Source organism: Bacteroides togonis (assembly GCF_900130135.1).
Taxonomy (GTDB): Bacteria; Bacteroidota; Bacteroidia; order Bacteroidales; family Bacteroidaceae; genus Bacteroides; species Bacteroides pullorum.
The window spans coordinates 3420656-3478326 of record NZ_LT670820.1; the positions used below are offsets into that span (position 1 = coordinate 3420656).

Sequence of the window (57671 nt, forward strand, 5' to 3'; positions counted from 1 at the left end):
TATAGTTTGTTTCCTGTTGGTATTTTCCTGATTGTACCTGGATCTTTTGGTCCTGTAGCTTTACGGATATGACATCTTGTCCTTGATTACCAAGGCTTAAAGTGTAACAGGAAGCTTCGTTCTGCAAATATGCTTTTAGACGGAAACGCCATTTGATGTCTTCCGTTTCTCTTTTAATGGTACAATCTGACAGGGACAGTTTCCCGTTAGCGATTTTACTGCCGGTCTGTTGTTCCCACAACTTCCATTCTTCTTGTTGTTCCAGTTCTTTTCCCGGACGATATCCGTAGGCTTTCCATTGTTTCAGTGATAAGGTCTTTCTTGTTTGTGAAGTAGGTTGAGGCTTAATGCTCTTTAAGGCTGATGGCACTTCCTGAGAAGAAAGAACTGGACGGTCTAGTTGTGGATTGTTCCAGAATTTGGCTGCATAATTTCCATATTTGGCCAGGAAATCGATACGTTGTTCCAGATTCATCCATTCAGTCTCTCCGTGGAAGTCCGTTTCTCCATTGGCTTTCACGTCAGAGGTAAAATAGCGTGTTTCAAGGGTTGATACTTGCCCGCTTGTGGATAAAGCCCATAAGCTGCTTAAAAGAAAAAGTATTTTTTTCATGGCTTATTAATTTTATGTATATACGAAATTGAAAATGTTTTGGAAACAAAATTATCAGTCTGTAGAAGATATAATGGGAGAAATTATGCTTTCTAATGGGGGATAATTGTCTTGAATAGTAGTTTTAACGAATTCTGAGGGTTATACTCGTGCTTAGTATAACAGTTTATAAATGAGGTGCTATGGGAAAATATACAATTAGGGGATATATAAAACAACTGCAAATTGCTTTCCTATAGTTGTGACTACACTGGAAGGCAATTTGCAGTATGGCTTCGTAGATATGTTTAAATAGCTTGGGCTAATTTATTTCCGGCTTATGCTTATTTCAGCGTTTTGTTTAGTAGTGCTTCACCGTTTTTCCCGATAACCTTGATATGGATGTTGCCGTCGTTAAGGTCAAGTCGAGTGGCACACATGGCTCCTTGTTCCAGTACGGGACATTGGTTTCCTGATTCTCCCGGCTCATGATAGAAGAAGCGGTGGGTGTGTCCTGCTACAATCAGATCGATTCCGGCATGGTTCAGTATGGGTAGGAATTTTTGGCTTGCGTCTTGGCAACCTTTCCAGGTAGTTCCCTTTTCCCATTCCTTGTCGGATACCAGCGGGAAGTGCGAAATGACAATCCGGTATTTTGCTTTCTTGAATTCCTTGCTTTTTACGACTTTTTCTAGCCAGCGGGCTTGTTCGCTGCGATAGTTGTCAAAGTCCGTCAGTCCGGCATAGACCGGATGGGTGTCAGATTTATCTTCACCCGTGTCGAGCATGATGACCATGACGTCTCCCATCAGGTAGCTGCCGTATATTTTGCCGTTTTGTTTGGGGAAGAAGGACGGGAAGATACGGGCCATGTTTCCGCGTGTTTCGTGGTTGCCCCGCACGAACTCAAACGGAATGGAGGTGGCAAACAGATCTACGCTGGTGTCGATGAACGACGTGAACGGATGTTCACCGTTTTCGGTCATGTAGTTCATCATGTCGCCGGCATAGAAGAACGAAGTGCAGGTTTGGTAGTCACATCGTTCCAACAGATTTCTCAGTAACTTCGGGTTGCTGTGCATGTCACTGGTAATGAAGATGGATCCACCTTTCTGTTCCGGGTCAATGGTACGGAATGTGTACCAGGGTGAAGCGATGCTGTCTCCGAATACCACCTTGTACGGTTGGAATGATTTGATTTCTTTGGCATGTATGCGGTATTGGTAAGTCGTGTTGGGTTGTAATTCTTCTGCCCTGATGGCAAAGAAGGTTGCATCTGCCTGTTTCAATCCGTGTTGTGAGCCGGAATAGTTGTTGGACAGTTCCTCTCCTTTTTTCTTGAGTTCGATGAACGAAAAAGAAGGATTGGATGTTTGGTAGGCAAATGTCGCTCCGTTGGTTGTCACTTCCTGCAGGTAGGGGCCATGGGCTATTTCAAGGAAAGGACGACTGCTCATGCGCACTTTGATGGTGGCATCTGGTTGGCCGAAGGTACAGTTGGCTTCTATTATGGTTGTATTTCGTATCGGATATTCCTTTGGCGAGGTGTTCTGTGCCAGTCGTGATGTGAAGGTTACATTTGTCGGTGAAATGATTTGCATATAGAAGTGTTTGCCGTTCAAGGTCAGATGGGCTGTCTTACCATCGGTCTCTACATCAGCCTTTGTGATGACCGACCACGATACGGTTGACTGGGCGTTGGTAAGTTTTATCTCATCTGTCACTTCGACAGTCTGGTCATCGATCAGAGTAAATGTACGGAACACTGATTCGGCTTGATCCTTATATAAGGAGGTCATATCCAGTTTGGCGTATGGCTGAGCAATGTCAGCTTTTTCTTCGCAGACAAAGGCTTCGCCTGCAGCGTATTGTATCTGGTGATCGATACTAATCGTATTGTGCGAAAGGTTGTTGTTGCGGAAGTATTTCCAGCGTTGTCCATTTGGCTTGTAGTCCCAGAAGCCGGGCAGGTTGTAATCGTCAGATCCCAAATCGTCCGTCCAACGTATACCTTCACTTTCCAGTACAAATGTTCCACAGTCCATCTGTTGGTGTGCCTGCATGGGCTCTCCACCTTTAGCTGTGAGGAATATGGAGCCTTGTACATCACGTTTGCTATTGAGCACAATGATGTCATTGATCGTGTTGTGGTATACTTCCAGTTTGGGTAGAGAAGATTGTGGATTGGGCTGTGCATTGTCGTACCAGGGAAGTGAAAGGAAGAATAATTGGTGCAGCGGTTGTTGTCCCTGAATGACCTTCCCGATTTCTTTCCGATACCATTCTGCTACTTCCGCCTGGGAATACAGTCTACTGAATAGGAAAAACGCAGGTGTGTTGAGCGCTTCGTCATGGGCGTTGGCAAAATTGAAGACTCGTCCTGATGGTGAAAGGGTGCGCTTATAATAGAGGGCTGTATTTTCTATGCCAGGCAGCTGCCCGATTTTTCCTTTGTCGCCTCCATTATCGGTAACGGCTTTCAAGTACAATGACAGGTAACTGGCTGTATATCCCCAGTAGGAAGGTCCTTCATAGCATACTCCGTCCGGAGCAAAATGCTTCAGACAATTAGGCATATACCGAGCTGCATTTTCCAAAATGGTACGTGCTTCTTGAGGATAATCTTCGGCTACAGCTAGTGCTCCCAGTACCATACCGGTGTTGCACACTACATTCCAGTTCGTTTCACGTTTGGCCCAACTACCCGGTCCTCCCTTTTCATATTCCTTCAGAACACGGGCTATAGCGTTGCGATAGATGCTGTTTTTAATCAGTTTCCGGGTAGATGCAGGTAGGGATTTGTACAACCAGTCGTAGGCTATCGCTACGGCAGTTGTCATTTCAGCTGTATCCAGATAATGGTTCGGGTCCCAGTCTGGGAAGTTACAAACCCATTGTAATGCCTGGTCGGCTGCATCCAGGTATTTTTTTTCTCCATAGAGGCGGTAGACCAATGCCAATGTCCCTAGGCGGTCTACATAGGCTCTGGAGGTATATAACATATTACCGTACCTGTTCATTTCGTAAGGGATTTGTGCCAATGTAGCAAGTGAGTCTGCCCGGTTCTTTAAATAGTAGGCTAGTTTTCGGACATCTTGATTTTGCTTAATGAGTTCTTTAACTTGAATTTCTTCGTTAGGTGTAAATAGCAGACGTGGGTGTGACTGCCAATCTGTTTGTGCCAGAATGGTACAGGTAGGCATCAATAAAGTAAATAATAGAAGCAATAAAATGCAATTCTTAATATTCGTCTTTAAAAAACGACAGAGGATTGCATTGTTCTCAAGGTGTTTTTGTGTAGAGTTCATAGGACTTATTTGTTTTAATTGATGATTGTTGCAGCGTTTTTTTGTAGGGGCTATATGTCGTAGCCTTTTTTAACTTCATGCAAAAATAGTCTTTTTCTAGATTAGGTTGGGATGATTTTGTCTAAATTGGGGGATGTATGTGTGTTGGACATGTTTTTTAAAGATTTACTTTGTGAGGTTTCGAAGAAGCGGACTATAATTAGCCCTTTGAATTCTGATCTATATATAATATATTACAATACAAATGTTTAACGTTTGTGTGTTGGATGATATTTCCCCTTTTGGACGATTATGCATCTCTTTCTTTAAATGTTAAAAATGTAAGGATGAAATAGAGTGTACTCTAAAAAAAACAGTGTGTCCCATTTATAAGAGAACAGTTTCCCATCTTTGCGATAGAAATCATAAAATATCCGAAATCACTACTGTCCCGTAAAAGTGGATAAATAGTTCTTTGAAATTATTGAAATATAGTCAATTACGTGGTTTCTTGAGATGAAACGGACTTGATTTTGCAACTTTGCAGTCTAATACAAATGGCTGCTATGTTCCAAGACAAATACGTATTCTCTCAATTAACCGCTTTTCTGAACAGGACTCAGTTCAACAACTATGTTCGCAAGTATGATGGCAACCGGTATGTGAAACATTTCACTTGCTGGAATCAGATGCTTGCAATGATGTTTGGGCAACTGAGTAACCGTGAGAGCCTGCGAGACTTAATCGTTGCTTTCGAGGCGCATAGGGGCAAGCAATATCATCTTGGGTTAGGTCGTGAACCGATAGCCAAGACAACTCTTGCCACAGCCAACCAGAACCGCGATTACAGAATCTTCGAAGACTTTGCTTTCTATATGATGAAGGAAGCCTGCGAGAAGCGGACGACCAACATCCTTGACATTTCCGGAAAGAAATATGCGTTTGATTCAACAACGATTCCGTTATGTCTTGCAACATTCCCGTGGGCAAAGTTCCGAAGCAAGAAAGGAGGAGTGAAAGCTCATGTCTTATACGACATTGAAGCACAAGTTCCTGCCTTCTATACTGTAACCACTGCCTCAAAGCATGATTCTACAGCGATGTCTTCAATCCATTATGAACCAAATGCTTATTATATATTCGACAGGGCTTATGATTCTTTTAAAGAGCTCTATAGGATACATCTTACAGACTCTTTCTTTGTTGTCAGGGCCAAGACGAACTTAAAGTATAAGACAGTCAAATGGAAGCGGAGAATGCCAAAGAACATAATGACAGATGCAGAAGTGAAACTGACCGGTTATCTCTCCGGGAAGAAATATCCGGAGTCATTCAGACTCGTCCGATATTACGACGAAGAGGATGACCGTGAGTTCACTTTCTTGACGAATGCAAAACAACTTTCTGCACTGGATGTCGCCAATCTTTATAAGAAAAGATGGTTAATCGAGCTGTTCTTCAAATGGCTCAAGCAGCATCTCAAGATAAAGAAATTCTGGGGCACAACAGAGAACGCTGTTCGCATACAAATCAGTGTGGCTATTATCACGTACTGTCTTGTGGCTATTGTCCAACATGATATGAAGTTGAAACGTTCAACCTATGAAGTTTTGCAAATTCTCAGTATATCATTGACTGACAAAACCCACTTGCGTGACCTGTTCGACAAGACTAATTTCAATGATGTCAAAGATCTAAATGATCCCCTGATTCCGGGGCTTTTTGATTAATTGTTTAACTCGTCCCATTTTAACGGGACACTAATGATCCGAAATAGTGTTTTAAAACTTACTGATAACTTAAAATTTAATGCTTATGTATCAACGAAGAGAAAAACGTATGTTGGAAGGTAATCTTTCCAAGTTCTTGTTGGGCGGTGTATTTTTTCTTTCAATGACTCCGACTTATGCTGTATCGGGAAAAGCTATTGAAGTCGAAAAGGTACACTCTGTTCTTTCTATTAATCAAGATGGCCGTACGGTTTCGGGTAACGTTGTTGATGAAACGGGACTTCCGGTAATTGGCTGTAACGTAAAAGTAAAAGGTACGACAATCGGTGCCATTACGGATTTGGATGGTAATTTTACTCTTAAAGGTGTCCCTGAAAATGCTGTATTGGTTGTAAGCTATGTAGGATATAAGGAACAAGAAATCAAAGTCGGTACTCAGAGCCAATTGTCTATCAAACTTCAGGAAGATGCGGAGTTAATTGATGAAGTAGTAGTTGTAGGTTATGCAGCTCAGAAAAAGGTAAATTTGACGGGATCTGTTTCTTCTGTTAATATGGCTGATATTGCGGAAAAAAGACCGATAACGAACCTATCTTCAGGTTTGGCTGGTATGGCCTCTGGTATTTCTGTTACTTCTAGCAGTAATGTTCCCGGTAATGATAATGCTTCTATTTTAGTACGCGGTCAAGGTACATTGAACAATTCTGCTCCTTTGATTATCATTGATGGAGTGGAGAGTAATATTAATACAGTGGCTCCTCAGGATGTGGAGAGTATGACCGTACTGAAAGATGCTGCTTCAGCATCAATTTATGGATCGCGTGCTGCAAATGGCGTTATCCTGATTACGACAAAGAAAGGTAAGCAGGGAAAGATTGGTGTAGATTATACTGGATATGTTTCTATGGAATCAATTGATAGAAGCCGAGTAACCGATCCTGTCTCTGATTATGCAACTTATATGGACTTGATGAATGAAGCCTATGTAAATTCTAAGCAACCAGCTCGTTTCTCCCAGGAAACTATTGATGCTTGGCGGAATGATGGAGGACGTAATCCATTGATTTATCCTAATACAAACTGGATGGATGAGATGTTTCGTACGGCAGTAGCAACCAATCACAACCTGTCAATTAATGGAGGAACTGATAAAATTTCTTTCTACACTTCTTTCGGTTACAATAGTAATCCGGGTGTAATGGAAAATTCCGGTTATGAACGTTATAGCTTTCGTTCAAATGTAGAGGCCAAGGTAACTTCTTGGTTGACTTTGGGAGCTAAACTGAATGGATATTTGGCTAATATCGACCAAGGACAGGATCGTTTGGATGATGTATTTATATACGGAGTTGCTAGTACGCCAGGAATTGTATTACGCCATCCGGATGGTCGATATGGTGGGCAACAGAATCCGGAAGATGATCCGCAGAGCAATAATCCGCTACAATGGCTAAATAGGGAGGTCGGTGAAAAGAAAGAACGTAATATGCGTGCTGTGTTTAATGGAACTATTACTCCATTGAAAGGATTGTCCATCTCGGGATCATATTCATACGAATTGACGGATAAAGATAACTGGGAGAAGACGAATCTGATTGATATGTGGAATTTTGCAACAGAAACGATTGTTCAAAAGGATTCCCGTCGTGATTATATTTATAATTACAATCGAAAGATAGAACGTATGTTTATGGATGCGGTCGTGCGTTATGAGGATCGTTTCTTCAATGACAGATTGGATTTGAGTGCCATGGTTGGTGCAAGCCAGGAAATGCGTCGTGACCGTAGTTTCAGTGCACAAAAATACGATTGGATTGATCCTTCGGTAGATGTTATCGGTGGTGCAACAGGTGAATCTGTTACTTCTGGTTCTCATTCGGAATGGGCCATGCGTTCTTATTTTGGGCGTATCAATTTAGGTTGGGACGGAAAGTATTTGTTTGAGGCAAATTTACGTGCAGATGCATCTTCCCGTTTCTTGAAAGGCAATAGATGGGGATATTTCCCTTCGTTCTCTGCAGGTTGGCGTATTGATCAGGAAGCTTTTATGGAAGGTACACGTAATTGGTTAGATGCTTTGAAATTCCGTGCATCTTATGGAGAGTTAGGTAATAATTATTTGGATAGTGATTATATGGCTATTGCGACTTATGGCCAGTCTAATTATGTCCTGAATGATGGTATGCAGATTGGTATGGCACAGACGGCATTGGCGAATGGAAACTTGACATGGGAGAGTACAGCTGTTACGAACTTTGCCATTGATTTTGGAGTGCTGAACAATCGTTTGACTGGTACGGCTGAGTATTTTTATAAGAAAACATCGGATATTTTGATTGACTTGCCTGCTCCTTTGGTACATGGTACTTCAACTATTCCAACTCAGAATAGTGCAGAGGTTGTTAATAAAGGTATGGAACTTACTTTGAATTGGGCTGATCATATTAATGACTTTCATTACAACATCGGTGCAAACGTGACATTTGTAGATAATAAGGTAACGAAGTTTAAAGGTGATCAATCGTCTATCAGTGGTAGTACAATGATTAAGGAAGGTCTGCCTATTAATGTGCAATATGTATTGGTCGCAGATCGGATTGTCCAAACGCAGGAGGATTTGGACTATGTACAGTGGCTGGCAGATAATTCAACAGATAAAGATGGTAATAAAGTTGATCCTTTCTCAAAATACAAGAGGCCTGAGTTGGGAGATGTACTTTATAAAGATATGAATGATGATGGTATCCTTTCGGATGAGGATAAGGTGCCTATGGGGCATGGTGATACTCCTCGCTTCTTTTATGATATTAATTGGGGGTGCGAATGGAAAGGATTTGATTTCTCTATGTTGATGTCTGGTACGGGAAAACAGAATGTTCAATATATGACGATGCGTTCATCAACCGTGACTTATGGTAATCAGATTAGTCAGGAAATTGCAGACGGACGTTGGTATGAAGGACGTACGGATGCTAAATATCCGAGATTGTTAACTGGTGATAGCCGTAATACGCGTTATAGCACGATTTGGGAAACGAATAAAGCATTTTTCAAGATTCGCAATATTCAGTTAGGTTATACATTGCCTGAAAAGTGGATGAAATCGGTATCATTGAATCGGGTTCGTGTTTTCTGTAGTTTGGAAAACTTCTTCACGTTTACTAATTATGCAGGAATGGATCCGGAAACGACATCGTTAACTTATCCGACTATGCGTCAAGCTTCATTTGGACTTAATGTATCATTCTAAATTTAAAATGTTATGAAAAAATATATATTGTTTTTGGCAGTTGCTGGTTTGATGAGCAGTTGCTATGATTTGGATCAATATCCTCATGATAAATTAAATTCCGGAACCTTTTGGAAAACGGAAACACATGCCCATCAAGGTATGATGAGTATTTATAATGTGATGAAAAATTCAGATGTATTTGGTACCTATTTTTCGATGGATGGTTTAGGAGAAACAGGCTGGGGAATGTTTGATGATGTTGCTAAAGGAACATACACGGATCGTTCTTCTAGTATACAAAATAAGTGGCAAGGTTTGTATGAAGGTATTGCTAGATGTAATTTGTTGCTACAGAATATTGATAATGTTGAAATGTCGGAAGAGCTGAAAACTCAATATAAGGGTGAAGCGAAATTTATGCGCGCATTGTATTATTTTCAATTATTGGACTTATACGGTGGGGTACCAGTGTACGATGAAACAACTGTAGTTAGCAATGATTTCATGAATATGAAAAAACCTCGTTCTACAGCTGATGAGGTTCGTCAATTTATATTGGATGATTTACAAGAAGCTATTAATGTGTTGCCGGTACATTGGGATCAGACTGAATTTGGTCGTGCAACTCGTGGTGCTGCTGTTGCATTAAGGGGTAAGGTAAAATTGTATAATAAAGATTATTCCGGTGCTATTGTTGATTTTGAAGAAATTGTTTATGATCGTGACGGTCGTGGATATGGCTATAAACTTTATCCTGATTATGCCAAATTGTTCACTCCAGAAGGTGATGCGAGCGAAGAAATGATTTTTGCAATTCAAAATATGAGTGGAACTGGTACAGAATATGGGATGCCTTTTGGTTTGCGTTTAGGTAGCCGTTCGTCATATGGTGGTGGATGGAACAATTGTGTGCCAACAGATATTTTAGTTGATATGTATGAAAATAAAGATGGAACGGCTTTTAACTGGGAAGACTATATACCAGGTTTTACAACTGACAAAAAGGTCCAAAAAGAAACTTTTTTAGCTGAATTGACAAATGGAATTGTTTCTAAATATCCAGAAAAGAAGGATCTAATTAGACAAATTTATGAGAACAGGGACCCTCGTTTGGAGCAAACTATTATAACACCTTACGCAATGTATTATGGCTGTAACGGAACAACACCTAAATGGATGGAATTTGTTCTTGCTCCGGGTACCAACGAAAATTATGGGTATATTCGTAATAACCGTGGTTGGTATGATTATTTATGGCGTAAGTTTGTACCGGAAGGTGATATGAATGGTACTCTTACTAATCGAGAACATGTACCTATTAATTTCCCATTAATTCGTTATGCTGATGTGTTATTGATGTTGGCTGAATGTTATAATGAACAAAATCGTCAGGATGACGCTGTGGCATTGATTAATCAAGTTCGTCAACGGCCGTCAACCAATATGCCGGCTTTGAATAGCGGTCCCTCTTGGCTTGAGGCCCGTACAAAAGAAGAAGTCTTTAAACGTATTGATCATGAGAGAGCTATTGAGTTAGCATGTGAAGGACATCGTTTTGGAGATTTGAAAAGATGGGGCCTGTGTGAAGAACGGTTGAATTTTACATATGATGATATTCTTGGTATGGATCGTTATGTTCGAGTATTTGTTGAGCGTGACTATCTATGGCCTATTCCAGCGGTAGAGTTTGAACGTAATGAGAATTTGGAAGGACAACAAAATCCGGGGTGGTAAATGGAGCACTGCTTTGAGGCTCTTTTGAGAGCCTCAAAGCACTTCGTTGACACTCGATATTTGGGGATGACGGGGAAGAAAGCGATGGTGAATTAGTTATTTTCTTGTAAGCTTATAGCTTGTGAACAACACTATCGATTACTTTGGGTCAGTGATAAAAACTGTTTAAGTTTTTTGTACTTAGAGAAATAGACTATATTACACTATTTTTTGTGGAAATACATATAAGGGGTGTTCTATAAATTGAATTACTTATAATACTTTGATAATCAGATAATTATTTGTATATTTAAGCAATAAAAATTGCTGAAAACGATGAAAAAGCAGAACCGATACAGAAACCGCATTAGCAAGAGTCTTTTCGAGTCCGAAGATACTCATACGATTTTGTCGAACCTCGGTAACCCATTGACTGCGCTTGACAACTTGATTGACTTCGAGATGTTTCGCCCTGAACTTGAGGCCGCTCTCTCGAACAAAGAGCGCAAGAGTAACGCTGGGCGCAAGCCTTTCGAACCGGTTCTGATGTTCAAGGTTCTGTTTTTACAACGCTACTACGGCCTGGGAGACCATCAAATCCAATACCAGATTGTTGATCGGACGAGCTTCCGCCAGTTCCTTGGTATAGAGAGCGTAAAGGACGTTCCCGATGAAAAGACGGTCTGGAAATACAAGGAGGCGTTGCAAGTCTGTGGCGCGTACGACAGACTGTTCGACATGTTCCGCCGGTACATGGAGGATAGAGGTCTTGTTTTCAACAGCGGCAAGATAGTGGATGCGAGTTTTGTCACCGCTCCCCGTCAGCGCAACACTCGCGAGGAAAACCGGCAGATAAAAGCCGGCAGGGGTGATGAACTTTGGAATGACAATCCACACAAGAAGTGCCATAAGGACACTGATGCCCGTTGGACGAAGAAGCGTGGTGAAACTTATTACGGATACAAGAACCACTCCAAGGTGTGTGCCAAAACGAAGATCGTGCTTGCCTACGACACCACATCCGCCAGTGTGCACGACTCGAAGAAGGTCACCGACTTGATTACGGATGAAGACAAGGGGAAAGCCTTGTACCTTGATGCCGGATATGTCGGCAAGGACGATGAGGTCAGGAAACGTGGAATGACCCCTGTCATATGTGAAAAAGGACACAGGAATCGTCCGCTGACAGAAACCCAAAAGGCCAACAACAGGACAAAGTCCAAAGTGCGCAGCCGTGTGGAGCATGTCTTTGGCTTCATGGAACAGAGTATGCACGGGCTGTTCGTCCGCACGGTCGGGATAAGCCGAGCGAAAGCCAATACCGCACTGACGAGCCTAATGTACAATATCTGCCGCTTCTGTCAGATTGTCAAGTATCATGGCGATTGGCTGGCTACTTGTGAGGGATAGTTATGCCTTAAATATTAATTTATGTTAAAATTGGGGGGGGTGATATAGTTATGAGCTAAAACACATACTTTTACATCGTGAATTAATAAAATCCGTGTCGGTCAGGCTTAATCGGGTTCTCCCGATCATCACGAAGTGTTAATTATAGAACCCCTCATAATAAATTCAAAGAATCAATTTTTAATATGAATAAGAATAATAAGGTGAAAATGATTGTAACTCTTTGTCTGTCCTGCATGCTGGGTACAACCCATGCGCAGGACACGATGGAGAAGACATTTATCAGAGAGAATATGAGCTTCGCGGCCGAACAATACCGGCTGATGCTGAAGACGCCTGCGCAGGGTAAGGATGGGAAAGGAGTGATGCCCCATAGTATGAAAAAGGACGGAACTGTGTCTAAGGGTAGCATCTATCTTTGGACATCGGGTTTCTTCCCTGGTTCGTTGTGGTACATTTCTGAGTATCTTGGCGACAAGGCTTTGCAAGATTCCGCTTTGGTTTATACTCAGAAGATGGAGCCGGTCAAGACTTTCACTGACAACCACGACATCGGCTTCATGATGTATTGCAGCTATGGTAATGCCAACCGCTTCGAACCGAAGCCGGAATACAAGGACATTCTGGTAGAATCTGCCCGTTCACTCTGCACTCGTTTCCGTCCGAAGGCCGGTGTAATCCAGTCATGGAACGGTTTTCGTTCCTGGCATGGTGACAAGGTGTACGATTTTCCTGTCATTATTGATAATATGATGAACCTCGAACTGCTCTTTTATGCTTCTCGTGTGACGGGTGACGATTCGTTCCGTAAAGTAGCCGTTAGCCATGCCGAGAATACGATGAAGAACGCTGTTCGTCCTGACTACAGTTGCTATCACATTGTTTACTATGATAAGGAAACGGGCAAGCCTATTAAGGGTGAAACTTCGCAGGGATGGTCGGACAACTCGGCTTGGAGTCGTGGACAGTCTTGGGGCATTTATGGTTTCACGATGTGCTATCGCGAGACGAAAGATCCTCGTTTCCTGGAGACGGCTATAGGTATGGCGGACTTTTATCTGGATCATCCGAATCTGCCGGCTGACAAGATTGCATGGTGGGACTTCAATGCTCATCAGGAAGGCTACGTGCCGGGCATCCGTTCCAATGCGAATAATCTGGTGCTGAACTATCGCGATGCCTCAGCTGCCGCTTGCACGGCTTCCGCTCTGCTGGAGTTGAGTACCTACGTTAAGGGTAGCAAGAGTGCCAAGTATCTGGAAGGAGCTAAAGCCATCCTGCATTCTTTGGGTAGCAAGAAGTACCGCGCCGAGTTGGGCAAGAACGCCGACTTCATCCTAATGCATAGTACGGGAGCTATTCCGCAGAACTCCGAAATCGATGTGCCACTGACTTATGCTGACTATTATTTCCTGGAGGCATTGCATCGATACGACAAGCTGCTGGACGGCAAACCACTTTTCTAAATCTAATCTTTTTGTTATCTAAAATCTTTGTGGAACGTATTTTTTGTAATTTTATTTTTTTCTAGATGAAATATTTGTTTTTTTTATTATTTTATATTACAGGAATTTCCATATACGCACAGCGCATATTGATTAATGAGAATTGGAAATTCTGTAGAGGTTCTTCCGATGTGCATATTCATGATAGGACTGATGCGCAATCTATTAATTTACCTCATTCTTGGAATGCGCTAGATGGTCAAGATGGAGGAGGAGACTACTATCGGGGAATTGGATGGTATACGAAAGATTTATATTTTGACAAATCCGATCGAAAAAAACAGATTTATATACGCTTTGGTGCTTCAAATTATGTTACAGAAGTATATTTAAACGATCAATTAGTGGGTACACATATTGGTGGGTATACAGCTTTTGCTTTTGATATGACTTCTGCTATACATTTTGGGAAACAGAATCGGTTAGCAGTGAAAGTAAGTAATGCTATAGGTTTTCCTTTGGCTCCTATATCTGCAGATTTTACTTTTTTTGGAGGTTTGATAAGGAATGTGGAATTAATAAAAAAAGATAAGTTGCATATAACTTCTGAAGATTATGGCTCTCGGGGAATTTATATTTGTCAGAAGAATGTTAGTAATGATTCTGCAGATATTACTATAACGGCTAAAATCAAAAATGCGAATAGTAACAATCAAAATGCGTTTGTGCGTTTTTCTGTTAAAGACCGTTTAGGTAATGTGGTATTAAGTGAAGATAAAAAAGTATTTTTAAATTCTGCCGAAACTCTTCCTGTAATACAGAATTTTCATTTGAAGAATCCTCATTTGTGGGATGGTGTGAAGGATCCTTATTTATATAGTGTTAATGTGGCTGTTTTTGTTGGTAATCGTGAGGTAGATGCTGAAATTCAGCCATTAGGCATTCGTTATTATTCTATTGATCCTGATAAGGGCTTTTTTTTAAATGGACGTTCATACCCATTACGTGGAGTTTGTATGCATGAGGAGTTGATTGATAAGGGGAATGCATTGTCAGATATAGATAGAAAAGCTGATATTGATAGGATAGCAGAAATGGGTGCTAACTATATACGTCTTTCTCATTATCAGCATGGTGATTTTACTTACAACTATTTGGATACATTAGGTATTGTTTGTTGGGCAGAAACTCCTTTGATCAATGAGATCATTGATACTGATGAATTTACAAAAAAATGTGAAGTTGCCACAAAAAGTTTAATTCGCCAATTATATAATCATCCTAGTATTATAGTGTGGGGGCTAAGTAATGAAATTAATTTTCATAAAGGACCAGATCCATTACCTTTAATAAAACACATGAATGAAGTAGTCCATGCGGAAGATCCGACTCGCCCTACTGTATTGGCTGCGATGTTTCATGAAAAACCGACTAATTTTGTTCCAGATGCATATTCCCTTAATTCCGCAACACTATTATAAATATAACTTTTTAAGTACCTGAGCAACAAAAAGTTGCCCAGGATTTTGCCGTGTCAGATTTTTCACTTATCTTAGTGTTGCAATTAGAAAACAAGCGAAAATCGTAACAAGGCATGGCAAAGGTACAAATAAAATCTGAGAAACTCACACCTTTTGGAGGAATTTTTTCAATCATGGAGAAATTTGACTCCATGCTTTCACCCGTTATCGACTCAACACTGGGTCAGAGATGCCGCAGTATCATCGGATATCAGTTCAGCGAGATAGTCCGTTCGCTGATGAGCGTTTATTTCTGTGGCGGCTCATGCGTGGAAGACGTAACGTCACAACTGATGCGCCATCTCTCGTATCATCCTACCCTTCGTACATGCAGCTCTGATACCATCCTCAGAGCCATCAAGGAACTGACACAGGAAAACATCTCCTATACTTCCGACCAAGGCAAGACCTATGATTTCAATACTGCAGACAAACTCAACACATTGCTTATAAACGCTTTGGTTTCTACAGGCGAGTTGAAGGAAATTGAGGAATACGATGTTGACTTTGACCATCAGTTTCTTGAAACGGAGAAGTATGATGCAAAACCGACCTACAAAAAGTTCCTCGGCTACAGGCCTGGCGTATATGTTATCGGTGACAAGATAGTCTATATCGAGAACAGCGATGGCAACACGAATGTGCGTTTTCATCAGGCAGACACCCATAAGAGATTCTTCGCTCTTCTGGAATCCCAGAACATCCGTGTAAATCGCTTCAGGGCAGACTGCGGTTCCTGCTCGAAGGAAATCGTCAGTGAGATAGAGAAGCATTGCAAACATTTCTACATCCGTGCCAACCGATGCAGTTCGCTCTACAATGACATCTTTGCTCTGAGAGGATGGAAGACGGAGGAGATTAACGGCATCCAGTTCGAACTCAATTCCATTCTCGTTGAGAAATGGGAAGGCAAGTGCTATCGTCTTGTCATCCAGAGACAAAGACGCAACAGTGGCGACCTTGACCTATGGGAAGGCGAATACACTTACCGTTGTATTCTGACCAACGATTACAAGTCATCGACAAGGGACATTGTTGAATTCTACAATCTGCGTGGCGGCAAGGAACGTATCTTTGACGACATGAACAACGGATTCGGTTGGAGCAGGCTCCCCAAGTCATTCATGGCGGAGAATACTGTCTTTCTTCTGCTTACTGCATTGATACACAATTTCTACAAGACCATCATGAGCAGGCTTGACACCAAGGCTTTTGGGCTCAAGAAAACGAGTCGCATAAAGGCTTTTGTCTTCAGATTCATCTCCGTACCTGCCAAGTGGATCATGACTGCAAGGCAATACGTGCTGAATATCTACACAGAGAACCGCGCTTATGCAAAACCCTTCAAAACAGAATTCGGATAAGAATCCTTTCTTTCCGGTTAGAATCTGCGTATTTCCTCAAGTCGCATCGTGGGGTAAGGGGATGTTGGCTACATATTGATGTTGTGCTGTTGCTTTTTACTGAAAGCTACTACTAACGACTCATAAATCTACCCTTAATCGTGTATTGGATGATAGTTGCGGATTTTAGGTATTCTATAAATCCTTATTATGGTTGGTATTATGGAAAGCCGGAAGATATAGGTGATGTGTTGGATAAATTACATGCAAAGTATCCAAAATCTTGTATCGGTATCAGTGAGTATGGAGCAGGTGCGCATCCTTTCCAGTATCAAGATGGATTGCGTAAGCCCGCCACTACTGGCCAATGGCATCCTGAGAATATACAGACGAATTTTCATGAAGTTCATTGGAGGGTAATAAAAGAGCGCCCTTATTTGTGGAGTACCTCAGTATGGGCTGCCTATGATTTTGCTGCCGATAAAAGAAACGAAGGATTACAACCAGGCATCAATGATAAAGGATTAATGACACACGATCGGCGTATAAAGAAGGATGCCTATTATTTTTATAAAGCGAATTGGAATCCGTCTCCGATGGTTTATATTTGTGAGCGTAGAAATGTTTATCAGAGTAGACGAAATGTATGCATTAAAGTCTATTCGAACTGTGAACGATTATTTTTGAATGTGAACAGGAAGAACTATCTGCTAGAAAGTCATGGGGATTGTGTTTTTATATCAGAAGAGATTCAATTGAATGATGGTGAGAATGTAATAGAAGCAATTGCTGAAAAGGATGGAAAAAAGTATCAAGATAAAATAGTATGGTATTATCATAGTGAATTAGCACAGAAAAATGCTGAGGAAATAAAAAAAACACTCAAAATCATAGATAAAGTAAATACTGCATGGCAGAAAAATCATAAGCCACAGAATCGAGCCTTTTGGGACAATGCTGTTTACCATATAGGAAATATGGCAGCTTATCAACTGACAGGAAATGAAGCTTGGTATGATTATTCTTTGACCTGGGCTGAGTATAATCATTGGAAAGGTGCAAAAGGTAATGATAAATCGAAATGGAAATATCGTTATGGAGAATCTGATGAGTATGTGTTGTTTGGTGATTGGCAAGCATGTTTTCAAGTATATGCCGATTTATATTCATTAGATCCTGATAGTGTGAAAATTAAACGTGCTCTAGAGGTTATGGAGTATCAAATGAGTACCTCTCATGATTACTATTGGTGGTGGTCTGACGGGTTGTTTATGGTAATGCCTGTGATGACCAAATATTATAGATTGACTGGAAATTATACATACTTAGATAAATTGTTTGAATATTATAAGTTCTCAAACAATTTGATGTATGATACTGTTGAAGGATTATATTATAGAGATGCTAATTTTGTATATCCTAAGCACACTACCATAACAGGAAAAAAAGACTTTTGGTCGCGAGGAAATGGATGGGTGTTAGCAGCTTTGGCTAAAGTTTTGGAGGATCTTTCTCCTGATTGTACTCATTATGACTATTTCCTAAAGAAATATAAGAAGATGTGTCAAACGGTAGCCAAATTACAACATCATGAAGGATATTGGTTTAGAAGTTTGATGGATGAAAAACAGTCTATGGGCGAGGAAACGAGTGGTACAGCATTTTTTACGTATGGTCTTTTATGGGGAATTAACAATAACATTCTTGATGAATCATATTATGGTCCAGTGGTAAGAAATGCGTGGAAATATCTTACTGAAAAGGCTTTACAACCGGATGGAACTATTGGCTATGTACAACCTATTGGTTCTAAAGCTATTAAAGGGCAAAAATTAACAGGCCGATCTACTGCAAATTTTGGTGTAGGTGCATTCTTGCTGGTAGCATGTGAGTATATAAAATATTTAGGATATTAAACAATAGGCGCATGAATAAATCTTTTATAATGGTGTTAGTCATCACTATTAATGGGGTGTTTACGAGTGCGAATGCGCAAGAAAATATCATCAAGGAAAGACAATTTTGGGTGGATGTATTAGTGAAAATAGTTAATCCGGTTTTGGACAATTTAGCAAATAACACATTGCATGTTAATATGCCACAAGAGTCGTTGGATCATAAAAGGGCGTCTAAATATGCTCATTTGGAGGCTGTTGGACGTACTATATGTGGTGTAGCTCCTTGGCTTGAACTAGGTGAGGACGATACAGCAGAAGGAAAACTTCGAGGTAAATATATTCGTTTGTCATTGAAAGGACTTGCTAATGCTGTGGATCCTTCTTCACCTGATTATCTTGACTTTGGAACACCTTATCAACCTTTGGTAGATGCAGCTTTTTTGGCACAAGGGTTATTGCGTGCTCCCAAACAGTTATGGGGACGCATGGATAAATTAACACGTGAACGTATGATTACGGAGTTTAAACGTTCACGTGGAATTAAACCTTTTGAAAACAATTGGTTGCTTTTTGCTTCTATGATTGAGGCTGCTTTATTGGAGTTTACAGGCGAATGTAATATGCATCGTCTACTCTATGGAGTGGAAAAATTTCGAGACCAATGGTATAAAGGAGATGGTATCTATGGTGACGGACCGTATTTTCATGCTGATTATTACAATAGTTTTGTTATTCATCCTATGTTAACTGATGTGCTTCGTGTCATGGTAAAACATCAGATAGTGGGTGCAGCAGAATTTTTGCCGGTGCAAATGAAACGCTTTACTCGTTATGCAGAACAGTTGGAACGTATGATATCACCTGAAGGAACATATCCAGTTGTAGGACGTTCTGTAGTGTATCGTGTTGGGGCTTTTCATGCTTTGGCTTATGCTTCTTTACTTCATAAGTTACCTGCTACAGTTACTCCGGCTCAAGTAAGGAGTGCATTGACGTCTATAATATCTCGTCAATTTAAATTCCCTGACGCATTTGATGAAGAAGGTTGGCTACGTATAGGTCTTGTAAGTAGTCAGATTCAAATGTCTGAAAGATATATCAATACAGGTAGTACGTATTTGTGTACTTCGGGGTTCCTTGCATTAGGACTTTCGCCTTTAGATCCTTTCTGGAGTGAACCATATGCAGCTTGGACGAATTTGAAGGCTTGGAATGGAGAGAATATTAAAGCAGATCATGCCATAGGTAATTAGTACAATAGGTGTTATTTTGATTTCATAAATTATGTTGAGATTTGGTTTTAGTTTATTTTTATTTACGTTGCTGCTATTTGAGAATATAGGATTTGCTCAAGAGAAGGATATTAGGGTCTCATCTATTCATTGGAACAGTTTAAATACAGAGGTTTTAATTGATGCATCGACGCATTCTGCATTGAACCTTTTTCGTAATGGATTAAAATATGTAGTTAACGATTGGTATCATACCTCAAAAGAATATAGTCATCAAACGGGAGTATACTTGGATTTTAAAGGGAAATCGGAACATCATATTCGTCCGGTTAGCCATGTCGTTTTTTCCTTAGCTGTCGCATTGCGCTTTCATATTTATGATGAAGCAATTGCTGAGGTTTCAGTAACAGAGGCTGAAAGAATGGCGGTAAAACTGATTAGTTCATTAGCCTATCGTCATAAGGTTTCGATTGGTGAGAAAAAAGGCTGGGGAAATGCATGGCAAAGTGCATGGTGGGCCTCTCAAACGGCTTTTGCGGCTTGGCTATTATGGGATGAGTTGGATGAAGAGACTCACTCTCGGATTTTTGAAATGATAGTGTATGAGGCAAATCGTTTTATAGACTATAAAATACCTTATTATAAAGACAAAAATGGAAATGTTATTTATAAAGGAGACAGCAAGTCTGAAGAAAATGCTTGGAATTCAGACTTGCTTGTATTAGCTTCAGTTATGTTTCCTGAGCATCAGAATGCTTTATTATGGCATCGTCGGGCTCTCGAATTACAATTGTCTGCTTATGCTTCTCCAACAGATATAAGTAGTAAAAGAAAGATTAATGGTATTCGGTTGAAGGATTTTTTGCAAGGTAGCAATATGGAAGAAAATGGAACTATAGTAAATCATGGTATAACTCATATTGATTATATGGTTGCTTTCATGCAAAATGCCATTAATATTTTGCCGTATGTTCTTATTGAGAAAAAGGCAATGAAGGTATCTTTGTTCAATGGAAGTCGTATATATAATGCTTTAAATAATCTAAAGTTCAATGGTAATACGATGTATGTATGTGATGAAAGTGGAAATGCGACATGTAAAATTTATTTCCCTGAAGGAAATGATTGGGGAATCAATAAACAGGTTAATTATTGGTTGATGGATGTGATAGCTTATTGTTTTGAGTTGGATAAGGGAATGAAACCGGCAGCAGTTGATTGGATGAATGTGCGTGAAATTGAAATGCTGAGAATGCAAAAACGGAATCCTAATGGTACTTATTATCAAGGGAAAGAAGATTTATTCCCTTCTCGTGAGGAATTTTTCCTTGCTGAAATAGCGTTTGGCTATCTATTTTTATGGGCACATAATAATCAATTGATAAAATTCTCGAATTCAGGCAAAATGTGATGTGTAGTGATGAATTCTAAATTTACATCTCAGAATTTAGTAATTTTTAATTTAAAATCTTAATCAGTATGAAAACAAAGTGGTTGTTAGTGTTGATGTTATTGGTTATTATTCCTAATAACATGCAGGCCAAAGGGAAAAAAGATAAGAATGTGGTGGCTGAACAGACTACCGGTGCTCAAGACCGTGAGCAATGGGTGAAGTGGCTGTGGAAAATTTCTTATCCCGTCATCCATAATCTGGCAGAAGGTACTTTGCATCAGAATATGCCGATAGAGACGGTAGGTGGAGACCCGACTGGGTATGATGAAATTACGCATTTGGAAGCTGTGGGGCGTACATTGGCCGGTGTGGCTCCTTGGTTGGCTTTGCCCGACGACGATACAGAGGAAGGAAAACTGCGTAAGCAAATGCGAGAGGAAGTGCTGAAGGGATTGAAGAATGCGGTGGATCCCAATTCGCCCGACAAACTGAACTTTACGAAGCAGGCTCAGCCTATTGTGGATGCTGCTTATCTGGTACATGCTTTCCTGCGTGCCCCTAAGGCTTTGTGGGAACCATTGGACGAGGTGACCAAACAACGTTATATTGAGTCGTTCAAGGCATTGCGCGACCGTACAGGTGCCTATAACAACTGGTTGCTGTTTACTGGTTTGACCGAGGCTTTCCTGATGCAACAGGGCGAGAAGGCTGACCAGTTCCGCCTGCGTGTGTCGAAGAACAAAATACAGGAATGGTACGTGGGTGACGGCTGGTACAGCGACGGAAGCAAGTTCAGCATGGACAATTACAATTCCTATGTGCTGAATCCCATGATGGTGGCTATGATGGAGACGCTGGTTCCTTTCCGTTGGGCCAGCCAGAAGGAATATGAACAGGCTTTGCGTCGCATGGTCCGTCATGCTGAGTTCTGCGAACGTCTGATCGGACCGGATGGTACTTATCCTGCTTTTGGGCGTTCAGTTACTTATCGTACCGCTGCTTTTCAGTCGTTGGCCGATGTGGCTTTGAGAGAAAAACTACCTGAATTTATCAAGCCTGCTCAGGTGCGTTGTGCACTGACTGCCGTCCACCGCAATATGTACGAAGGTAATCAGAATTTCGATAAGGACGGTTGGCTTGTGCTGGGCTTTAACGGTCATCAGCCCGAAGTGGCCGATGGATATACGTCCACTGGTAGCCTTTATATGGCTACGTTGAGTTTCTTGCCTTTAGGACTTCCTGCTGATAATCCATTTTGGACTGACGAACCAGCCGACTGGACTACCAAGAAGGCTTGGAAAGGAGAGAAAATACGCAAGGACTATAAAGTGGAATATTGATAAATGGTTTGTTCGAAATGAAAAAATTGTTTATCGGAGTATTGATGGCCTATCTGTTACCATTCGTGGTATTGGGACAGAAAACTTATGAACCTCGTTCATCGGAAAAGCCTTCCAAATATCAGAAACAGCAGATCAAACGGAAGTATGGCATGTTCATACATTTCGGTATCAATACTTTCCATGATATGGAGTGGTCGGACGGCAGTTTGCCGTCCGCTTCATATCGTCCGGATACGATTGATGCAGCTCAATGGGTGAAAACCGCCAAAGATGCCGGGATGAAATATGTTATTCTGGTGACTAAACATCATGATGGATTCTGTTTATGGGATAGCCAGTATACAGAGTATGATGTCGCACGCTCGGGCAATACGACAAATGTGATAGAGGCTGTGGCTCGTGAGTGCAAGAAACAAGGGATACGTTTAGGATTATATTACTCGTTGTGGGATAGAAAAGAGAATCCGGAAGTGGATCGTGTGGAGGATGACGAGGCTTACAATCGCTATATGTTGGCCCAATTGGACGAGCTGATGGATATTACGGAAAAACATACTCGAATCGTAGAGTTCTGGTTTGATGGTACTTGGGCGAAGCCAAGTTATCGTTGGCCGGTCAAGGAGATTTATGCAGCCATCAAAAAACGTGAGCCGCAATGTCAGATTGGTATTAACTGGAGTATTGGGCGGGATGTTAATCCCAATGATCCTACAGCTCCTAAGCAATCTATTAATATTAAACCTGATAAGCAGAAGGAGGGTGATCCGATTCGCTATTTCCCGAGTGATTTTCGTTTGGGTGATCCGATGCTACTTTCTGATCCTGATCCGAAATTGTTTACGCATGCGGGGAAAATATATTACATGCCTTTTGAATCGACCGTATGTGTCTCAAAACGTTGGTTTTATAATTCTCAAGACACAGTTTACAAGTCTGTTGCAGAACTGAAGGAGGTCTATGAACGTGCTACGGCACAGGATAATATTTTGATATTGAATATACCTCCTGCGACCAATGGAAAAATGAGGCAAGGAGATATTGAGTTGCTGCAGAAATTGAAGAAAGTGATAAAATAATATCCTGAGTTTGCTGGTATTCAGAAATCGTGTATTTTTGCAGCAATTAATATCAAGCTACTATGAAAAGAAAACTTTTATGTTCCGTTTGGGCTGGGTGTTTGTCATTGGGAATGCTTTCCGCTCAAGAATTCCATCTGCAGCCCACTCCTCAAGTTTATGAAACCCTTCAAGACAGCATTGTCCTGCCTGATGCCTATCGATTTTCGGCAGACGTCGAAGGGGCGGCTTCTGATGCCGTTCGTCTGCTCGGTACGTTGTTGCCTGGTCATCAGGAGAAGGCTAATTTTCGAATAACCGTGGGCGTAAAAGGGGATAAGGCTGTACGTAAGTATGCCCGCTTGATACCGTCCAAAGCCGAAGGTTATTACCTGAAAGTTGGTAAGAACGAGATTGTAATAGCTGGTGCTGATGCTCGTGGTGCCTATTACGGTGTACAGACTTTAGCACAATTGTTGACTTTGCCTAAACTGCCTCTGGTTGAAGTGACGGATTATCCTGATATCCCTTATCGTGGGGTGGTCGAAGGTTTTTACGGCACACCTTGGAGTCATGAAGCCCGTTTGCGTCAATTGGAGTTCTACGGCCGCAACAAAATGAATGTGTATCTTTATGGTCCGAAAGATGATCCTTATCACAGTACCCCAAACTGGCGGAAACCTTACCCTGAACGTGAAGCTGCTCAGCTGAAGGAATTGGTGGACAAGGCAAAAGAGAACAATGTCATTTTCTATTGGGCCATTCATCCGGGGCAGGATATCAAGTGGAACGACGAAGATCGTCAGAATCTGCTCAATAAGTTCGAAAAGATGTATCAGCTAGGTGTACGAGGTTTTGCCGTATTTTTCGATGATATTTCGGGAGAAGGTACGAAAGCTGACAAACAGGCAGACTTGTTGAACTACCTGGACGACCATTTTGTAAAGGTGAAAGGTGATGTGGAGCCGCTCATTATGTGTCCTACGGAATATAATAAGGCATGGTCCAACGTGAAGGGAGGTTATTTGACTACTTTGGGAGAGAAGCTGAACAAAGGTGTTCAGATAATGTGGACAGGAAACAGTGTGATCGCTACCATTGACCGTGAAACGATGGATTTCATCAATCCGCTTCTGAAACGTAAGGCTTATATTTGGTGGAATTTCCCTGTATCTGATTATGTACGCGATCATCTGCTTATGGGGCCCGTCTATGGCAATGCACTTGATATCAAGGACGAAATGGAAGGTTTTGTTTCTAACCCCATGGAGCATGCCGAAGCGTCCAAGATAGCTTTGTACAGTGTGGCCGATTATGCATGGAATCTGTCCGATTACGATAGTGACTTATCGTGGAAGCGAGCCATTAAAGATTTGATGCCCCAACATGCCGCTTATCTGGAAACTTTTGCTGCTCATAATTCCGATTTGGGTGCTAACGGGCATCGTTTCCGTCGCGAAGAGTCCGTTGCTTTGCAACCTGCTTTGGAAGCTTTGCTTTCTACGTACGAAAAACAGCATATCATTGACGAGGATGCCTGGCGTCAGGTTAATGAAGAGTGTTGTAAAATTGTCACTGCATCCGATATTTTGTCTGTATCTCAGGAGAACCAACCATTCATTGCCGAAATAACGCCTTGGCTCATGCAGTTTAAACTGGTGGGACAATATGGTGAGGCTGTCCTGCAGATGATGCGTCGGGCCGTGACAGACAAAACAGGCTTTGAAACGGCTTATGAACATGCAAAATCCTTACAGTTGCTGATGTATAAAGTCGATACTTCTTACAATCAGAATCCCTACCAGCCTGGAATAAAGAGTGGAAGCAAGCTGCTTCTTCCTACGTTCTATGCTTTGTTTGAGGCGAGTGTCGGACTTTATAATCAAGCTTATCAGGCTGCATTGGATACACGTGCGGTGTATATGCCATATACTTGGAGCAGTGATGTGCCTCAGTTGGCGGCCCTGCCAGTATTGCGTAAAGGAAAGATGGGAAATGTGTCTCCTTCTAACGAAGTGATCCGCTGGCAGGCAGGAGGTGAGGCTTTGTTGATGATGGATCAAATGCGTACGTTGAAAAGTCTTACTGTCGATTTGGGTATAGCTGATGCTCCGAAGCTTATTCGTTTGGAAATAACAGCTGATGGGCAAAGCTGGGAAGCACTTCCTCTTCAACCTGTTAACGGAAAGACTCGTTTTAAGGCAGAAGTAGAAGGACGGAATGTACAAAAAATCCGTCTGATCAATATCACAGGACAGGAACAGAAAGTTTATTTTAAGCAGTTTGGATTTGAAGAAAAGTAAACTCTTCTTTTTTCGAGATAACAGGTAGGGTTTTAATTGTTTTTAGGCACAGACTTATATGAATGTCAAGTGGGATCGTTCGTATAATCTGTGCCTAAATTTTTGTTAGTGGAAGATTTTTCTGTAGATAGTTTGTGCCATGCTAGTGGCGTCTCCTTCTGTCTCCTGTAGATAAGGATTCTGTTTCTGCGTCCAAGCTTCTTCCTGTGCATAGAAGTCTATATTTTCAGGTTCTTGTCCGTTCAACTTGGCTTCCAGATAATCAAAATAGGCCTTCCAGCGCAGGTAATAGAAATCTTTTAGTAGCCCGTTCCATTCCTTATGAGCATAGTCCCTCAGGCCTCCTGCATCGGCAGCTTGCCGATTGCCCCATGTGGTAATCTGCACACGGGCATTCCATTCCAGCCAGTCTTTTTCGGCGTCTGTCTTGCCCATGTTTCGGGCCATTCCTATCCATTTTCCCAAGCGAAATTCATCACGCGTGCCCAGCAGACTGTCCTGTAGCTCTATCAGGTGCAGGAAGCGGGAGGAAGCTGCTTTGAACAGTTCTTTTTCTCCAGCGAGATAGGCACTTGTCACGACGGAATAAACCAAACGACCTTTTTCGGCTACGGCTTGACGCACGATATCTACCAGATCGTATTCAAAATTGTTATTACCTTTAAAGTGAGGAGCAGCTTCTACCATCAGTCCGGCTGCCTTGATAACGTCCTCCGGCTTATAATAGTCTTGCATTTCCGACCAGCTGGAAGCTTGATAAGCCTTGAGCGAAGGACGTGCGCAGAAAATGGATTCGTGTGTGCCTTGCTGGGTAGAAGATGGAGGGCAGTTGTAGATGCTGGTTCGTAACAGTTCCCATGCTTCCTCGATTTGTGGGTCACTTTTTCCGTAGCGTGCCCGGATGTAGTTTTTTAACCATTCGTCACTGGTGAAGAGGGATTTGCGCCAAGGCAGTTCACATAGCAGTTCGTACATCACGGGGTTGTTCTCTATTCCTTCCATCGTTAGGCCTACCCCCTTTAATGTTTGTCCAAAACGGCTATCTCGAGCTTTGTAGAATTCATTGATGACATGTGTCATTTTTCCGTGCAATCCTACATTGCCACCGTAATTGAGCAACATGCAGTAGAGCCAGTCATGAGCGCCAAATCCGTTTTCACGATACCATGTTGAGGATGGATCGCCCCATTGTGGACGGCTTTCCGAGTACAAGTCAAGCACAATCAGGTCGCCTGCGGGCAAGTTGGCTATCATCTCTTCATAAGGACACCGTTGCCAGGCCTGTGCCACCCATACGGCGTTCGGGTTGGCCCGCTTCATGGCGGCGTGAATGGCTTTTCCAGCGGCATCGAGGTCTACACCCGCTACGCTGCCCCCCTCGTGGAAGGGATCCATACTGTAGTAGTTGGCTTTTCCGTAGAGTTTGGTCAACTCTTCGTAATAGAGGTCGGCTATATGTTGAAACTGCTGATCGGTAGGCTGTAGGATGGCAGGACGACGGTAGCCGCACCACAGACCGGACTCGGACACATCCAGTCCCAGCTTCTCTTTGGTGTTATTGGGCACCATGCCTGAGTAGCCGGGTAAGACCGGTTCTATGCCGAATTCTCGCATGCGTTTGAGTATTTTCTTTTGTAATTTCTCCTGTTGCTCATACCAGTTGGCTGTATTGGGACCTCCCCAGGCTTCCATGTTGTTCATCAGCCACCAGGCCTGGAAAGCCGGTCCTGCTACGAAGTTGTTCACCTCATCCGTGCTGTAGCCTAGTCGTGTAAGTACGTTTCGCCACACGCAGGATGTGCCAGTGATGGTCAGGGGCAGGTTGATACCATGTAGGACCATCCAGTCTATTTCCTGTTGCCATCGCTCCCAGTCCCAGAAAGCCATGGAGTAGGAGTGGGTACAGTAGTTCAGGTAGTAGCGATGCTTCAGCGTTGTTTCGTGTCGTTCCTTTTTCGTGACGGCAGGGAGTACATCCGGCAGCTTGGCTCGCATGTTGTTCCATGTCAGGTGGATACCGGCGTAATACTTCAGATACCAGTGGATACCTGTCGCAATACTTACATGATTATTTCCTCGTATAACAACCTTTTTCCCTTTCTGGTCGAGTTCAAAGAAATCTATATCCGACTTTACATATTCGATGGCAAACTTGCGGGAGGCGTTTGTGTCGATACGTTCCAATAATCCGTTGATGGGCGTTCCTGCCTGGCTTGTCAGTGTCAGAAAGAGTAGGCCGATCAGTGTAAACGTTAGTTTTGGCATAAGCAATCCAGCTTTTTAAAGTTTGAATATGGGTGGATTATAAAGTTTATCGGGTCAGGTTGAATACTTCACCAGCTTTCATTTGTTTTTCAATCACTTTACGGGTGAAGGGATTAAATACTTTCAACAGACCGCCTTTTTCCGAAGTGATATGGATACTTTCTGTTTTGCCGTTATGATAGGTGGCACTGACTAAGAAAGCCCCCATGGCTCTAAGATTTTTGAAAGAAGCATTTTGCCAACTCATCGGCAAGGCGGGGAACACCCGTATGATGCCAGTGTGACTTTGCAGGAGCATTTCCTGTATGGCTGATGCGCAGGCGAAGTTGCCTTCCAGGGTAAAAGGACGATACGTGAAGCCAGAAAAACCTTGTTTCAGTTGGTCACCGTTCAGATGGAAACTATTGGGCGAACAAAAGGCTTTGGCAAAGATATGGAGTGAGCGTGCAGCGGCATCGCCATCGAATACACGGGCCTGGAGGTTGGCAAGCCAAGTGTAGGTATAGCCGACCCATCCCTGAGTTCCCAGCTCTTGGAAATGGTGGATGGAGCGTTCGATGAGGCGGCGGGCTTCTTTTCCCTGTGATACGTCTAAAAGTCCTAGCGGATGGATGGCCAGCAGGTGCGATAAATGGCGATGAGTGTATTCAAGTGGATAGTTGGGAGCGATGGTCAGGCCGGTACTGTCTGTTGCTAGGTTGGGCCATTCGCTTAGCTGCTTTTGCCAGTGTGCAGCTTCCTCGTCCAATTGTAAGTGTTTGGCCATTTCGATAGCGGCTTGATATGTGAAGCGGATGCATGCCAGATCGAAATTGGTGGTCTGTTTGAACCAGGCTTCTAGACTATTGTCATTGATTTCGGGCGAACTGGACAAGGGAAGTTTTCGTTTCCCGTTCTCGTCTTTTACGGAAATGTTCTCAAAATAGCGTGCCGCTTCCTTCACCCAAGGATATGCCCTCGTGCGTAGGAAAATGTCGTCGGCTGAGTATTTCCATTGCAGGTAAAAGTGTTGTGCGAGCCATCCTGAAGCAGTGGGTTGGTGGGAATATTGATTCCATCCACCCAAGTTCTTGCCGTCTAGCGTTGAGATACAGGGTGCGTTCAAGCCTTCTACGCCGAAGAACTGGCGGGTATAGGCTTCGCTGTTTTCTTTGATCTGCCAGAGCCAGTCAGTGAAAACGGCGGATTCTTCCAGGTGGTTGGCCGCATAGCCCGGCCAGTAACTCAGTTGTGTATTAAGGTCGTTATGGAAGTCGCCTCTCCAAGGTGGAGTTTGGCCGTTATCGGCTGTCCATACGGCTTGCAGGCAGATGGGAGGCGCATCCTTGCGCGAGGCGGCACCGAATTTGTACATTTCCAAGTACCATTGCCTTTCCAGCGTTGGGTCATCGGGCAGGCTGAGACTGCATTGTTCCCAGTAGTTTTTCCACCAGTCTGTATGTTCGTGCAATGCGGCTGTGAAGTCCTTTGCGTAGTTATCCATTTGTTGGGAAGCTTGCGTGGCTTCGCTGTAGGGAGTGCCTTGTGTGGTCAGGCAGAAAGTCCCTTCCAGAGTCTGAGGGTCGGGTTGTTTCCATCGTACGTCTATCTCATAACTTACGTTTCCGTAGGCTTTTTGTCGGTAGGTGATATGGCCTTTTTTGACGATCACTTTTCCTTTTTTATAGCCCAGACGTGCCAGTGAATTACGTTCGATTTTTGTTCCTTGAGGAACTTCGTAAGAAGGAGCTTCCAGCAAAATTTCAGGCTTTTGTGGAAGATGGGTGAATCGGAAATGTCCAACTTTGTCTGTGGCGTTGGTGAAGATTTGGGCAGTCGTGCCATTTTCCCATGTGATGGTACATACAGCTGTGTGAACGTCCAATTCTGTACTTTTTACTTTCCCTAAACCTGCGATAGGTATTTCGATGGCACCTGCAGGAATTTTGGAAGGAGCGATGTCTATACTCGTACGGTCGTCGATTAACCTGTAGACGGGACTCATGTCCTTCTTTTCTACGGCTTCACAGATGAAACGGAATGTATAGTCGGAGCCTGAAAACTCTTTGACGGGACGCAGGTCCCACAAATCGGCACGGTCAAGAGCCAGGCGTAGCCTGTCATCTTTTTGCCAGATGAGCGCTCCCATGATGCCGTTGCCCAAGGGGATGCCTTCGTCCCAAACTTGGGGCAGTTGTCTGAACTGGAGGCCGTGGACTGAAGCCGGTGTGTCTGTGGGGTGGAATACTGTGGCGGTGGTTTCGAAAGGTAGTCCGCCGGTAGTCTGAGTTGCATTAAGCTGACCCAGGCTCGTGGCCATAAGCACGAGCAAGCCAATGTTTCTTGTTTTTTTCATGGAGAATATTGTTTTTCTTTGCAAATATAATTCTTTTATATACAAATCTGTTAGAGGATCGGAGCTATTTACTGTTTTTACTTCGTCTTTTTTTCTCGCTTGATATGGAATTTAAGGGGGGTGTCTTGCTGTTTTTCAATTTAACCTTAATTCCGCAACACTATAGTTTAACATTATTTATAAGTGCCTGAGCAACAAAAAGTTGCCCAGGATTTTGCCATGTCAGAATTTTCACTTACCTTAGTGTTGCGAAAAGAAGACAAGCAAAACTCTAATATGACATGGCAAAGATACAAATAAAATCTGAGAAACTCACTCCTTTTGGAGGAATTTTTTCTATTATGGAGCAATTTGATGCTCTTTTAGCTCAAACCATAGATTCCACCTTGGGATTGAGATGCACTATGTTTGGTTATCAATATAGCGAAATTCTACGCTCTCTGATGTGCGTATATCTTTGTGGCGGCTCATGTATTGAGGATGTTACAACTCACTTGATGAAACATTTGTCTCTTCATCCAACTCTTCGCACTTGCAGCGCAGACACCATATTGCGTGCTATCGAAGAACTGACTTGTAAGAACATCACCTATAAATCTGCTTCTGGCAACTCCTATGATTTCAATACTGCAGACAAGATGAACTGCTTATTGATCAAAGCCCTGCTTGCTACTGGTCAATTGAAATCCGGTCAAGAGTATGATTTTGACTTTGACCATCAGTTCATTGAAACAGAGAAGCATGATGCAAAACCAACCTACAAGAAGTTCCTGGGCTATAGTCCAGGTGTGGCAGTCATTAACGACATGATTGTCGGTATTGAAAATAGAGACGGCAACACAAACGTGCGCTTCAACCAAAGAGAGACTTTGGAAAGAATCTTCAAGCGACTGGAGGCATCAGAAGTATATATATCCCGTGCCCGCATGGATTGCGGCTCATGCTCGGAGGAAATCGTAGATATGGTAGAGGCTCATTGCAGGCATTTTTATATTCGTGCCAACAGATGCTCTTCCTTCTACGATTCCATGTTTGCCTTGACTGGATGGAAAACTGTTGAAATCAACGGTATTGAATTTGAGCTGAATTCCATCCTTGTTGAGAAATGGAAAGGAAAACCGTATCGTCTTGTCATACAGAGACAAAGGCGAATAGATGGAGACCTTGACATTTGGGAAGGCGAATATACCTACAGATGTATACTGACTAACGATTACAAGTCGAGTGCAAGAGACATCGTGGAATTCTACAATCTTCGTGGTGGCAAGGAACGCATCTTCGATGACATGAACAATGGCTTTGGCTGGAATCGATTGCCAAAATCGTTCATGGCACAGAATACTGTATTCCTGCTTATGACAGCTCTCATCAGAAACTTCTACAAAGCTATTATGCAGAGATTGAAAACCCATGAATTTGGATTGCGTGCCACCAGCAGAATCAAGACCTTTGTTTTCAAGTTCATCTCTGTTCCTGCGAAATGGATTAAGACATCACGTAGGCATGTATTGAATATTTACTCAGACAACAATGCTTATGCCAACCTGTTCAAGACAGACTTTGGTTAAAGACCATGCTTTTCTGGTTAAACCAGCGTATTACCTCAAGTCGCTTTATGGGGTAAGGGGATTTTGTGTCTGCGACATTTCTGTTGTGCAAGAAATATGTACAATAAAATGAATTTTGTCGCTTTGCAAGCAAAATCCCACTAAACCCTATAGGTTGCGGATTTGAGGTTTAATAAAAAGAGGCTTAAATCTCATGATTATATTAATTTTGTGCTGGCTTGGCAAATTCTTTTTGGATGCCATTCTTCAAATAAAAAAACTTCGTATTTTTAGCCATTGATATATGAATGGCTTAAAATGAACATAGATGATGAATAATAGAATTACAGAGCTTTTTGAGATACAATATCCCATTATTTCGGGTGGAATGGTGTGGTGCAGTGGTTGGCGGCTTGCATCAGCGGTCAGTAATGCTGGCGGATTGGGGCTAATTGGTGCCGGTTCGATGAATGCTGATTTACTGAGGGAGCATATTCGAAAATGCAGGATTGCGACTGACAAACCTTTCGGCGTGAATGTCCCCTTGTTGTACAAACATGCAGAAGCTATGATGGATGTCATTATGGAAGAAAAAGTTCCTGTGGTGTTTACGTCTGCCGGAAGTCCAAGGACATGGACGGATAAGTTGCACGGAGCGGGAATAAAAGTGGCCCATGTGGTATCCAGCACTAAATTTGCTCAGAAGTGTCAAGAAGCAGGAGTGGATGCTGTTGTGGCAGAAGGTTTTGAGGCTGGTGGGCATAACGGAAAGGAAGAAACAACAACGATGGTGCTTGTGCCTCATGTAAGGAAAAGCATTGATATACCTTTAATTGCCGCAGGCGGAATAGGTACGGGAGCCGGTATGCTGGCTGCTTTTGCGCTGGGAGCAGAGGGCGTACAGATTGGTACCCGCTTTGCCCTTACCCAAGAGAGCTCGGCCTGCGAAGGATTTAAGAATTTGTGTATCGGTTTGCAGGAAGGTGATACGATGTTGTCTTTGAAGAAGGTAGTACCAACCCGACTTGTTAAGAACGAATTTTTCCGTAGAGTGGAAGAGGCTGAAAACAGAGGTGCTTCTGTGGAAGAACTGAAGGAAATAGTAGGCTTCGGTAAAGCGAAGAAGGGAATTTTTGAGGGATATCTTGACGAAGGGGAACTTGAAATCGGGCAAGTAGCATATCTGATACGGAGTATTCCTACGGTGCAGGAAGTTTTTGATAGTTTGATCACGGAATATAGAGGGCAGTTGGGACATTTGGTTGAAATGTAGCTGGTTGGAGTAAGTTTGGGAAAGGTGTGAAAAGTCTCTCTTAAAAATAATTTGCTTCCCGTTTTTTTGATAATTGAAAGAATAACACTAATTTTGCGCACTCATTTTGAGATTTTGGAATATAGTATAAATCAAATAAATAATTTGTTACGATGAACGTTTCATTGCAAAACATTGACAAGGTGAGCGCACTGCTTACCGTAAAGCTTGAGAAAGCTGACTACCAGGAGAAGGTAGACAAGGCTCTGAAGTCTTTCCGTCAGAAAGCTCAGATGCCCGGTTTCCGTAAAGGTATGGTTCCGATGAGCCTCGTGAAGAAGATGTACGGCAAGTCGGCATTGGCTGAGGAAGTGAACAAGTTGCTTTCTGAAACTGTATACAAGTATATACAAGACAATAAGGTGAACATCCTGGGTGAGCCGCTGCCCAACGAGGACAAGCAGCCCGCCATCGACTTCGATACGCAGGAAGAGTTCGAATTCCTGTTCGATATCGCACTGGCTCCCGAATTCAAGGCTGAAGTAAGCGTTGCCGACAAGGTAGACTACTATGACATCGAGGTTACCGACGAACTGGTGGACAATCAGGTGAAGTCTTACACACAGCGTAACGGCAAGTATGACAAGGTAGATGTATATGCAGACAACGATATGCTGAAGGGTCTGTTGGCAGAACTTGACGAGCAGGGTAATACGAAGGAAGGTGGCATTCAGGTAGAAGGTGCCGTGATGATGCCTTCTTATATGAAGAACGACGAGCAGAAGGCTATCTTCGCTAATGCGAAGGTGAACGATGTGCTCGTATTCAACCCGCACACAGCCTGGGATGGTAATCCTGCCGAATTGGCTTCGTTGCTGAAGATCGACAAAGAAGCCGCTGCCGAGGTGAAGTCTAACTTCAGCTATCAGGTAGAAGAAATCACTCGTTTTGTTCCTGGCGACTTGAACCAGGAAATCTTTGACCAGGTATTTGGCGAAGGCGTAGTGAAGACGGAAGAAGAATTCCGTGCTAAAGTAAAAGAAGCGATTGCCAAGCAGTTTGTAGCCGATAGCGATTATAAGTTCCTCATCGACCTGCGTAAGGTAATGATGGAGAAAGTTGGCAAGCTGGAATTCCCTGATGCATTGCTGAAGCGCGTGATGCTGGCTAACAACGCTGATAAGGGCGAGAAGTTCGTGGAGGAAAACTACGACAAGAGCATCGAAGAGCTGACTTGGCATCTGATTAAGGAACAGTTGGTAAAGGCTAACGATATCAAGGTTGAGCAGGATGATATTACCAATATGGCCAAGGAGTCAACTCGTGCGCAGTTTGCTATGTATGGCATGTTGAATGTTCCTGAAGACCTGTTGAATAACTATGCCAAGGAAATGCTGAAAAAGAAAGAAAGCATTGAAGGTCTTGTAAACCGTGTGGTAGAGACGAAGCTGGTAGCTGCTGTGAAGCCTCAGGTTACGTTGGAGCACAAGAGTATCTCGGCTGCCGATTTCAATAAAATGTTCGAATAAGATTTGACTTATCATTGTTATAATCGGGGATGTTTGAAAAACTTTTCAAACATCCCCGATTTTTTTGTCTCTCTCTATTCTTTTTTGTTTCTTTGCACCCGCATTTAATTAAGTAAGAAAGATTATGGATGATTTTAGAAAGTATGCCACCAAGCATTTGGGAATGAACAGCCTTGTATTGGACGATGTGATTAAGTCGCAGGCCGGTTATTTGAATCCCTATATCTTGGAGGAACGTCAGCTGAATGTTACCCAGCTCGATGTGTTCTCCCGTCTGATGATGGATCGCATCATCTTTTTGGGTACTCAGATCGACGATTATACGGCTAATACCCTCCAGGCGCAGTTGCTTTACCTGGATTCGGTAGATCCGGGTAAGGATATCTCTATCTATATTAATTCACCGGGCGGTTCAGTATATGCCGGTCTGGGTATCTACGATACGATGCAGTTTATCAGCAGTGATGTCGCTACTATTTGTACGGGTATGGCAGCCAGTATGGCGGCTGTATTGTTGGTGGCTGGGGCTGAAGGTAAACGCTCTGCTCTGACTCATTCGCGTGTCATGATTCATCAGCCGATGGGAGGAGCACAGGGACAGGCTTCGGATATCGAAATTACAGCTCGTGAAATTCAGAAATTGAAGAAAGAACTCTATACGATCATAGCCGACCATTCACATACACCCTTTGATAAGGTATGGGCTGATTCCGATCGTGATTATTGGATGACTGCGCAGGAAGCTAAAGAGTATGGTATGGTAGATGAAGTGTTGATTAAGAAATAAATATGGCTGATTCAAAAAGAACAAAGAATAGATGCAGTTTTTGTGGCCGCACGGAAGATGAAGTCGGACTTCTGATAACAGGAATGAACGGCTTCATCTGTGATAGTTGTGCCATGCAGGCTTACGAAATCACGCAAGAAGCCATGGAAAGTAAGCGGAAGGACGGTACTAAGAAATTAAATCTGAAGGAACTGCCCAAACCTGTGGAAATTAAGGCTTTCTTGGATCAATATGTCATCGGACAAGACGATGCCAAGCGCTTTCTTTCCGTTTCTGTATACAATCATTATAAGCGCTTGTTGCAGAAAGATAGCGGTGATGATGTGGAGATTGAAAAATCAAACATCATCATGGTGGGCAGTACGGGTACAGGTAAAACACTGTTGGCACGTACCATTGCCAAGCTGTTGCATGTGCCTTTCACGATTGTAGATGCTACGGTACTGACCGAAGCTGGCTATGTAGGTGAGGATATTGAAAGCATTCTGACCCGTTTGCTTCAGGTGGCTGATTATAATGTAGCTGAAGCTGAGCGTGGTATTGTGTTTATAGATGAAATTGATAAGATTGCCCGTAAGGGAGACAATCCGTCTATTACTCGTGATGTCAGTGGTGAAGGCGTACAGCAGGGGCTGCTGAAGTTGCTCGAAGGTTCGGTAGTCAATGTACCTCCCCAGGGCGGACGAAAACATCCTGAACAGAAGATGATACCGGTTAATACCAAGAATATTCTCTTCATTTGTGGCGGAGCGTTTGATGGTATCGAGAAGAAAATTGCCCAACGTCTGAATACCCATGTTGTAGGCTATAGTGCTGTACGCAATACGGCTACCATTGATAAGAATAATCTGATGCAATATATTGCTCCTCAGGATTTGAAGTCCTTTGGCTTGATTCCGGAAATTATCGGTCGTCTGCCGGTGCTCACTTATCTGAATCCGTTGGATCGTGCTGCTTTGCGTTCCATCTTGACGGAACCCAAAAACTCCATTATCAAACAGTATGTCAAACTCTTTGAGATGGACGGTGTGAAGTTGGAATTCGAAGATGCCGTGTTCGAATATATTGTGGACAAGGCTGTGGAGTACAAACTTGGTGCTCGCGGTTTGCGTTCCATTGTCGAGACCATCATGATGGACGCCATGTTTGAGATTCCTTCTGAGCGGAAAGAAACCTTTACCGTGACGTTGGATTATGCCAAACATCAGTTGGAAAAGGCCAATATTGCCAGATTGCAGAATGCTTAATAGCATGAAATGAAGCGTAAGAAGCGTTTTTAGTGTTTTTTCCTAAAAATATTCGATGTGTTTTGCTTGAAAATTGAGAAGTTGTTTATAACTTTGTTAGGACTCTTGAAAGAAACATTTCAGGGGAGAGAGAAAAAAGAACGTGTAATAAACAACATTCTAATTTAGAAACATGGCAGAGAAGAAGATTAATTTGACAGACCAGCTGAAGAAATACTTCGGGTTCGATACATTCAAGGGAAATCAAGAGGCGATCATCCGAAATCTGCTGGATGGTAACGATACTTTTGTGCTGATGCCCACCGGTGGTGGAAAATCGTTGTGCTACCAGTTGCCTTCATTGCTGATGGATGGAACTGCTATTGTCATATCTCCTTTGATTGCGTTGATGAAGAATCAGGTGGATGCCATGCGCAATTTCAGTGAAGAAGACGGAGTAGCGCACTTCATTAATTCTTCTCTCAATAAGACTGCCATCGATCAAGTAAAATCAGACATTCTGAGCGGAAAGACCAAATTGCTTTATGTCGCTCCAGAGTCGTTGACGAAAGATGAATATGTAGAGTTTCTGAGAACGGTGAAAATATCGTTCTATGCAGTAGACGAAGCACATTGCATCTCGGAATGGGGGCACGACTTCCGTCCTGAATATCGTCGTATCCGTCCCATTATTAATGAGATTGGAAAAGCTCCTTTGATAGCTCTGACTGCCACGGCTACTCCCAAAGTGCAGCATGACATTCAGAAAAATCTGGGTATGACCAATGCGAAGGTGTTCAAGTCGTCCTTTAATCGTCCCAATCTTTACTACGAGGTACGTCCAAAAACGAATAATATAGATAAGGACATTATAAAGTTCATCAAGAACAATCCGGAAAAGTCTGGTATCATTTATTGCCTGAGCCGTAAGAAGGTGGAAGAATTGGCTGAAGTGCTGCAGGCAAATGGTATCAATGCTCGTCCGTATCATGCTGGTATGGATTCTGCTACCCGTTCGCAAAATCAGGATGACTTTTTGATGGAAAAGATAGATGTCATTGTAGCTACTATCGCTTTTGGTATGGGTATCGATAAGCCTGACGTACGCTTCGTAATTCATTATGACATTCCTAAGAGCCTGGAAGGCTATTATCAGGAAACGGGACGTGCGGGAAGAGACGGTGGTGAAGGTCAGTGCATCACATTTTATACAAACAAGGACTTGCAGAAGCTGGAGAAGTTTATGCAGGGCAAACCTGTGGCAGAACAGGAAATAGGCAAGCAGCTTCTGCTGGAAACCGCTGCGTATGCTGAGTCATCCGTATGTCGTCGCAAGACCTTATTGCATTATTTTGGCGAAGAATATACGGAGGAAAATTGTGGTAATTGTGACAATTGTTTAAATCCTAAAAAACAAGTGGAAGCTCAAGACTTATTGTGTACTGTGATTGAAACTATTCTCGCTGTAAAGGAGAATTTCAAGTCAGATTATATTATAGATGTCATTCAAGGACGTGAAACGTCGGAAGTTCAGGCACATTTGCATGAAGATCTCGAAGTATTCGGTTCGGGAATGGGTGAAGAAGATAAGACGTGGAATGCCGTAATCCGTCAGGCTTTGATAGCAGGTTACCTGAGTAAGGATGTAGAAAACTATGGCTTGCTTAAAGTGACGGATGAAGGAAAGAAATTTCTTAAGCATCCTAAATCTTTCAAGATAACAGAAGACAATGATTTTGAAGAAATGGAAGAAGAAGCACCTGCTCGAGGAGGCGGTGCCTGTGCGGTCGATCCTGCTTTGTATTCCATGTTGAAAGATCTGCGTAAAAAAATGTCTAAGCATTTGGAAGTGCCGCCCTATGTAATATTCCAAGACCCTTCGTTGGAGGCTATGGCAACGATATATCCTATTACGCTGGAAGAACTGCAGAATATTCCGGGTGTAGGTGCTGGAAAGGCAAAGAGATATGGCGAGGAGTTTTGTAAATTGATCAAGCGTCATTGCGAAGAAAATGAGATAGAGCGTCCTGAGGATTTGCGTGTTCGTACCGTCGCTAATAAATCTAAGATGAAGGTTGCTATCATTCAGGCCATCGATCGTAAGGTTGCGCTTGACGATATTGCTGTGTCGAAGGGTATTGAATTTGATGAACTGCTGGATGAAATAGAAGCGATTGTCTATTCAGGTACCAAACTGAACATAGATTACTTCTTGGAAGAAATTATGGATGAGGATCACATGCTGGACATTTACGACTATTTCAAAGAATCGACAACAGATAATATTGACGATGCCTTGGAAGAGTTGGGTGACGATTTTACAGAGGAGGAAGTGAGATTGGTTCGTATCAAATTCATATCTGAAATGGCAAATTGATTTTTTGTCTTTGGCTTTAAAAAAAGAAAATTTATTGCGTGCTGATATATGTAAAATGGAATAAAAAACGTATATTTGCACGCAATAAATTTTATACGTCTTATGTCATTTATTGCAGATAAAATTGTCATGGATGGATTAACGTACGATGACGTACTGCTAATCCCCGCTTATTCTGAAGTGCTCCCCAAAACTGTCGAACTCTCGACAAAGTTTTCAAGAAACATTGAGTTGAAAATTCCTTTTGTAACGGCCGCGATGGATACAGTTACGGAGGCTAAAATGGCGATTGCTATTGCTCGTGAAGGTGGTATTGGTGTAATTCATAAGAATATGTCCATTGAAGAGCAGGCTCGTCAGGTAGCTATCGTAAAGCGTGCGGAAAATGGAATGATTTATGATCCTGTTACAATTAAGAGGGGATCTACAGTGGCTGATGCACTTTCTTTGATGGCTGAGTACAAGATTGGTGGTATTCCTGTGGTCGATGATGAAGGTCATTTGGTGGGTATTGTTACCAATCGCGATTTGCGTTTTGAAAGAGATCAGAACAAGCGCATCGATGAAGTAATGACAAAAGAAAATATTGTTACGACCAATCAAACAACTGATTTGGAGGCCGCTGCACAAATCCTGCAGGAACACAAAATAGAGAAACTTCCGGTTGTTGACAAAGAAAATAAGCTTGTTGGTTTGATTACATACAAGGATATCACGAAGGCAAAAGACAAACCGATGGCTTGTAAAGATGCTAAGGGCCGTTTGCGTGTGGCTGCGGGTGTCGGTGTTACAGTTGATACATTGGACCGTATGAAAGCATTGGTAGAAGCTGGTGCGGATGCTATTGTGATTGATACGGCTCATGGTCATTCCAAATATGTGATTGAAAAGCTGAAGGAGGCTAAAAAAGCATTCCCGGATATTGATATCGTCGTGGGTAATGTCGCTACAGGTGAAGCTGCTAAAATGCTGGTTGAGGCTGGAGCTGATGCTGTGAAGGTTGGTATTGGTCCAGGTTCTATTTGTACTACTCGTGTAGTAGCAGGTGTGGGAGTTCCTCAGTTGTCTGCTGTTTACGATGTCGCTAAGGCATTGGAAGGAACGGGTGTTCCTTTGATTGCCGATGGCGGTTTGCGCTATTCTGGCGATGTTGTGAAGGCATTGGCTGCCGGCGGTTACAGTGTGATGATTGGCTCTTTGGTAGCAGGTACAGAGGAGTCACCGGGCGATACCATTATCTTTAATGGACGTAAGTTCAAGTCTTATCGTGGTATGGGATCTTTGGAAGCTATGGAAAACGGTTCGAAAGACCGTTATTTCCAGAGTGGAACAAGCGATGTGAAAAAACTGGTGCCGGAAGGAATTGCAGCCCGTGTTCCTTATAAAGGTACGCTGTATGAAGTAATTTATCAGTTGGTTGGTGGCTTGCGTGCAGGTATGGGATATTGTGGTGCTGCTAACATTGAACAGCTGCACAATGCTAAATTTACACGTATTACTAATGCTGGTGTACTTGAAAGTCATCCGCATGATGTAGCTATTACCAGCGAGGCGCCTAATTATAGCCGACCTGAATAACCGTTTATTATACTTTGAAGCACGGACAACACGTATTTTGCAGGTCTTTTAGAAAAGGGACTGTAGTATGGTGTTGTCCGTGCCTGTTTTTATGAATATATGAATACGATTTAGGAACTATGGTGTTGAAATATTGGTGGTTGTGTGTATGCGCCTTGGTCGTGTCGGGGTGGTGTCGGGCACAGTCGAATACTGTGTTGATGCACGTGGGCGGAAAACCTGTCGATGTAGCTGAATATAGGTATTTTTGTTCTAAGCATGTGGAAGAGTCTGCTAGTTTGGAGCAGTTTATAAATTTCAAGCTTAAGGCTTTGGCTGCTAAAAAACAACAACTGGATACGGTGCCTGATATTCGCTTGCTTTTAAGTTCCTATTGTCATGGATTGCTACAACAATGTTTGTGGAATAACGGGCATGCAGATTCTTTAATTAATGAATATTCTCGTCTTTTACAGAAACGGAAGTATGCAGGTCGTGCTCTTGTAAGTCATATATTTAAGTATATTCCTCAGAATGTTTCAGCATGGAGGCTTCATGAGATTGAAGCCCAGATGGACTCTTTGTATCAATTATTAAAAGATGGAAAGGTACAGTTTGATGAGTGTGTAAACCGTTTTTCTGAAGATAAAGGGACGTTTTGGGTAACTCCTTTGCAGATGCCTGTCGAATTTGAAGAAGTCGTGTTTAACTTACCGGTCGGTAAAGTGTCTAATCCTTTTTTTACACCTCAGGGAATTCATATAGTGAAGGTGCTGGAATATCAGAAACAATTTGATTCAGAGAAAGTCCGTCAGGGTTTGGAGGAACGGTTGCTGAACCAGCCAAACAGTCGTTTGCTCCTTTCGTCAATTGATTCCTTGAAACAGTGTTATGGATATATGCTAGATAAGTCTGGGGTAGAGGAATTATTGCGAGAGGGGAAGAGTACTAATTCTTTGTTTACGTTGAACGGGAAAGCATATACTGGGGCTGATTTTGCTTTGTTTGCAAGAACCTATCCGGCTTCTGTCCGTAAACAGCTGGATGCATTTGTTGCTAAATCGGTATTAGATTGTGCCTATACTTATTTGGGGGCTGATGGTTCTGATTTAAGATGGGAGTTGTGTTTCTTTCGGGATAGCTTGTTGGGTAGTGCAATCGTGCATCGGGAAATCCGTAATTTAGTTAAAACGGATTCAGCTGGTATAGCAAAATACTTTAAGAAGCATGCAAAACGTTATAATTGGCCGGAAGAACGTTACGATGGAATCGTTTTACATTGTAAGACGAAGCGTATGGCAAAACAAGTACGGAAGTTTCTTAAAAAAATACCTCAGGAAGACTGGACGGAAGCTATTCGTTTGGGCGTGAATACTGGAGGGCAGGTAAATGTCGTAGCAGAGAGAGGATTGTTTGCTCCTGGTGATAATGCCTTTGTAGACAGTCGCATCTTTAAAAAAGACAAACCTCAATCTTTGGCAGATTACCCTTATTGGATCGTTTTAGGAGAAAAACGTAAGGGACCTGTACATTGGGAAGATGTGGGACAACAGATCTGGACAGATTATTATCGTAATTTAGAAGATGGTTGGCTGCATCAACTTCGTCGTGATTTTAAGGTTGAAATAAACGAAGAGGTTTTAAAAACCGTTAATTCTCACTGAAGCAATTGATTAAACCGCTATCTTCGTATTCCAAATATGAGAAAAAAAGTGGCAATTCGAAAATTTTGTCTGTTTTGTCTCTGTTTGTTCCTTCTGGGGGCATGTAAAGAGTCACAGTACGACCATAAAGGGCGAACGCCTTTGGTGGAACTGGACGGTAATTTTTTGTACAAGGAGGATTTGATGGCAGTACAGCCTGCTGGACAAAATCGAGATGACAGTTTGTTGTTTGCAGAACATTATATACGTAATTGGGCGGAAGATATTTTATTATATGAAAAGGCACAAAATAATGTGCCCAATAATGATGAAATAGAAAAATTGGTGCGCAATTATCGGAAAGCATTGATTATGCATACTTATCAGCAGGCGTTGATCCATCAGAAATTGTCGGAAGAAATTACAGAAGAGGAGTTACAGGAATATTATGAGCAAAACAAAGCTGTGTTCAAAGCTGATGCTCCATTGATGCGTGGTTTGTTCATCAAGGTCCCTTTGACAGCTCCGCAGTTGAGTCGAGTACGCCAGTGGTATAAAGATGAAAGGCAGTCTGCGGTTGAGCATTTGGAAAAATATAGTTTGCAGAATGCTGTGAAATATGAGTATTTTTATGACAAATGGGTACCAGCTTCGGAGATTTTGTCATGGATACCTTTGAATACGTCGGATATAGATACTTATTTTTCCCGTAATCGTCGGGTGGAAGTCAAGGATACGGCTTTTTGGTATTTTTTGAATGTTGCAGAATATATTCCCACAGGAGCCCAAGAGCCTTATGAGGCGGCTAGGCCGTTGGTAAATGATCTGGTGTTGAATCGGAAGCAAGTTGAGTTTCTGAATAAAGTGAAAGATGACTTGTATAAGCAAGCTATCGATGATGGAAAGATTAAATATTGTGAGAACTAAGATATTAGGAATGAAAAAGTGTATGAACGTTAAGTTTGTAGTTTTATTGGCTTTTATGCTACTGCCTCTTGTATCTTCATGGGGGCAGGACAATGTGATTGATGAAGTGGTTTGGGTTGTTGGTGACGAAGCCATATTGAAATCTGATGTGGAAGAAGTGCGTTTGGATGCGTTGTACAACGGACGTAGGTTCGATGGCGATCCATATTGTGTCATTCCGGAAGAAATAGCTGTGCAGAAGTTGTTTTTGCATCAGGCTGCCTTGGATAGTATAGAGGTGTCTGAGAGTGAAGTCGTAAGTCAGGTAGATTTCTTGATCAACCAATATGTCAGCCGCATCGGCTCTATGGAGAAGATGGAAGAATATTGGAACAAGAGTGCTACGCAAATTCGTGAAACCTTACGTGAGAATGCCCGTGAAGGATTGACGGTGCAGCGCATGCAACAGAAGTTGGTAGGTGAGGTAAAAATTACGCCTGCTGAGGTGCGTCGCTATTACCAAAGTTTGCCTCAGGATAGTATCCCTTATATTCCTACACAGGTAGAAGTACAGATTATCACACAGAAACCTAGAATTCCGGTAGAAGAAGTAGAAGAGGTGAAAAAACGCTTGCGTGAGTTTACCGATCGTATTAACAAGGGTGAAACCAGTTTCTCTACTTTGGCTCGTATGTATTCCGAGGATCGTGCATCGGCTATTAATGGTGGTGAAATGCCTTTCTATGGTCGTGGACAGCTTGATCCGTCTTTTGCGAATGTCGCTTTTAACTTACAGGACCCTACCAAAGTTTCTAAAGTGGTGGAATCGGAATACGGTTTCCATATTATCCAGTTGATAGAAAAACGTGGTGACCGTATTAAAGTTCGACACATATTGCTGCGCCCCCATACGCCTGAAAGTGCATTGGAAGCCGGTATGGCTCGTCTTGATTCTATTGCTGACGATATTCGGAATAATAAGTTTACATTTGAAGAGGCTGCAGCGGTTATTTCTCAAGACAAGGATACTCGTAATAATCATGGTTTGTTGCCCAATCCCAACAACAATACATCGAAGTTCGAGATGCAGGAACTTCCTCCTGAGATTGCCAAGGTGGTCGATAAAATGAATGTAGGTGAAATTTCTGAAGCTTTTACCATGATCCCTGAAAAAACAGGTAAGGAGGAATGTGTAATCGTCAAGCTGAAAAGTCGTATCAACGGTCATAAAGCTACTATTACGGACGATTATCAGAATTTGAAAGATCTGGTACTCGAGAAGCGTCGTGCTGAAGTACTGGATAAATGGATACGTGAGAAGCAGCGTCATACTTATGTTCGTATTAAGGAAGGCTGGAATCAGTGTGAATTCAAGTATCCGGGCTGGATTAAGGATTAAGTTTGGCTGTTTAGATACAGTCTGTGAATGTTAGACTAGCTATATGCACAATAGAATTGTTTTTAAATTCCTAAGCAGGCATAGATATCTTCTGACAGGTATTCTATGCCTGTTTGGCATCTGTCTGCTCAGTGCGCAGGATAAGAAGGGAGAGCCAGAGAAAAAAAAGACCCGTGTTGATTTGTTGTATGCAGATGAGGCACAGGCCGATGATCAGGTTCGGCCGGATGTCCAGGTGTTGATTGGGTCAGTGAAGCTACGCCATGACAGTATGTATATGTACTGTGACAGTGCTTTGATTTTCAAACGCATCAATTCCGTAGAGGCTTTTGGAAATGTGCGGATGGAACAGGGTGATACGTTGTTCATTTACGGTGATTACCTCTATTATGATGGGATGGCCCAATTGGCTATGCTTCGTGAGAACGTACGGATGATTAATCGTAATACAGAGCTGACTACAGACAGTTTGAATTACGATCGTATTTACAATCTGGGATATTATTTTGATGGCGGTACTCTGACAGACGAAGAGAATGTGCTGACTTCCGTATGGGGAGAATACAGTCCTGCTACTAAAATAGCCGTGTTCAACCATGAAGTGAAGCTGACCAATCCTCGTTTTGTTTTGACTTCTGATACGTTAAAGTACCATACGGAAACCAAAGTGGCTACAATCTTAGGACCTTCGGATATTGTAAGTGACAATAATCATATTTATTCCGAACGTGGTATATATAATACTGTGACAGAGCAGGCTGAACTGCTGGACCGTTCTATTTTAACCAATCAGGGAAAGAAATTGACGGGTGACAGCTTGTTCTACGATCGCAAGCTGGGATATGGTGAGGCTTTTGATCATGTGCAGATGAATGATACGGTAAATCGTAATATGCTGACCGGCGATTATTGTTTTTATAATGAATTGACCGGTAATGCTTTGGCTACAGATAGAGCTGTTGCGGTGGATTATTCACAAGGTGACAGCCTGTTTATGCATGGTGATACGCTGCGTTTGGTGACTTATCATTTGAACACCGACTCCATGTATCGTGAAATGCGTGTCTATCACAAGGTGCGTGCTTTCCGTACAGATATACAGGCTGTTTGCGACTCGTTGGTCTATAATTCCAAAGATTCCTGTATGACCATGTATACTGATCCGGTACTTTGGTATGGGTCTGAACAGTTGTTGGGTGAACAGATCAAGGTTTACATGAATGATAGCACTATCGACTGGGCGCATATCATTAATCAGGCACTGACTGTAGAACAGAAAGACACTTTGCACTACAATCAAGTGTCCGGGAAAGAAATGAAGGCCTATTTTGTTGGTGGCGAAATGCGTCAAGTGGATGTGAACGGAAATGTATTGGTTATTTTCTATCCTGTAGAGGAACGCGACAGCTCGTTGATTTTGATGAATTATTCTGAAGGTGGTTTCCTGAGAATGATGTTGAAGGATAGAAAAATGGAACGGGGAGCTTTTATCGGGAAAGCTAACGGTACTGCTTATCCGATGGAGCAGATTCCTGCAGATAAGTACCGCTTGCCTTCTTTCGTATGGTTGGATTATATTCGTCCTTTGGACAAAGAGGATATTTTCAATTGGCGGGGTAAAAAGTCGGATGCAGTGTTGAAGCAAAGCTCGCGTCGACCGACTGTTTCTCCGCGTGATATGCATATCGAACGAACTAAAAAATAGGAGAGTGCTTTATGGGTATGTTTACGATGAGAAAACCACGGGGCTTTCATCATTCCTATATTTACGTGGACGAGCGTAAGGAAAAGTTGGATAAGATGAAAGAGAATGCCAAGCGTGAGTTAGGCATGCTGACTGAGAAAAAAGAATTCAATCCCGAAGATATTCGTGGAAAATTCATAGAAGGAACTACTCACCTGAAACGTCGTAAGGAGAGCGGAAAACGTCCTTTGCATTTTATTGTCATACTGTTTTTCATTATGTTGCTGGCTTATCTGTGGTATGCCATCAGTAACGGAATAATCTAAAATTGCATAGGCATGAGTGATATTATTCATTTGCTGCCTGATTCGGTGGCCAATCAGATTGCAGCTGGCGAAGTGATACAGCGGCCTGCCTCTGTTATCAAGGAATTGGTCGAGAATGCCATCGATGCAGAAGCCACGGAAGTTCATGTATTGGTAACAGATGCCGGAAAAACAGGTATACAGGTGATCGATAACGGTAAAGGTATGTCTGAAACAGATGCCCGACTGGCTTTTGAACGACATGCTACATCCAAGATCCGTGAAGCTGCTGATTTGTTTGCTTTGCGTACGATGGGCTTTCGTGGGGAGGCCTTGGCTTCCATTGCAGCTGTTGCCGAAGTCGAACTGAAAACAAGGCTGGCCGATGAGGAACTGGGTACACGTTTGTTGCTGGCTGGTTCCAAGGTTGAAAGCCAGGAGCCTGTGTCTTGTCCTAAAGGAAGTAATTTCTCTGTAAAAAATCTGTTTTTTAATGTTCCTGCCCGACGTAAATTCTTGAAAGCCAATTCTACGGAATTGAGTAATATTTTGGCTGAGTTCGAACGTATTGTTCTGGTTCATCCGGATGTTGCTTTTTACCTTTACAGCAATGACAGTGAATTGTTCAATCTGCCTGTCATGCCTTTACGTCAGCGTATTATGGCTGTTTTTGGCAAGAAGTTAAATCAGCAGCTGCTTTCGGTAGAGGTAGACACAACGTTGGTCAAGATATCTGGTTATGTAGCCAAGCCTGAGACCGCACGTAAGAAAGGCGCTCACCAATACTTTTTTGTAAATGGGCGCTACATGAGGCATCCTTATTTCCATAAAGCTGTAATGGATGCTTTCGAACATTTGATTCCGGCGGGTGAACAGATCTCTTACTTTATATATTTTGAAGTGGATCCGGCCAATATCGATGTGAATATTCATCCGACAAAGACCGAGATTAAATTTGAGAATGAACAGGCCATTTGGCAAATCCTTTCTGCGGCAGTCAAGGAGTCTTTGGGCAAGTTCAATGCTGTGCCATCCATTGATTTCGATACCGAAGGTCTGCCGGATATTCCTGCTTTTGAGCAACCTCGCTCCATAGAGCCTCCTCAGGTACACTATAATGCTGATTTTAATCCTTTTAAAACCTCTTCTTCTTATGGAGGCGATCGTTCTTATTCACGTCCTCAGACAGAGTGGGAAAGTCTTTATGCCGGTTTGGAGAAAGCTAGTCGGATGAATGATCCGGTTGTCCCTGATGCACCGGTCGAAGAGGAATTGTCTCCAGCTTTAGTACCATCGGAAGAGCCTTCTTCACCTCTTCCTTCGATGATGTCCGAGGGAGGAAATGTAACTTCCGGCCTGCATTGGCAGTTCAAGGGGCGTTATATTTTGACGTCCGTTAAGTCTGGTTTGATGCTGATAGATCAGCATCGTGCTCATGTACGTGTTTTGTTTGACCGATATATGGAGCAGATTCGTCAAAAGCATGGTGTGGCGCAAGGCGTATTGTTCCCTGAGATTGTTCAGTTTCCGGCGTCTGAGGTGGCTGTACTCGAAGATATTCAGGAGGATTTGTCTGCTGTGGGTTTTGAGTTGACTTCTTTGGGTGGAGGCAGCTATGCCATCAACGGGGTTCCTTCGGGTATCGAGGGACTGAAGCCTGTGGAACTGGTGTGTAATATGGTGCATACGGCTTTGGAGAAAGGCTGTGATGTGAAAGAGGAAGTACAGTCTATGCTGGCATTGACCTTGGCTCGGGCGGCAGCTATTGTTTATGGACAAGTACTGAGTGTAGACGAAATGTCTGCTTTGGTAGATAGTCTGTTTGCATGCGAGTCTCCCAATTATACTCCTGATGGACGTGTTGTGCTGACTACAATCCGCGAAGAAGAGATTGAGCGGCTTTTTGCCAAATGATATTGATGCTTTTTTGAAAGGAAAAAATCTTTTTCGGAACTTTTTCCAGGTTCTGGTGTTTATATGAGTGTCCACTGTGTGAGTGGACAGAATATAAACCTAAACTATTTTAAAGAAAAAGTATGAAAAAGAATCTAATGTTGCTGGCTTTGTCCGGATTGTCGGTTGCCGCTGTAGCACAAAACACGACAGAAGTTACAGAAGAAGTGTTGGAAGTCGTAGAAGTGCGTCAGGACAAGTATGCGGTTGTTACCAATCCTTTTGGGGATAATTGGTTTGTCTCGTTTGGTTATGGTGCTACTGTACTGTTTGGTGATTATGATGCTGCCGGCAGTTTCGGCAAGCGTATCAGCCCTACATTAAACGTAGCTGTAGGCAAGTGGTTTACTCCGGGTATGGGTGCCCGTTTGCAGTATAGCGGTCTGCAGGCACGTGGTTATGTTCCTTCTGCGGGATCTGATTACGCGGTTGGTGCCATGCAGAACGGTGGCTACTATAAGCAACGCTTCAATTACATGAATCTCCACGCTGACGTGATGTTCAACATGAATGCCTTGTTTGGAGGCTACAATCCTTCGCGGGTCTACGAAGTCATTCCTTATGTGGGTGCCGGCTTTACACACAATTATTCCACTCCCCATCGTGAAGCTTTATCAGTCAATGCGGGTATCATCAACCGTTTTCGAGTATGCGATGCGTTAGATATTAATGTGGAGCTGAGTGCCGTAGCCACTGAGGATAAGTTTGACGGTGGTATCGGTGGTAAGGGCTATGATGGTCTCGTCAGTGCCACGGTTGGGCTCACGTACCGTTTTCCCCGTCGTGGGTTCAATCGCCCTCAAGCACCTGCCATATCCGAAGCTCGTTTGGCTGTGTTGCGCGACAAAATGAATCGTATGGCTGCGGAGAATGCCCGATTGGCAGAAGCTTTGGAGGCTGCCGAAAGCAAAGAACCTGTGGTGGAAGAAGTAGCAGTAGTGGTGAACAAACCAGTCATTGCACCGCGTACAGTGTTCTTCACCATCGGTTCGGCTGAGGTTTCTTCTCGTGAAGCGATGAATCTGTCCTATTTGGCAGAAACCATGAAGCAATATCCTGAAGCTACTTACGTAGTCAATGGTTATGCGGATGCTGCTACGGGTACCACTGCGTACAATGAGAAACTGGCTCGCCAACGTGCCGAGGCTGTAATCAATGTATTGGTTGAAAAGTATGGCGTAGACCGTGAAAAATTGTTGGTAGGTACTGCAGAAGCAGTCGACTCTTTCGGCGAACCGATTTTGAATCGTGTCGTGGTTGTAGAGTCTGCCCGATAAGCTGGGACTTATAGGTGAATAAAAATGAGGCTGAATTCCTTTGTGGGGAGTTCAGCCTCTGTTTTTTTATGTTTCTTGTTATTATTCTCCGCGGAAACGTTTGGCCTGTTCGGCTATCAGGTCTGCATCGTCGAAGTAGTTGATCTTCATGGCACGGCGTACGTCGTCCAGTGTGGCGGCAGCCGTTTCACGAGCCTTCTCACAGCCTTTTTTCAGCATGTCGTAGATGGCCGGTATGTCCTGTTCGAATTCCTTGCGGCGGGTACGGATGGGTTCCAGAGTTTCCTGCATGATGGCATTTAGGAAGTTCTTCACTTTTACATCACCCAAACCGCCACGCTGATAGTGAGCCTTCAGTTCGTCGAGATTGGGGTAATCCGGCAGATAGCGTTCAAAGTGTTCGGGGCGGCAGAATGCGTCGAGGTAAGTAAATACGGTATTGCCTTCCACCTTACCAGGATCTTGTACACGCAAGTGATCCGGGTCCGTATACATGCTGCGTATTTTTTTCTGTACTTCGTCAGCGGGGTCACTCAGGTAGATGCAGTTCCCCAGACTTTTGCTCATTTTCGCTTTACCGTCCGTTCCAGGCAGACGCAGGCAGGCGGCATTGTCCGGTAGCAGGATTTCCGGTTCTACCAGTGTTTCGCCGTAAATGTAGTTGAAGCGGCGTACGATTTCACGAGCCTGTTCCAGCATAGGTTCCTGGTCTTCACCTACAGGTACAGTAGTAGCCTTGAAAGCCGTAATGTCAGCAGCCTGGCTGATGGGATAGGTGAAAAAGCCTACGGGGATACTTGCCTCAAAGTTACGCATTTGAATCTCGGTCTTTACGGTCGGATTGCGTTGCAGGCGTGATACGGTTACCAGGTCCATGTAGTAGAACGAAAGTTCACACAGTTCCGGTATCTGCGATTGGATGAAGAGTGTGCTCTTTGTCGGATCCAGTCCGCAAGCCAAGTAATCCAATGCCACTTCGATGACATTTTGACGCACCTTTTCCGGATTCTCCATGTTGTCTGTCAAGGCCTGTGCGTCGGCTATGAAGACAAACATATCTTTGTAATCTCCGGCATTTTGCAGTTCCACGCGTCGGCGTAGTGAGCCCACGTAGTGGCCTATGTGCAGGCGTCCAGTTGGGCGGTCGCCTGTGAGGATGATTTTCTCTTTTGCCATATATATCTTCTTTTTATTTATTGCTGACAAGTTTGTTGCGGGCGTAAAGTTAGCTCTTTTTTTTGATAAGATAAGGCTTGTGCGATGGTTGTTTTAGGAAAAATCAATCATGCTAATTTTTTCTCCGTTGGCTGAATTCTTGCCACATTCAATGCGTGCGTCTTGGTTAAACAGTTCGGTGAAGAAATGTTGTGCCTCATTTCCATAGACTAAAGAGAATATATTGGTTACAAATTTATCTCCATGAGCATCATATTCCTTATATTCTCCATTCCAAGGAGTACAGAACCTGTTTTCACTGATGTTTTTTTCGTGTGATTGTCTTATAATGTCGATAGCTTCCTCACATACTTTTTTTATGTTCAACCTTTTGTCGACATGTACCAAGGCGTCTAAAATCCTGTAAGAAATCAGTCCGGGTTTGATTATCAGGGTACTTATATCATTCTCTTTTATTTCATTGTCCATCTCTTTGTTACAAAAATGCTTGATGGCTACGTCGATTTCCATGTTATAGTTGCGGAATAGCAAACAGAGATTGTTCATGTACGTGTAATTTTTATTGTCATCGGAAAATACTTCCAAATGAATATCTTCTACAGGTACTTTCAGTTTCAGGAGATGGATTTCAGAAGGATACTTTTTAAAATGGCAATCATTCAGTTTCGTTTTTATGGCATAAGTGACCACTAAGTTCCGGTATAAATGGCGTACTAAGTCCATGAAAAGGTCCCGTTGTGCGTCTAACGTTAACAAGCGTGTGTTGTTCGCTGTTTCTTTCTGCGATTGGTATGTTTTGTAGGTATACCACAGGGAGGCGATTCCTATAACAGCTCCCAAGAGGGCAAAAATGAAAGTCCATGTGTCAATCATGCCGAAAGTGGTATTTTCGGCAGTCGCTCTTGTTTGGGTAGAGATTTCATACAGACGTTGTTTGGCGATGGTGTCTGTCCATAAATTATTAAGCATATTTGGGGAAGATAAGATGTTTGGCATTTTCAGAAGAATTTGTTGTCAATGGTATATATATGGGTGAGGCTGAATGCTATCACCACCTGGAATTTCCATACTGCTTATGATGTTACTTTCAATGCGAAAATAAGGTATTTTTTATTCTCCCGCAAATTTTTTCCGCTCTATTCCTCTTTATTCCCCGATTTCCCTAATTTATAATAAATATACAATCTATATCTATGGTCATGACTCGTGTTAATTGCCTGTTACGAGTTCCGTATTTTTTATGAGTGTTTCTTTTCCTGGCAGTACATGAAGATTTGTTCTGTGTGGAATAATTTTACTCCCTGCTTCCAGCTTGTTTTATCTTTGCTTTTTTTCCATTTTCATTCATTATTTCCTTTGTTTTTCCCTGTCGTTTAAAGATTGTGCGGTATAACCATCTGTCTTATAGGTGTTTATAACCGATAGCGATTATCTGCGAAATAACGGATTAAAAGTCCTAGCAACTAGACTGAAAAATACATGATAATAACTTACAAAAAGCTTAAACAGAAACAAGGCAAATAGAAAAGAAAAAGACTGGAATTAAATGAGAAACTCAATTACTTACTTAATTTTTTAAATTTATAAATTTAAATTTTTTATTATGAACAAAAAGTATTTAAGTGTGATCCTGTTCGGAGCCTTAATGCTGGGCACGACAGGGACGTTCACGTCTTGTAAGGATTACGACGATGACATCAACAACTTGCAAGAGCAAGTAGATGGTATCAAGGCAGACTTGGAAGCCTTACAAGCACAAGTTGACGCAGGTAAGTATGTTACCAACATCACTAAAGAAGGTGATGGCATCGTGATCACCTGGAATGACAACAGTACCAGCACAATTGAGACCATTAAAGGTGACAAGGGTGACAAAGTAACTATCGAGATTGATGAAACTAGCAAGAATTGGATCATCGACGGTGTAGATACTGGCATTTGTGCTGAAGGAAAAGACGGTGCAGCTGGCCAGCCTGGCGCAGCAGGTAATGACGGAGTCAATGCAAAGTCTCCTTCTATTAGCGAAACTACTGGAAACTGGGTGGTTTACGAATGGAATGAAGAAACTCAACAGTATGATGCTACAGACACCGGCATTTCTGCAAAGGGTGCACAGGCTTATGTAGTAGACATGGGTAACTACTACGAACTGAACGTAGCTGCTGACAAGGCTGGTTCTACTTACACAACAGTGAAACTGCCGAAGACTCCGACTACGATTACAGAAGTAGAAATCCTTGGACAAATTCAAAAAGAGGCTAACGGCTCTTATTCAATGATAAATGCTTGGAATGAGGCTACTATCAATTATAGTTTCACAATCGTTGATGATAATATCTTAAGTGCCGCAGCAGCTTGGAATAAAGAGGCTGGTGTGAAAAAATTGGTAAAAGGACAGGCTTTGTCTACATTGACAAATTCAGATTTGTTAATCCGTGTGGCTCCGGCTGCTTTGGACGCAAGCCAATTCTCTTTCAAAATGGTTAATTCTCAGCTGAGCGAGGCTCCTATTACATTAGGAACTCCCAAAGCCTTCACTGGTTTGCTAACTCGTGCTGATGCTTCTGCTAATGGTTTGTGGACTGTTTCTGCTTCTGCTAATGAGGGAGAAACATATAAAGACGGTGCAGCATATAAAGCTAAATTTGAGGTAGGAAGCAAATCGATTGCTTATGCCCTTCAGGAAGCAGAAGGCTTTACCAGCACTTATAACTTGGCATTCAAGAATGTACAGGTAAACATGGATGCTAATGTTGAGGCACTGAATGGTATCAGTGTTGCTACTGAACCGGTAGAAGTACCTGTAGGACAGACGCTGACCTTTACATTCGATGCGCCTGTATATGTTTATGATGCCCATTTGGATATTGCAGACGCAACCATCTTGCGTTGGGGCATTACTGATATCAATGGTGTAAGCTTCAAGGTTGGTAAACTGGCTGACGAAATTACGACTACAGAATTCGATGTTACTGTTCATTATGTAACTTTGAATGGTGAGGTTAAGACTGATGTAATCACAGTTAAGCCAACTCAGACATTGGCTGATGTAACCACTTTGGCATCTCAGAACATTGAAATCAAGCCGTATGCTACTCCGTCTAAGAACACTGCAACTTATGACCTGACTCCGATGTTTGATGCACTTGGAACCAACGGTACAACGTTGTGGAAGGCTGATGTAACAGAGGTTGTTCAAGCTACTTATGAAGTAAGTGCACAGACAGGTAAGGCTACTAAGATTTCAGACGCTATCACATATAGCTTCGATAAGTCTACTCTTAAGGATATCACTAAGGTTACGATTGATGCTAATGCGGCTGCACGGACAGCATATAGCTTGACTGACAGCTACTACAAAGAGCTGACTTTCAAAGATGCTAATGGTGAAGTACTGAATGTAGTAAGAGTTCCGTTCACACTGTCTATCCCGGCTCTGTCCAATGTTTTGGTTAAGGAACAGGTTGTATTCGGTGGTACTTCCAATGGTAAGGCTTACATGAATACGGAAGATAATCTTGGAACAAATACAGAAAATAAGAGAATTTCTGGTTATGCATTCCACCACGCATTCAAGAACTTCGATCAAGCATTTGTTAACACTGCTATCACGTTTGCAATTGATCCGACTCAGAAGATTGGTAATACTCTTGTTGATAACAATTATGCAGAACTGTCCAACAAGACTAGTAAGGATGTTGCAATTAAATTACTGGATAACGCCAAGGCTTACCATACACCTATCCAAATCATAATCGACGATGCTAAATACTTAGGTATCTATGATTACAGCGATGAAGAACTTGCCGCTAATGCCTTCACTTTGGACGTAATGAGCCCGATCGAGCAAGGTAATGTAGTTGCTGCTAACGCTGCCGGTGTTTCTGTAGTGGCTACAGCCGATGGTACTGCATTGGTTAAGGAAAGCGACTTCAAGGCTACAACTTATGCAAACGTTGCTTACAAGGTATTCATGGATGCTGGATTTGGTACTGACGGCGTAGCAACTGAGTACTCAAGTGAGTATATTGACAATGTTGCATTTGCTTCTGCTAATGCAAACGTATTCAAAGTTGTTGATGAGAATGGTGATGTAACAACTGAAGGTTTCCCTGCAACGAAAGATGATAAGGGCGTCAACGAAGGTTACATCATTGTTAAACCTGCAAATGCTGGTTATGAAGCAACTGAAAACGTTAATATTACCGTTACCGATATCTGGGGCTACTCTAAGAAGGCTGCAGTTTCTGTAACAGTTAAGCCTAGCACTGCTGAATAATTCCAATTATTCTACTCTATAAAAAGAGCGACCCTCGGGCCGCTCTTTTTTGTATATCGTCCATTTATTTTCTCTCTAACTATCCAATCATTTTTCCCTAACTAGAAAAAAAGTTTTTCCTGACTGGAAAAACAACAGCAGGCTATACCGGCTGGTAGATCCGCCATTCTTCACAACCCATGCGCATCCGTACAGCGACTTAAATACCTCAATCATCACCTGTGTATCCTGAAATATTGAATTATCGGCTGCTAATATTTTGGAATTCCGAATTGATTATATACCTTTGTATCAAAGAAAGAGGAAATATGAGAATTGTATCACATAAAAAGTTGAAAGAATTCTATGAAACCAAAGGGAGGGAAGACTCCCGGGTTGCCCTGGAACGGTGGTATGATATCACAGAAAAAGCATCTTGGAAAAATCTTTCGGAAATCAAAGTGGATTTTCCTGCAACAGATTATGTAGGCAACCAGCATTATGTATTCAATATCAAAGGAAACAACTATAGGCTGGTCGTAGTAGTGAAGTTTACAATCGGTTACATATTCATCCGAAAGGTTTGCACACATGAAGAGTATGATATGTTGGATTGTTCAACCATTTAAAAGGAAACAATATGAGCAAGATTACCAAAGAACAATATGATTTTGCGATGGAAAGAGTGGAAGAACTCTTGCCGTTAGTCGATGACAACACGCCCGCCAACGACAAAAACGCCGTGGAACTCAGCATGATGTCCGACATCGTGATTGCTTACGAGAAAGAGCATTATCCGATAGAAAAGCCGACGGTAGCGGAGCTTATAGAGCTTTCTCTGGAAGAAAAAGGTATGACGCAAAAACAACTTGCCTACGAAATTGGTATCAGTCCCTCCCGTATAAACGACTATATATCGGGCCGTTCGGAACCGACGCTGCGAATTGCAAGGCTTCTTTGCCGCATATTGAATATACAACCCTCTGCCATGCTTGGCATTTAAGTACGTGAAGGATGAACAGATTCACATCTTTCACCTTATTTCATTGTGTTACAATATTTTGCAACGCCGTGAAGGCGTGAAGGATACAACGGCGATTTTGTTTTTAAAGTGGATAGACAGGCCGTGAAAAATATGAAACCATCCCTCGGCCAGTTACTATTCATAGTGCTGAGACTTCTCAAGTCCATAGTTACGCCGCCAAAGTGGATGTTTAGTGCGCTAAAGTAGGTAGTTACGGCGCTCATGTAGCCAATGGCAGGAACAGGTAGGTGTATGATTATTTTAAGCTCAACGCTCACATTCATCCCTTGGACGCCCTGTCGAGCGAAACTACTTCTCAGGCCGTTTGGGGCTATATCCGATATGTTTTCTGTAAAAACCTGATGTAAGATTTTTCAATGAAAGCAGAATGACGTGAAAGAGGATGAAAACTAAAAAGTATGGGATGACATTCTATCTGTTTCTATTTTGATACAACTTCCTTACACGATGAAGAATCTGCAAACATTGGAACGGGAAATCCTTACAGACTTTTCTTATTGGTTATTATATTTTACAATTTGATTTTTGATAAGAAAATTCTCGCTCGACAAGGGGGCCATAGTGGCGGTCGTGAGCGTTGAGCTTAAAAAATCTCACCATAGAATATTTATTAGTTGTTGATAAACAGTGATATACTGTAAAGACATTCTGAAAATGCAAGATTTAAGAGCGTGAGAATTCGCTGATTTAAAATGTTAACAGCTTTTTCCTATTTTAGGCTCGCATTACGAAGATTGTTTACATCAAGAATTGAGGTGTTACGTACCTATGTCTCCAGGAGCTACATGCGAGAACTAAAAAAGCGGCCCTGTCAGCCGCTTTTTCTATTTGAACTTGGATATATCTTATTTTGCAATCATGATGACCACACGGTTCCAGTCGTTCGTCGGGAACAGCTGGATGCGGGCTCCTTTGCTCACCACAGTCAGGCGGTCGCGACTGATACCGTAACGGTTGACCAGTTCGTTGGCCACGTTTTCGGCACGCTTGGCTGCCAATTCATCATTGATTTTATCCGTTCCTGTCGCTTTGTCGGCATAACCGGTAACGGTAGCTTTCGATTCGGGACACTGCTTCATGTAGTCAGCAATGGCCAGGATATTGATCTGCTGGTCTTCAGTGACAGCCGTCTTGGACAGGCCGAAAGACACGTGGCTCTTGATGCCCGGAGTTGTCTCCTTCACTTCTGGACAAGGTTCCGGTTCGGGACACTTGTGTTCTGCAATTTGTCTCTTGAGCTCGTTGATTTTGTCATTGAGCGACTTGACGTAGGCATCGTTGTATTTAGTATTCTTGTTCTTGTAGACCACCGGCTTGCACTCGGGACATTTCCAGTTGAATCCGGTGCCGAACTTATAGGTGATACCCACTAGCACATTGTAGTAGGAGTCGAAGTTATGGTCGTCCTTGCGGTTCCAGCGGTCGGTTACGCCGTTGGCCAGCGCCTCCACATTGAAATCGAAAGCCTTGCTTAGGCGGAAACTGGCCTGAAGTCCCAGACGGCCCATGAAGCTGCTGGCGCCTTCGTCGAACGTCTGATTGTAGCCCACACCGGCAATGAGGCGGGTGTTGAAGAAGCGTTCGGGGTTCTTCCCGCAGAACAAGGTGCTCAGGTTGAGCAGTCCGTCCACCGTAGCGGCACCGTAATAGAAGC

37 protein-coding genes (2 of these 37 running past the window's edge) are annotated in these 57671 nt (G+C 42.6%); 30 read left to right on the forward strand and 7 right to left on the reverse strand.

Features of this window, described 5'->3' with window-relative positions; genetic code table 11:
• Window positions 1-613, reverse strand: the 5' end (the start) of a protein-coding gene (locus BQ8005_RS14370; RefSeq protein WP_075318530.1) for a glycoside hydrolase family 2 protein. 2300 nt of this gene lie to the left of the window's left edge; the window shows 613 of its 2913 coding nt (coding positions 1-613); its start codon is at window positions 611-613; the stop codon falls past the left edge of the window.
• Between the two features lie 323 nt (window positions 614-936).
• Window positions 937-3594, reverse strand: coding sequence for a metallophosphoesterase (locus tag BQ8005_RS17730; RefSeq protein ID WP_234984057.1), 2658 nt, complete (start codon window positions 3592-3594; stop codon window positions 937-939).
• 851 nt (window positions 3595-4445) lie between these two features.
• Here BQ8005_RS17730 and BQ8005_RS14385 point away from each other — a divergent pair.
• The 13 genes from BQ8005_RS14385 to BQ8005_RS14445 all read left to right on the forward strand — a co-directional run bounded on the left by BQ8005_RS14385 (window position 4446) and on the right by BQ8005_RS14445 (window position 25496).
• The gene (locus BQ8005_RS14385; RefSeq protein WP_075318825.1) at window positions 4446-5609 is read left to right on the forward strand and encodes an IS4 family transposase; all 1164 of its coding nucleotides are present in this window, start codon (window positions 4446-4448) and stop codon (window positions 5607-5609) included.
• A 109-nt stretch (window positions 5610-5718) separates the two neighbouring features.
• Window positions 5719-8859, forward strand: a complete 3141-nt coding sequence (locus BQ8005_RS14390; RefSeq protein ID WP_234984058.1) for a SusC/RagA family TonB-linked outer membrane protein — start codon at window positions 5719-5721, stop codon at window positions 8857-8859.
• A gap of 12 nt (window positions 8860-8871) precedes the next feature.
• Window positions 8872-10575, forward strand: a complete 1704-nt coding sequence (locus BQ8005_RS14395; RefSeq protein WP_075318531.1) for a RagB/SusD family nutrient uptake outer membrane protein — start codon at window positions 8872-8874, stop codon at window positions 10573-10575.
• Between the two features lie 315 nt (window positions 10576-10890).
• Window positions 10891-11964: an IS5 family transposase gene (locus tag BQ8005_RS14400; RefSeq protein ID WP_075317828.1), complete on the forward strand. Its 1074-nt coding sequence runs from the start codon at window positions 10891-10893 to the stop codon at window positions 11962-11964.
• A 209-nt stretch (window positions 11965-12173) separates the two neighbouring features.
• The gene (locus BQ8005_RS14405; protein WP_075319279.1) at window positions 12174-13430 is read left to right on the forward strand and encodes a glycoside hydrolase family 88 protein; all 1257 of its coding nucleotides are present in this window, start codon (window positions 12174-12176) and stop codon (window positions 13428-13430) included.
• Between the two features lie 65 nt (window positions 13431-13495).
• Window positions 13496-14890: a glycoside hydrolase family 2 protein gene (locus BQ8005_RS14410; protein WP_075318532.1), complete on the forward strand. Its 1395-nt coding sequence runs from the start codon at window positions 13496-13498 to the stop codon at window positions 14888-14890.
• Between the two features lie 113 nt (window positions 14891-15003).
• A complete protein-coding gene (locus BQ8005_RS14415) occupies window positions 15004-16293 on the forward strand; it encodes an IS1380-like element IS612 family transposase (RefSeq protein ID WP_005815306.1) in 1290 nt (429 codons plus the stop codon).
• Window positions 16294-16442: 149 nt separating this feature from the next.
• On the forward strand, window positions 16443-18188 hold the full coding sequence (locus BQ8005_RS14420) for a glycoside hydrolase family 88/105 protein (RefSeq protein WP_075318533.1): 1746 nt from the start codon (window positions 16443-16445) through the stop codon (window positions 18186-18188).
• Between the two features lie 11 nt (window positions 18189-18199).
• Window positions 18200-19423, forward strand: coding sequence for a DUF2264 domain-containing protein (locus BQ8005_RS14425; RefSeq protein ID WP_075318534.1), 1224 nt, complete (start codon window positions 18200-18202; stop codon window positions 19421-19423).
• 31 nt (window positions 19424-19454) lie between these two features.
• Window positions 19455-20813: a hypothetical protein gene (locus tag BQ8005_RS14430; protein ID WP_075318535.1), complete on the forward strand. Its 1359-nt coding sequence runs from the start codon at window positions 19455-19457 to the stop codon at window positions 20811-20813.
• Between the two features lie 68 nt (window positions 20814-20881).
• The gene (locus BQ8005_RS14435) at window positions 20882-22135 is read left to right on the forward strand and encodes a DUF2264 domain-containing protein (RefSeq protein WP_075318536.1); all 1254 of its coding nucleotides are present in this window, start codon (window positions 20882-20884) and stop codon (window positions 22133-22135) included.
• A 17-nt stretch (window positions 22136-22152) separates the two neighbouring features.
• Entirely contained in the window at window positions 22153-23214 is a 1062-nt protein-coding gene (locus tag BQ8005_RS14440) for an alpha-L-fucosidase (protein WP_075318537.1), read from the forward strand.
• A gap of 62 nt (window positions 23215-23276) precedes the next feature.
• On the forward strand, window positions 23277-25496 hold the full coding sequence (locus BQ8005_RS14445; protein WP_075318538.1) for a beta-N-acetylglucosaminidase: 2220 nt from the start codon (window positions 23277-23279) through the stop codon (window positions 25494-25496).
• A gap of 105 nt (window positions 25497-25601) precedes the next feature.
• On the opposite strand, the gene BQ8005_RS14450 is transcribed toward BQ8005_RS14445, so the two are convergent.
• Both BQ8005_RS14450 and BQ8005_RS14455 read right to left on the reverse strand, forming a co-directional pair.
• Entirely contained in the window at window positions 25602-27761 is a 2160-nt protein-coding gene (locus BQ8005_RS14450; RefSeq protein WP_075318539.1) for an alpha-N-acetylglucosaminidase, read from the reverse strand.
• A gap of 46 nt (window positions 27762-27807) precedes the next feature.
• Window positions 27808-30096: a glycosyl hydrolase family 95 catalytic domain-containing protein gene (locus BQ8005_RS14455; RefSeq protein WP_234984059.1), complete on the reverse strand. Its 2289-nt coding sequence runs from the start codon at window positions 30094-30096 to the stop codon at window positions 27808-27810.
• A gap of 281 nt (window positions 30097-30377) precedes the next feature.
• Here BQ8005_RS14455 and BQ8005_RS14460 point away from each other — a divergent pair, with 281 nt between their 5' ends.
• From BQ8005_RS14460 to BQ8005_RS14525, 14 genes are all read left to right on the forward strand, one after another.
• Complete coding sequence (locus BQ8005_RS14460; RefSeq protein ID WP_055235773.1) at window positions 30378-31664, forward strand: IS1380-like element IS942 family transposase; 1287 nt, start codon at window positions 30378-30380, stop codon at window positions 31662-31664.
• Window positions 31665-31974: 310 nt separating this feature from the next.
• Window positions 31975-32916, forward strand: a complete 942-nt coding sequence (locus tag BQ8005_RS14465; protein ID WP_075319280.1) for an NAD(P)H-dependent flavin oxidoreductase — start codon at window positions 31975-31977, stop codon at window positions 32914-32916.
• A gap of 152 nt (window positions 32917-33068) precedes the next feature.
• A complete protein-coding gene (gene tig, locus BQ8005_RS14470; protein ID WP_075318540.1) occupies window positions 33069-34424 on the forward strand; it encodes a trigger factor in 1356 nt (451 codons plus the stop codon).
• A 124-nt stretch (window positions 34425-34548) separates the two neighbouring features.
• A complete protein-coding gene (gene clpP / locus BQ8005_RS14475) occupies window positions 34549-35211 on the forward strand; it encodes an ATP-dependent Clp endopeptidase proteolytic subunit ClpP (protein WP_021847796.1) in 663 nt (220 codons plus the stop codon).
• Between the two features lie 2 nt (window positions 35212-35213).
• Window positions 35214-36458 (forward strand): ATP-dependent Clp protease ATP-binding subunit ClpX, encoded by a 1245-nt coding sequence (gene clpX, locus BQ8005_RS14480; RefSeq protein WP_021847795.1) that lies wholly within the window; start codon window positions 35214-35216, stop codon window positions 36456-36458.
• 172 nt (window positions 36459-36630) lie between these two features.
• Window positions 36631-38814: a DNA helicase RecQ gene (gene recQ / locus BQ8005_RS14485; RefSeq protein WP_021847794.1), complete on the forward strand. Its 2184-nt coding sequence runs from the start codon at window positions 36631-36633 to the stop codon at window positions 38812-38814.
• 102 nt (window positions 38815-38916) lie between these two features.
• Window positions 38917-40392, forward strand: coding sequence for an IMP dehydrogenase (gene guaB / locus BQ8005_RS14490; RefSeq protein ID WP_021847793.1), 1476 nt, complete (start codon window positions 38917-38919; stop codon window positions 40390-40392).
• Window positions 40393-40652: 260 nt separating this feature from the next.
• Window positions 40653-42035 carry a peptidylprolyl isomerase gene (locus tag BQ8005_RS14495; RefSeq protein WP_159436266.1) on the forward strand — a complete coding sequence of 461 codons (1383 nt, stop codon included), beginning with the start codon at window positions 40653-40655 and terminating at the stop codon, window positions 42033-42035.
• 54 nt (window positions 42036-42089) lie between these two features.
• The gene (locus BQ8005_RS14500; protein ID WP_083610620.1) at window positions 42090-42941 is read left to right on the forward strand and encodes a hypothetical protein; all 852 of its coding nucleotides are present in this window, start codon (window positions 42090-42092) and stop codon (window positions 42939-42941) included.
• A 10-nt stretch (window positions 42942-42951) separates the two neighbouring features.
• Window positions 42952-44319, forward strand: coding sequence for a peptidylprolyl isomerase (locus BQ8005_RS14505; RefSeq protein WP_075318543.1), 1368 nt, complete (start codon window positions 42952-42954; stop codon window positions 44317-44319).
• A 43-nt stretch (window positions 44320-44362) separates the two neighbouring features.
• Window positions 44363-46024: an OstA-like protein gene (locus tag BQ8005_RS14510; protein ID WP_075318544.1), complete on the forward strand. Its 1662-nt coding sequence runs from the start codon at window positions 44363-44365 to the stop codon at window positions 46022-46024.
• An 11-nt stretch (window positions 46025-46035) separates the two neighbouring features.
• Window positions 46036-46329, forward strand: a complete 294-nt coding sequence (locus BQ8005_RS14515) for a hypothetical protein (RefSeq protein ID WP_021847788.1) — start codon at window positions 46036-46038, stop codon at window positions 46327-46329.
• Window positions 46330-46341: 12 nt separating this feature from the next.
• Window positions 46342-48222, forward strand: a complete 1881-nt coding sequence (gene mutL / locus BQ8005_RS14520; protein WP_075318545.1) for a DNA mismatch repair endonuclease MutL — start codon at window positions 46342-46344, stop codon at window positions 48220-48222.
• 122 nt (window positions 48223-48344) lie between these two features.
• Entirely contained in the window at window positions 48345-49538 is a 1194-nt protein-coding gene (locus BQ8005_RS14525; protein ID WP_075318546.1) for an OmpA family protein, read from the forward strand.
• An 81-nt stretch (window positions 49539-49619) separates the two neighbouring features.
• Here BQ8005_RS14525 and trpS read toward each other — a convergent pair whose 3' ends face one another.
• Window positions 49620-50714, reverse strand: a complete 1095-nt coding sequence (trpS, locus tag BQ8005_RS14530) for a tryptophan--tRNA ligase (RefSeq protein WP_021847784.1) — start codon at window positions 50712-50714, stop codon at window positions 49620-49622.
• A 93-nt stretch (window positions 50715-50807) separates the two neighbouring features.
• Window positions 50808-51710 carry a hypothetical protein gene (locus tag BQ8005_RS14535; protein WP_075318547.1) on the reverse strand — a complete coding sequence of 301 codons (903 nt, stop codon included), beginning with the start codon at window positions 51708-51710 and terminating at the stop codon, window positions 50808-50810.
• Between the two features lie 607 nt (window positions 51711-52317).
• Here BQ8005_RS14535 and BQ8005_RS14540 point away from each other — a divergent pair.
• The 3 genes from BQ8005_RS14540 to BQ8005_RS14550 all read left to right on the forward strand — a co-directional run bounded on the left by BQ8005_RS14540 (window position 52318) and on the right by BQ8005_RS14550 (window position 55975).
• Window positions 52318-54993, forward strand: a complete 2676-nt coding sequence (locus BQ8005_RS14540) for a PL29 family lyase N-terminal domain-containing protein (RefSeq protein WP_075318548.1) — start codon at window positions 52318-52320, stop codon at window positions 54991-54993.
• Between the two features lie 308 nt (window positions 54994-55301).
• Window positions 55302-55601, forward strand: coding sequence for a type II toxin-antitoxin system HigB family toxin (locus BQ8005_RS14545; protein ID WP_075318549.1), 300 nt, complete (start codon window positions 55302-55304; stop codon window positions 55599-55601).
• Between the two features lie 11 nt (window positions 55602-55612).
• On the forward strand, window positions 55613-55975 hold the full coding sequence (locus BQ8005_RS14550) for a helix-turn-helix domain-containing protein (RefSeq protein WP_075319281.1): 363 nt from the start codon (window positions 55613-55615) through the stop codon (window positions 55973-55975).
• 887 nt (window positions 55976-56862) lie between these two features.
• Here BQ8005_RS14550 and BQ8005_RS14555 read toward each other — a convergent pair.
• Window positions 56863-57671, reverse strand: the 3' portion of a protein-coding gene (locus BQ8005_RS14555; RefSeq protein WP_075318550.1) for an OmpA family protein. The gene runs 262 nt beyond the window's last position; only the last 809 of its 1071 coding nucleotides appear in the window; the start codon falls outside the window, past its right edge; its stop codon occupies window positions 56863-56865.

What these genes read in the sequence shown, in the direction of transcription:
- BQ8005_RS14430 (WP_075318535.1), top strand. Translation starts at nt 19,455, where the DNA reads ATGTTGAGATTTGGTTTTAGTTTATTTTTATTTACGTTGCTGCTATTT.
- trpS (WP_021847784.1), bottom strand. Translation starts at nt 50,714, where the DNA reads ATGGCAAAAGAGAAAATCATCCTCACAGGCGACCGCCCAACTGGACGC.
- BQ8005_RS14395 (WP_075318531.1), top strand. Translation starts at nt 8,872, where the DNA reads ATGAAAAAATATATATTGTTTTTGGCAGTTGCTGGTTTGATGAGCAGT.
- BQ8005_RS14450 (WP_075318539.1), bottom strand. Translation starts at nt 27,761, where the DNA reads ATGCCAAAACTAACGTTTACACTGATCGGCCTACTCTTTCTGACACTG.
- BQ8005_RS14535 (WP_075318547.1), bottom strand. Translation starts at nt 51,710, where the DNA reads ATGCCAAACATCTTATCTTCCCCAAATATGCTTAATAATTTATGGACA.
- BQ8005_RS14545 (WP_075318549.1), top strand. Translation starts at nt 55,302, where the DNA reads ATGAGAATTGTATCACATAAAAAGTTGAAAGAATTCTATGAAACCAAA.
- clpP (WP_021847796.1), top strand. Translation starts at nt 34,549, where the DNA reads ATGGATGATTTTAGAAAGTATGCCACCAAGCATTTGGGAATGAACAGC.
- BQ8005_RS14410 (WP_075318532.1), top strand. Translation starts at nt 13,496, where the DNA reads ATGAAATATTTGTTTTTTTTATTATTTTATATTACAGGAATTTCCATA.
- BQ8005_RS14390 (WP_234984058.1), top strand. Translation starts at nt 5,719, where the DNA reads ATGTTGGAAGGTAATCTTTCCAAGTTCTTGTTGGGCGGTGTATTTTTT.
- BQ8005_RS14515 (WP_021847788.1), top strand. Translation starts at nt 46,036, where the DNA reads ATGGGTATGTTTACGATGAGAAAACCACGGGGCTTTCATCATTCCTAT.
- guaB (WP_021847793.1), top strand. Translation starts at nt 38,917, where the DNA reads ATGTCATTTATTGCAGATAAAATTGTCATGGATGGATTAACGTACGAT.
- BQ8005_RS14455 (WP_234984059.1), bottom strand. Translation starts at nt 30,096, where the DNA reads ATGAAAAAAACAAGAAACATTGGCTTGCTCGTGCTTATGGCCACGAGC.
- BQ8005_RS14405 (WP_075319279.1), top strand. Translation starts at nt 12,174, where the DNA reads ATGATTGTAACTCTTTGTCTGTCCTGCATGCTGGGTACAACCCATGCG.
- BQ8005_RS14415 (WP_005815306.1), top strand. Translation starts at nt 15,004, where the DNA reads ATGGCAAAGGTACAAATAAAATCTGAGAAACTCACACCTTTTGGAGGA.
- BQ8005_RS14460 (WP_055235773.1), top strand. Translation starts at nt 30,378, where the DNA reads ATGGCAAAGATACAAATAAAATCTGAGAAACTCACTCCTTTTGGAGGA.
- mutL (WP_075318545.1), top strand. Translation starts at nt 46,342, where the DNA reads ATGAGTGATATTATTCATTTGCTGCCTGATTCGGTGGCCAATCAGATT.
- BQ8005_RS14440 (WP_075318537.1), top strand. Translation starts at nt 22,153, where the DNA reads ATGAAAAAATTGTTTATCGGAGTATTGATGGCCTATCTGTTACCATTC.
- tig (WP_075318540.1), top strand. Translation starts at nt 33,069, where the DNA reads ATGAACGTTTCATTGCAAAACATTGACAAGGTGAGCGCACTGCTTACC.
- BQ8005_RS17730 (WP_234984057.1), bottom strand. Translation starts at nt 3,594, where the DNA reads ATGTTATATACCTCCAGAGCCTATGTAGACCGCCTAGGGACATTGGCA.
- BQ8005_RS14510 (WP_075318544.1), top strand. Translation starts at nt 44,363, where the DNA reads ATGCACAATAGAATTGTTTTTAAATTCCTAAGCAGGCATAGATATCTT.
- BQ8005_RS14505 (WP_075318543.1), top strand. Translation starts at nt 42,952, where the DNA reads ATGAAAAAGTGTATGAACGTTAAGTTTGTAGTTTTATTGGCTTTTATG.
- BQ8005_RS14445 (WP_075318538.1), top strand. Translation starts at nt 23,277, where the DNA reads ATGAAAAGAAAACTTTTATGTTCCGTTTGGGCTGGGTGTTTGTCATTG.
- BQ8005_RS14540 (WP_075318548.1), top strand. Translation starts at nt 52,318, where the DNA reads ATGAACAAAAAGTATTTAAGTGTGATCCTGTTCGGAGCCTTAATGCTG.
- BQ8005_RS14435 (WP_075318536.1), top strand. Translation starts at nt 20,882, where the DNA reads ATGAAAACAAAGTGGTTGTTAGTGTTGATGTTATTGGTTATTATTCCT.
- BQ8005_RS14525 (WP_075318546.1), top strand. Translation starts at nt 48,345, where the DNA reads ATGAAAAAGAATCTAATGTTGCTGGCTTTGTCCGGATTGTCGGTTGCC.
- recQ (WP_021847794.1), top strand. Translation starts at nt 36,631, where the DNA reads ATGGCAGAGAAGAAGATTAATTTGACAGACCAGCTGAAGAAATACTTC.
- BQ8005_RS14550 (WP_075319281.1), top strand. Translation starts at nt 55,613, where the DNA reads ATGAGCAAGATTACCAAAGAACAATATGATTTTGCGATGGAAAGAGTG.
- BQ8005_RS14465 (WP_075319280.1), top strand. Translation starts at nt 31,975, where the DNA reads ATGAATAATAGAATTACAGAGCTTTTTGAGATACAATATCCCATTATT.
- BQ8005_RS14400 (WP_075317828.1), top strand. Translation starts at nt 10,891, where the DNA reads ATGAAAAAGCAGAACCGATACAGAAACCGCATTAGCAAGAGTCTTTTC.
- BQ8005_RS14420 (WP_075318533.1), top strand. Translation starts at nt 16,443, where the DNA reads ATGATAGTTGCGGATTTTAGGTATTCTATAAATCCTTATTATGGTTGG.
- BQ8005_RS14385 (WP_075318825.1), top strand. Translation starts at nt 4,446, where the DNA reads ATGTTCCAAGACAAATACGTATTCTCTCAATTAACCGCTTTTCTGAAC.
- clpX (WP_021847795.1), top strand. Translation starts at nt 35,214, where the DNA reads ATGGCTGATTCAAAAAGAACAAAGAATAGATGCAGTTTTTGTGGCCGC.
- BQ8005_RS14425 (WP_075318534.1), top strand. Translation starts at nt 18,200, where the DNA reads ATGAATAAATCTTTTATAATGGTGTTAGTCATCACTATTAATGGGGTG.